The sequence below is a fragment of the Streptomyces sp. NPDC102258 genome (assembly GCF_055584685.1).
This window is the reverse complement of record NZ_JBVJLO010000024.1, coordinates 56,911-102,172: the sequence shown is the minus strand read 5'-3', so window position 1 is coordinate 102,172 and position 45,262 is coordinate 56,911. Positions and strand designations below refer to the sequence as shown.

The 45,262-nt window shown below is 72.8% G+C and carries 49 protein-coding genes and 2 pseudogenes (1 of these 51 cut by a window edge); 40 read left to right on the top strand and 11 right to left on the bottom strand.

Features of this window, described 5'->3' with window-relative positions; genetic code table 11:
• Positions 1-1,268: 1,268 nt before the first annotated feature.
• Positions 1,269-1,985, top strand: coding sequence for a hypothetical protein (locus tag ACZ6ZT_RS30995; protein ID WP_469723474.1), 717 nt, complete (start codon positions 1,269-1,271; stop codon positions 1,983-1,985).
• Positions 1,982-2,455, top strand: a complete 474-nt coding sequence (locus tag ACZ6ZT_RS30990; protein ID WP_469723473.1) for a MarR family transcriptional regulator — start codon at positions 1,982-1,984, stop codon at positions 2,453-2,455. The genes ACZ6ZT_RS30995 and ACZ6ZT_RS30990 overlap by 4 nt, the downstream gene beginning before the upstream one ends.
• Positions 2,456-2,571: 116 nt before the next feature.
• Here the strand turns inward: ACZ6ZT_RS30990 and tpg are convergent, their stop codons facing one another.
• From tpg to ACZ6ZT_RS30965, 5 genes are all read right to left on the bottom strand, one after another.
• A complete protein-coding gene (gene tpg, locus ACZ6ZT_RS30985) occupies positions 2,572-3,129 on the bottom strand; it encodes a telomere-protecting terminal protein Tpg (protein ID WP_469723472.1) in 558 nt (185 codons plus the stop codon).
• A 9-nt stretch (positions 3,130-3,138) separates the two neighbouring features.
• Complete coding sequence (gene tap / locus ACZ6ZT_RS30980) at positions 3,139-5,280, bottom strand: telomere-associated protein Tap (RefSeq protein WP_469723481.1); 2,142 nt, start codon at positions 5,278-5,280, stop codon at positions 3,139-3,141.
• A 158-nt stretch (positions 5,281-5,438) separates the two neighbouring features.
• Positions 5,439-6,347, bottom strand: coding sequence for a ParB/RepB/Spo0J family partition protein (locus ACZ6ZT_RS30975; protein WP_469723471.1), 909 nt, complete (start codon positions 6,345-6,347; stop codon positions 5,439-5,441).
• Positions 6,344-7,609 (bottom strand): ParA family protein, encoded by a 1,266-nt coding sequence (locus tag ACZ6ZT_RS30970; protein ID WP_469723470.1) that lies wholly within the window; start codon positions 7,607-7,609, stop codon positions 6,344-6,346. Before ACZ6ZT_RS30970 ends, ACZ6ZT_RS30975 begins: the two co-directional genes overlap by 4 nt.
• A gap of 181 nt (positions 7,610-7,790) precedes the next feature.
• Positions 7,791-8,465 carry a ScbR family autoregulator-binding transcription factor gene (locus ACZ6ZT_RS30965; RefSeq protein WP_469723469.1) on the bottom strand — a complete coding sequence of 225 codons (675 nt, stop codon included), beginning with the start codon at positions 8,463-8,465 and terminating at the stop codon, positions 7,791-7,793.
• A gap of 380 nt (positions 8,466-8,845) precedes the next feature.
• Between ACZ6ZT_RS30965 and ACZ6ZT_RS30960 the strand changes: the two genes are divergently transcribed.
• The 7 genes from ACZ6ZT_RS30960 (at position 8,846) to ACZ6ZT_RS30930 (ending at position 14,536) form a co-directional block, all read left to right on the top strand.
• Positions 8,846-9,424 carry a ScbR family autoregulator-binding transcription factor gene (locus tag ACZ6ZT_RS30960; RefSeq protein ID WP_469723468.1) on the top strand — a complete coding sequence of 193 codons (579 nt, stop codon included), beginning with the start codon at positions 8,846-8,848 and terminating at the stop codon, positions 9,422-9,424.
• 210 nt (positions 9,425-9,634) lie between these two features.
• Entirely contained in the window at positions 9,635-10,489 is an 855-nt protein-coding gene (locus tag ACZ6ZT_RS30955; RefSeq protein WP_469723466.1) for an AfsR/SARP family transcriptional regulator, read from the top strand.
• A 124-nt stretch (positions 10,490-10,613) separates the two neighbouring features.
• On the top strand, positions 10,614-11,351 hold the full coding sequence (locus tag ACZ6ZT_RS30950) for a ScbR family autoregulator-binding transcription factor (RefSeq protein ID WP_469723465.1): 738 nt from the start codon (positions 10,614-10,616) through the stop codon (positions 11,349-11,351).
• 85 nt (positions 11,352-11,436) lie between these two features.
• The gene (locus tag ACZ6ZT_RS30945) at positions 11,437-12,258 is read left to right on the top strand and encodes an AfsR/SARP family transcriptional regulator (protein ID WP_469723464.1); all 822 of its coding nucleotides are present in this window, start codon (positions 11,437-11,439) and stop codon (positions 12,256-12,258) included.
• 64 nt (positions 12,259-12,322) lie between these two features.
• Entirely contained in the window at positions 12,323-12,733 is a 411-nt protein-coding gene (locus ACZ6ZT_RS30940) for an SgcJ/EcaC family oxidoreductase (RefSeq protein ID WP_469723463.1), read from the top strand.
• Positions 12,734-12,760: 27 nt separating this feature from the next.
• Positions 12,761-13,987, top strand: a complete 1,227-nt coding sequence (locus ACZ6ZT_RS30935; RefSeq protein ID WP_469723462.1) for an epoxide hydrolase family protein — start codon at positions 12,761-12,763, stop codon at positions 13,985-13,987.
• Positions 13,988-14,029: 42 nt separating this feature from the next.
• Entirely contained in the window at positions 14,030-14,536 is a 507-nt protein-coding gene (locus tag ACZ6ZT_RS30930) for a DinB family protein (protein ID WP_469723460.1), read from the top strand.
• Between the two features lie 13 nt (positions 14,537-14,549).
• Here the strand turns inward: ACZ6ZT_RS30930 and ACZ6ZT_RS30925 are convergent, their stop codons facing one another.
• Positions 14,550-15,095, bottom strand: a complete 546-nt coding sequence (locus tag ACZ6ZT_RS30925) for a flavoprotein (RefSeq protein ID WP_469723459.1) — start codon at positions 15,093-15,095, stop codon at positions 14,550-14,552.
• Positions 15,096-15,127: 32 nt separating this feature from the next.
• Positions 15,128-15,631, bottom strand: a complete 504-nt coding sequence (locus ACZ6ZT_RS30920; protein WP_469723458.1) for an FBP domain-containing protein — start codon at positions 15,629-15,631, stop codon at positions 15,128-15,130.
• A gap of 131 nt (positions 15,632-15,762) precedes the next feature.
• On the opposite strand from ACZ6ZT_RS30920, the gene ACZ6ZT_RS30915 reads away from it, so the two are divergent.
• Positions 15,763-16,635 (top strand): NmrA family NAD(P)-binding protein, encoded by an 873-nt coding sequence (locus tag ACZ6ZT_RS30915; RefSeq protein WP_469723457.1) that lies wholly within the window; start codon positions 15,763-15,765, stop codon positions 16,633-16,635.
• Between the two features lie 42 nt (positions 16,636-16,677).
• A complete protein-coding gene (locus ACZ6ZT_RS30910; RefSeq protein WP_469723456.1) occupies positions 16,678-17,661 on the top strand; it encodes an AraC family transcriptional regulator in 984 nt (327 codons plus the stop codon).
• Between the two features lie 31 nt (positions 17,662-17,692).
• On the opposite strand, the gene ACZ6ZT_RS30905 is transcribed toward ACZ6ZT_RS30910, so the two are convergent.
• Positions 17,693-18,166, bottom strand: a complete 474-nt coding sequence (locus ACZ6ZT_RS30905; protein ID WP_469723455.1) for a GNAT family N-acetyltransferase — start codon at positions 18,164-18,166, stop codon at positions 17,693-17,695.
• A 60-nt stretch (positions 18,167-18,226) separates the two neighbouring features.
• The gene (locus tag ACZ6ZT_RS30900) at positions 18,227-18,904 is read right to left on the bottom strand and encodes a ScbR family autoregulator-binding transcription factor (protein WP_469723454.1); all 678 of its coding nucleotides are present in this window, start codon (positions 18,902-18,904) and stop codon (positions 18,227-18,229) included.
• A 143-nt stretch (positions 18,905-19,047) separates the two neighbouring features.
• On the opposite strand from ACZ6ZT_RS30900, the gene ACZ6ZT_RS30895 reads away from it, so the two are divergent.
• Positions 19,048-19,920, top strand: a complete 873-nt coding sequence (locus ACZ6ZT_RS30895; protein ID WP_469723453.1) for an SDR family oxidoreductase — start codon at positions 19,048-19,050, stop codon at positions 19,918-19,920.
• On the opposite strand, the gene ACZ6ZT_RS30890 is transcribed toward ACZ6ZT_RS30895, so the two are convergent.
• Positions 19,908-20,909 carry a ScbA/BarX family gamma-butyrolactone biosynthesis protein gene (locus ACZ6ZT_RS30890; RefSeq protein ID WP_469723452.1) on the bottom strand — a complete coding sequence of 334 codons (1,002 nt, stop codon included), beginning with the start codon at positions 20,907-20,909 and terminating at the stop codon, positions 19,908-19,910. The genes ACZ6ZT_RS30895 and ACZ6ZT_RS30890 overlap by 13 nt on opposite strands.
• A 1,031-nt stretch (positions 20,910-21,940) precedes the next feature.
• Here ACZ6ZT_RS30890 and ACZ6ZT_RS30885 point away from each other — a divergent pair.
• The 4 genes from ACZ6ZT_RS30885 to ACZ6ZT_RS30870 all read left to right on the top strand — a co-directional run bounded on the left by ACZ6ZT_RS30885 (position 21,941) and on the right by ACZ6ZT_RS30870 (position 25,364).
• Entirely contained in the window at positions 21,941-22,762 is an 822-nt protein-coding gene (locus ACZ6ZT_RS30885) for an AfsR/SARP family transcriptional regulator (protein ID WP_469723480.1), read from the top strand.
• 327 nt (positions 22,763-23,089) lie between these two features.
• The gene (locus ACZ6ZT_RS30880) at positions 23,090-23,911 is read left to right on the top strand and encodes an AfsR/SARP family transcriptional regulator (RefSeq protein WP_469723451.1); all 822 of its coding nucleotides are present in this window, start codon (positions 23,090-23,092) and stop codon (positions 23,909-23,911) included.
• Between the two features lie 134 nt (positions 23,912-24,045).
• A complete protein-coding gene (locus tag ACZ6ZT_RS30875; RefSeq protein ID WP_469723450.1) occupies positions 24,046-24,312 on the top strand; it encodes an acyl carrier protein in 267 nt (88 codons plus the stop codon).
• Positions 24,313-24,398: 86 nt separating this feature from the next.
• A complete protein-coding gene (locus tag ACZ6ZT_RS30870; protein WP_469723449.1) occupies positions 24,399-25,364 on the top strand; it encodes an aromatase/cyclase in 966 nt (321 codons plus the stop codon).
• 187 nt (positions 25,365-25,551) lie between these two features.
• Here ACZ6ZT_RS30870 and ACZ6ZT_RS30865 read toward each other — a convergent pair whose 3' ends face one another.
• The gene (locus ACZ6ZT_RS30865; RefSeq protein WP_469723448.1) at positions 25,552-26,169 is read right to left on the bottom strand and encodes a ScbR family autoregulator-binding transcription factor; all 618 of its coding nucleotides are present in this window, start codon (positions 26,167-26,169) and stop codon (positions 25,552-25,554) included.
• Positions 26,170-26,396: 227 nt separating this feature from the next.
• Here ACZ6ZT_RS30865 and ACZ6ZT_RS30860 point away from each other — a divergent pair, with 227 nt between their 5' ends.
• From ACZ6ZT_RS30860 to ACZ6ZT_RS30745, 24 genes and pseudogenes are all read left to right on the top strand, one after another.
• On the top strand, positions 26,397-27,167 hold the full coding sequence (locus ACZ6ZT_RS30860) for a response regulator transcription factor (RefSeq protein WP_469723447.1): 771 nt from the start codon (positions 26,397-26,399) through the stop codon (positions 27,165-27,167).
• A 133-nt stretch (positions 27,168-27,300) separates the two neighbouring features.
• Positions 27,301-28,155 carry a hypothetical protein gene (locus tag ACZ6ZT_RS30855; RefSeq protein ID WP_469723446.1) on the top strand — a complete coding sequence of 285 codons (855 nt, stop codon included), beginning with the start codon at positions 27,301-27,303 and terminating at the stop codon, positions 28,153-28,155.
• A gap of 265 nt (positions 28,156-28,420) precedes the next feature.
• Positions 28,421-29,690: pseudogene (locus ACZ6ZT_RS30850) on the top strand (FAD-dependent monooxygenase); the annotation flags it as partial.
• A gap of 145 nt (positions 29,691-29,835) precedes the next feature.
• Positions 29,836-30,483 carry a TetR/AcrR family transcriptional regulator C-terminal domain-containing protein gene (locus ACZ6ZT_RS30845; RefSeq protein WP_469723445.1) on the top strand — a complete coding sequence of 216 codons (648 nt, stop codon included), beginning with the start codon at positions 29,836-29,838 and terminating at the stop codon, positions 30,481-30,483.
• A gap of 67 nt (positions 30,484-30,550) precedes the next feature.
• Complete coding sequence (locus ACZ6ZT_RS30840) at positions 30,551-30,883, top strand: TcmI family type II polyketide cyclase (RefSeq protein WP_469723443.1); 333 nt, start codon at positions 30,551-30,553, stop codon at positions 30,881-30,883.
• A 37-nt stretch (positions 30,884-30,920) separates the two neighbouring features.
• Positions 30,921-32,189 carry a beta-ketoacyl-[acyl-carrier-protein] synthase family protein gene (locus ACZ6ZT_RS30835; protein ID WP_469723441.1) on the top strand — a complete coding sequence of 423 codons (1,269 nt, stop codon included), beginning with the start codon at positions 30,921-30,923 and terminating at the stop codon, positions 32,187-32,189.
• Positions 32,186-33,403: a ketosynthase chain-length factor gene (locus tag ACZ6ZT_RS30830; RefSeq protein ID WP_469723440.1), complete on the top strand. Its 1,218-nt coding sequence runs from the start codon at positions 32,186-32,188 to the stop codon at positions 33,401-33,403. Before ACZ6ZT_RS30835 ends, ACZ6ZT_RS30830 begins: the two co-directional genes overlap by 4 nt.
• Before the next feature lie 109 nt (positions 33,404-33,512).
• Positions 33,513-33,782, top strand: coding sequence for an acyl carrier protein (locus tag ACZ6ZT_RS30825; protein WP_469723438.1), 270 nt, complete (start codon positions 33,513-33,515; stop codon positions 33,780-33,782).
• A 169-nt stretch (positions 33,783-33,951) separates the two neighbouring features.
• Positions 33,952-34,533: pseudogene (locus ACZ6ZT_RS30820) on the top strand (SDR family oxidoreductase); the annotation flags it as partial.
• A 147-nt stretch (positions 34,534-34,680) separates the two neighbouring features.
• Entirely contained in the window at positions 34,681-35,595 is a 915-nt protein-coding gene (locus ACZ6ZT_RS30815) for an MFS transporter (RefSeq protein WP_469723437.1), read from the top strand.
• Positions 35,592-35,969, top strand: a complete 378-nt coding sequence (locus ACZ6ZT_RS30810; RefSeq protein ID WP_469723436.1) for an acyl carrier protein — start codon at positions 35,592-35,594, stop codon at positions 35,967-35,969. Before ACZ6ZT_RS30815 ends, ACZ6ZT_RS30810 begins: the two co-directional genes overlap by 4 nt.
• Positions 35,966-36,793, top strand: a complete 828-nt coding sequence (locus ACZ6ZT_RS30805) for a 4'-phosphopantetheinyl transferase family protein (protein ID WP_469723435.1) — start codon at positions 35,966-35,968, stop codon at positions 36,791-36,793. The genes ACZ6ZT_RS30810 and ACZ6ZT_RS30805 overlap by 4 nt, the downstream gene beginning before the upstream one ends.
• 29 nt (positions 36,794-36,822) lie before the next feature.
• Positions 36,823-37,773 carry an ACP S-malonyltransferase gene (locus tag ACZ6ZT_RS30800; protein ID WP_469723434.1) on the top strand — a complete coding sequence of 317 codons (951 nt, stop codon included), beginning with the start codon at positions 36,823-36,825 and terminating at the stop codon, positions 37,771-37,773.
• Between the two features lie 163 nt (positions 37,774-37,936).
• The gene (rfbB, locus tag ACZ6ZT_RS30795) at positions 37,937-39,076 is read left to right on the top strand and encodes a dTDP-glucose 4,6-dehydratase (protein ID WP_469723432.1); all 1,140 of its coding nucleotides are present in this window, start codon (positions 37,937-37,939) and stop codon (positions 39,074-39,076) included.
• A complete protein-coding gene (locus tag ACZ6ZT_RS30790) occupies positions 39,033-39,320 on the top strand; it encodes an NDP-hexose 2,3-dehydratase family protein (RefSeq protein WP_469723478.1) in 288 nt (95 codons plus the stop codon). The genes rfbB and ACZ6ZT_RS30790 overlap by 44 nt, the downstream gene beginning before the upstream one ends.
• Before the next feature lie 28 nt (positions 39,321-39,348).
• Positions 39,349-40,284, top strand: coding sequence for a Gfo/Idh/MocA family protein (locus ACZ6ZT_RS30785; protein ID WP_469723477.1), 936 nt, complete (start codon positions 39,349-39,351; stop codon positions 40,282-40,284).
• 68 nt (positions 40,285-40,352) lie between these two features.
• Positions 40,353-40,850: a nuclear transport factor 2 family protein gene (locus tag ACZ6ZT_RS30780; RefSeq protein WP_469723431.1), complete on the top strand. Its 498-nt coding sequence runs from the start codon at positions 40,353-40,355 to the stop codon at positions 40,848-40,850.
• 7 nt (positions 40,851-40,857) lie between these two features.
• Positions 40,858-41,037, top strand: a complete 180-nt coding sequence (locus ACZ6ZT_RS30775; protein WP_469723430.1) for a hypothetical protein — start codon at positions 40,858-40,860, stop codon at positions 41,035-41,037.
• Between the two features lie 37 nt (positions 41,038-41,074).
• A complete protein-coding gene (locus ACZ6ZT_RS30770) occupies positions 41,075-42,013 on the top strand; it encodes an alpha/beta hydrolase (RefSeq protein ID WP_469723429.1) in 939 nt (312 codons plus the stop codon).
• Between the two features lie 158 nt (positions 42,014-42,171).
• Positions 42,172-42,840 (top strand): uracil phosphoribosyltransferase, encoded by a 669-nt coding sequence (gene upp, locus ACZ6ZT_RS30765; protein WP_469723476.1) that lies wholly within the window; start codon positions 42,172-42,174, stop codon positions 42,838-42,840.
• Positions 42,837-43,769, top strand: a complete 933-nt coding sequence (locus tag ACZ6ZT_RS30760; RefSeq protein WP_469723428.1) for an EamA family transporter — start codon at positions 42,837-42,839, stop codon at positions 43,767-43,769. Before upp ends, ACZ6ZT_RS30760 begins: the two co-directional genes overlap by 4 nt.
• A gap of 166 nt (positions 43,770-43,935) precedes the next feature.
• Positions 43,936-44,169, top strand: coding sequence for a tautomerase family protein (locus ACZ6ZT_RS30755; RefSeq protein WP_469723427.1), 234 nt, complete (start codon positions 43,936-43,938; stop codon positions 44,167-44,169).
• A gap of 10 nt (positions 44,170-44,179) precedes the next feature.
• On the top strand, positions 44,180-45,136 hold the full coding sequence (locus ACZ6ZT_RS30750; protein WP_469723426.1) for a pseudouridine-5'-phosphate glycosidase: 957 nt from the start codon (positions 44,180-44,182) through the stop codon (positions 45,134-45,136).
• 14 nt (positions 45,137-45,150) lie between these two features.
• Positions 45,151-45,262, top strand: partial view of a ribose-phosphate diphosphokinase gene (locus tag ACZ6ZT_RS30745; RefSeq protein WP_469723475.1) — the start only. It continues 830 nt past the right edge of the window; the window shows 112 of its 942 coding nt (coding positions 1-112); it begins with the start codon at positions 45,151-45,153; the stop codon falls past the right edge of the window.

Below are 45,262 nucleotides of genomic sequence, written 5' to 3'. Positions count from 1 at the left end.
TTCCGATCTCCCGCGGAGCGGGACCCCAGGCGCTGCGCGCCTGGGCAGGGAGCCCGCCTCGCTGCGCTCGGCGGGAGGGCCGCTTCGCGGCCCAGAGTCGGCCCTCCGCTCCGCTCCGGGCCGATTTGGCCTCCGCTTCGCTCTGGCCAAGGCCCAGGCGCTGCGCGCCTGGGCAACGAACCCGCCTCGCTGCGCTCAGCGGAGGCCTTGCTTCGCAAGGCCATAGCCGGCCCTTCGGGCCGGTCTCCCCCCTACGCTTCGCTCCGTGGGGAAGGCCAGGCGCTGCGTGCCTGGACAGGGGCCCGCCTCGCTGCGCTCGCCGGGAGGGCCGCTTTGCAGCCCTGAGCTGGCCCTCCGCTCTGCTCAGGGCCAGCCTTGGCCCTCGCTTCGCTCAGGCCAAGACCTAGGCGCTGCGCGCCTAGGTAGCGAACCTGCCTCGCTGCGCTCGGAGGAGGCCCGCTTCGCAGGCCCATTGCCAGCCCTTTGGGCTGGCCTGTCCTTTGCTTCGCTCCGGACAGTTCTAGGCGTTGCGCGCCTAGACAGTGAAGCCTTCGCTCTGCTCAGAGCCGGTTTGTCCTCCGCTTCGCTTCAGACAGTCCCCCGTTTCGTTCCGGACCTAGGGCGCTGATTACCGGCCCGCCCCCCTTAACGCCGTTAACACCCACCGAGCCCACTACGAGGCCAGACAATCCATCAGTTGGCCGCAGAGCCAACACCAGGCCTCCCGCCAACGGGGTGATTCAAAGTGAAGTAAGGATAGAGATAGGAATCAGTCAGATTCTGCGTGGTTATGGACACCGTGTCCGGGGTGGCGGTGTGTGGGGGCTAGACGGGTAAGGGGGCGTTGGGTTCTGTCGGAGATGGCGGACGTAGGACGTTGTGAGGCGTTGAGCGCGGCAGCCGACGGCCTATAGAAGGTACGGAGATGCGTTGTCGCAGGTCAGACGGGGTGCGGGGGGAAAGTTATGTCCCCTCAGGAGGGACATAACTCGGGCGATGTGTCGCTGCTAGGGGGACAGAACGACGGCAAAACGTCAGTGAGGCTGACGCTTTTTGGGCTAAAACGTCGGGGGGGCTGACGTTTTAGCGGAGATAGGTCCGCGAACTGGGTGAGGGGAGGGAGTGGTTGGGGAGCCGCGGCCGGGAGGCGGCTGGAAGCGTCATGGCTGAGATGTGTCCCTGCTGAGGGGACACAAGACACGCCGAACGTCAACGAGCGTGACATTAGTGTCACCCTTGTTGACATACTCTCTCTGCAGATCAACGAAGTGGAGAGCATCCTCGTGTCATCAGAGCCACAGCGCCGTCGGCCGAGTCCGTCGCGCGCGCCGCGTCCTGATCTCCCCGTTGATGACGCGATCTCGGCCTGGAGTCAGCCGCTGGCTCCGGTCAAGGATCTGGACAGTCTCGCGAAGCGGTACCCCAGCCGGAAGCTCACCCTGGACGGCGAGCGCAAGCCGCTGGAGTTCTACGGGACGCAGAGTCAGCCAAATGCGTTTTCGATGGACAGCCTTGAGTTTTTTTTGGTGATCGCCCAGTACTTCAGGGAAGCCTTGCCCCTGAGGCTCATCCTGCTGCTGATCGCGTGTCAGCGCGCGGGGGGGCGGATTCCGCTTACTCAGGAGGAGATGGCTACGATCCTGGACGTCAGCCGGACAAAGACGTCGGAGGCACTGCACACTGTCATGTCTCATGGGATCGTCTTCAAGGTGCGGCGGGGTGTGTACCAGTTCAACCCGCCTTACAGTTACCGGGTGGCCGAGTTCATCCCGGGGACCGAGACGGCGGGTGAGTTCGTGAAGGTGGAGCAGCACAGCACCATCTCGCAGATTCGCGGTGACACGAGCCTGCCCGATCTGGTGCGCTTCCCGTCGCTGGACCACATGCGGCAGGCAATCGAGGAACTGCGGGCCGAACGGTCCAAGGAGCGCGCTGCGCGCCGGCTGAGCCGGGCGCAGCGTAAGGAAGAAGGGACAGCTCAGTGAGCACCTTGCGATTCGCTGCGGTCAACGCCGACGGGCTTCTCTCCGACCTGGACCTGCCGCCGGCTGCGTACCGCGTGCTGCTGAAGCTGCGTTCGCTGAGTGAGCCCGGGGGGCGGATCCTCATCGATCAGGCCTCCATCGGGGGGATGCTGGAGCTCAGCCGGCCGAGCGTCAATGCGGCGCTGCGGAGCCTGGAGCTCGCGAAGCTCGTGCGGAAGGTCAGGAACGGGGTCTACCAGATCAATCCGATGCTGGCCGGGTACAACTCCTTCGAGGACGCCGTCGCCGCGGTGAACGAGATGGCGCCCGAGGAGCGGCTGGACGCCCGGGGGTATGTCGCCAGCTACCACCAGGCGGTGGCGGAGTATCAGGACCAGTTGGCGGAGCAGCGTAAGAAGCGGGCGGCGCAGGCCGCTGCGAAGAAGGCTGCGGAGTCGAAGCGGCGGAGGACGTTGCACGCCGTCGGGTAGGTGGGCAGGGCCCTGGAGGGGTTCTGAGGGGGTTTTGGGAGTGGTTGAGGGCCTCGGGGTATCCCGGGGCCCTCTTTGCGTTGTCAGGGGCTGTGCGGCGGTTGTGTGGCCTTCTTCTAGAACGCGAAGTCGACGTAGTCGATGTCGGTGAATTCGACCAGCAGGCTCGTGGCGCGGGCGCCGTTGTCCTTGAAGTAGATCTCCTGGAGGGCTTCGGCGGTGATGTGCCGGAGTTGGGCTTCGGTGGCGCCGGATTCCTGGGCGGTGAAGAGGCGTTGGGCGTACTCCGGGGGAAGGTGCTGGGTGATGCGGCGCATGCGGCCGTCGTCGGTGGTGCCGGGGGCGGCGGTGAAGCCGAAGCGGGCGCGGGTTTCGATGACCAGGCCGGTGGTGCGGGCGGCCTGGTCGCGGGCGCGTTTGCGGACGAGGGGCTGCCAGCGGCGGCGTACCTCCGCCTCCAGGCGGGCGGCCAGTTCGGGTTTGGGCTGCTTGAGCTGGTTCTTGACGTAACGCTCGACCGTGCGTTGGGAGATGTTGAGGAGGGCGGCTGCCTGCTTCGTGGATTTGAGGTTCTTGACCAGGAAGCGCATCTGGGCGCCCGCCGATTTGGGGATCGGGCGGGTGAAGTGGAGTTCGTCGGCCTTGGTCAGGCTGTCCGAGATGTCGTCGGGCATGGTGTGTGGTTACTCGCCGTCTGCCGCTGCGTCGTGGCCCTTGATGTGGCGGGCCGGGTTGAGGCCTTCGTCGAGCATGCCGACGGCCCAGAGGAGGGGCTGGGTGCCTTCGTGCTTGACCATGCCGGGGCTGACACCCAGGCGGAAGCCGCCGGGGAGGGGCTTGCCTTCCGGGGTGCGGGGGAGGAAGTCGAGGGGGCTGGGGCCGGGGGAGAGGTAGACCGCGCAGTCGGAGAGGACCGCGATGGGGTGGAGGCCGGCCTCGGTGGAGAGCTTGCGCATCTTGCGGTGCATGTTGACGCGGGCCGTGGAGATGACGGCGGCGCGGATGTCGGGGCGCCAGGTGGGGCGTTCCAGGGCGGGCCAGGGTTCGCCGGGGCGGTAGGCGGCGCCCTGGGGGCGTTCGCGGAGCTTGCCGATGCCGCCCTTGACGGTGGACTTGATCGCCGAGAGGACCGCGGTGGAGAGGGGGCCACGCTGTTTGTGGATGGCCATGGCCTCAAGGAACTCGGGCTCGGTGAGGGCCGGGGTGACGCCGAGGTCGGCCATGGTGGCGAGGTAGGCGTCGCGCAGGCGGGTGTACCAGGCGTCGAGGTAGGGGGCGTGGTCGGGGCGGAGCCAGGCTTCGGTGGGGCGGACGTCGTGGCCGAGCTCCTGGGCGTAGGCCAGGGTCGGGGTGGCGTACCAGGCGGGGCCGGTGGGGGCCTTGCCGTGGGGGGTGAAGGGGCTGGGCAGGCGGGGGTCGTGGGGGACCGAGGAGAGGTCGGCCAGCCAGCAGCCGGGGGTCTTGGGGTCGAAGCGGGGGTGGGGGGTGTGGACGGCGGGGCCGACGCCGACGACGAGGCGGTTCGCGGCGGCGGCGAAGGCCATGTTCACGTCGATGCCGACCGCGTGGGTGGCGGCGCACTCCGCGTCCGTGAGGAGTTCCGGGTCGCGGATCCAGTCGTAGGCCTCTTCGTCGAGGACCTGGTCCGGGGTGCGCTGGTGGGAGCGGGGGTAGAGGGACGCGACCACCGGGTGTTCGTCGGGGGCCTCCGGGGGGGCCGGGTCGACGGGGCGGGTGAGGGAGCCGGGGACGGGGGCGGATTCCCAGGCGTTGGTCTGCGGGTTGCGCGCGGCGCGGGTGGGCGGACGTAGGGCCGTCATCAGTTCCAGGCCCGTGACGGCGGTGGAGCCGCGGGGGGTGAGGACGCGGGCGGCGTACGTGGTGAGCAGCTCGGCGAGTTCGGGGGCCGGGAGGTCCGGGGTGTCCTCGCCCCAGGCGCGGGCGTCGAGGGCGCCCCAGGGGAGGACGGCGAGCTGGACGCACTGGCGGCCGGTGGTGGGGGAGGCCGGGCGGTAGACGCGGGCCCAGGGGCCGAAGCCGCGGCGGGTGAGTTGCCACTTGGCCTTGGTGAGCTGCTTGATCACGGGGTGGTTGTCCGGGAGGCGCAGGGCGCGGCGGTCTTCGAGTGTGAGGGGGAGGCCGAGGGCTTCGCAGGCGGCGGGGGTGAGGACGAGGAGGGGGTCGCCGTCCTTGCCGTTGCGGTGGAGACGGGGGGCGCGGAGGTCGGCGTCGGGGCTGAGGGCCCAGGTGATGAGGGCGGGGAGGTCGGAGGTGGGGTGGGGGAGGAGGAGGCCGTCGGCGGCGTGGGCGTGGCCGGTGCCGTCCAGGACGGCCAGGGGGCCGTTGCCGGAGAAGAGGGGGAGGGGGGATGTGGTGGCCGGCTTGGGGGAGGGCCTGGTGGGTGAGGGGGCGTTAACGGCGTTAACGGTGGCCGGGGTGGGGGGTGTCGCGGTGGGGGTGGCGTTAACGGCGTTAAGGGTGGGGGTGCGGGGTTCGGGGTGGGGTGGGTTGGGGTGTGGCGTGGGGGCGTTAACGCCGTTAACGCCGTTAACAAGGTCCTCGGTGTGGGAGGGGTGGAGGGAGGCGAGACCTTCCAGGAGGCGGGCGTAGGCGGCGCGCTTGGGAGGGCGGGGGGCGGTGCGGCCCGTTTCCCAGGAGGTGACCGTTTCGCGGCGGACCGAGAGGGCCTTGGCGATCTGGTCCTGGCTCAAGCCTCCGGCCTCGCGCAGGCGCCTCCGCTCGTCGGGGCTGGGCAGCGGGTCCAGGGCTGCGGCCTCTTCGAGCAGGGCGTCGACCGCTGCGAAGAGGGTGGTCTGTTCGTTCATCTCGCTCATGGATACCTCCAGCGGCAGCCTACGTGAATCGCACTGTGGAACGCACATGGAACGCACGTGGGGTATTAACGGCGTTAACGGTGCCTCCGCCTCGGACGGCATGCGGGGGCGTTGCCGGTTGCTCAGTCAGCGCCCCCGCGTGTGCGGTCTCAGATGCGGGTCAGGAGGAGTTCGGTGACCGCCTTGAGATCGTCCGGGGTGAGGTGCGCGGTCAGGGCGTCCGCGATCGTTTCCGGGGACTGGGTGGAGATCGTGATGCGGGGGGTGGGGGCCGGGGCGGGGGGTTCGGCGTTAACGGCGTTAACGGCGTTAACGGTTGGGGGGGTCGGGCGGGTGCGTTGGCGGGGTGGGTTGACCGCCTTGATGCTCTCGTCGGCGGCTGCCTCCTGGGCCTCCTGGGGGAGGCGGCCGATGCGGCGGGCCGGCTCGACCTTCAGCTCGCCGGTCTCCACCTTCTCCTGGAGGGTGGGCGTCAGGTTGAGCAGGGTCAGCCGCTGGGAGACCCAGGCCGCCGTCTTGCCGATCCGCTTGGCCACCTGAGCCTGGGAGCCGTGGACGTCGACGAGTTCCTGGAGGGCGCGGGCCTGGTCCATGGGGGCCACGTCGACCCGGTGGACGTTGGCGATGAGCGCCGATTCCAGGATGTCCGCCGCCGAGGCCGAGAGGGCGTCGTTGACGTGGATCTGGATGGTCTTCAGGCCGGCGAGGTGGGCGGCGGCGAGGCGTCGGTTCCCGTCGATGACCACGTACGGGGCGCGGCCCAGGCCGTCGGTCGCGCCCGGGTGGGCCTCCATGAAGGCCATCCGGGTCGCGACCGCGAGGGGCTGGAGCTGGCCCCGTACGGCCAGGGACTCGGCCAGCTCGTCGAGTTCGGTGAGGTCCTCGCGGAGGTTGAAGGGGTTGTGGGCGAGGGCCTCGATGGGGACCTCGGAGGGCGGGACGACCCCGGAGGTGGGGGCGCCGGTGGCCTCGGCGATGGCGGCGCGGCGGGAGCTCACGCCGACCGGCTGGGCGCGGGCGAAGGAAGCCGATACCCCGAGCTTGTCGGCCTTGCTCATGAGATCTCCCTTGCGAGGGCGCGCAGGGCCACGGCCTGGTCGCCCTTGGGTGCGTAGACGAAGAGCGGTTGCTTCACGCGGACCGCCTCGCGCTGTTCCTTGAGGTCGGGGACGATCGCCACCACGCGGGGATCCTTTATGTCCATCCAGGCCTGGAGGGACGATGTGGCGATGTAGCCGCGGCGGCCGTCGTAGAGGTTCACGACGAGGCCGAGGTAGTCGATGTCGAGGCTGAGGTCGTCGCGCAGGTCGTTGATCTGCGAGGTGAGGAGGTCGTACGCGTCGGCGGAGGAGTCCTCGGCCTGTACGACGATCAGCGCGCCGGACGCGCCCGGCTGTTCGGCGTCGCGGCGGCGGCCGTAGTAGATGGCGGCGTCCATGCTGAGGCCGAGGCTGGGCGGGCAGTCGATCAGGATGACGTCGTAGTCGGACTCGACGGGGGAGAGGGCGCGCTCCAGGGCGGCCTCGCGGGCGCGGACCGTGGAGAGGCGGACGTCGAGGAGGAAGGCGTCCGTGCAGGCGGGCAGGAGGTGGAGGCGGTCGCCGAAGCGCTCGTCCGGGATGGGGACGATCAGGTCGGAGAGCGGTCCCTTGGCTTCGCCCGCCATGTGGCAGGTGAGGCTGTCGCCGCCGATGGGGAGCGGCTGCTGGCCGAGCTGCTTGGTGAGGTGGCCCTGCGGGTCGAAGTCCACGAGCAGGACGCGCATGCCGAGGCCCGGGAGGTCTTCCAGGTCCAGGGGGGTGGCAGGTGCGGGGGCGTGGTGCTGCTCGGTTTCGTCGGCCGGGCCGAGGCGGGCCAGCTGACGGGCGATGCGGACCGGGTGGAGTGAGGAGGGGTCCTCGGCGAGGGCTTCGGCGGTGCCGGCGGTGATGGCGGTCTTGCCGACGCCGCCCTTCTGGTTGCACACGACGATGCGGCGGACCACGGAGGGGCGCTTGACGGTGGGCGCCGGGTTCAGCTCCAGCCAGAGGACCACCGCTTGGGCGAGACCCTGGATGAGGGAGACGCCGCGGTCCTTGGCGTGAGTGCGGAAGGACTCCCACTGGCCGGCCGGGAGCCAGGTCGAGAAGGACTCGGCGCCGGAGGTGTCGACGGGGGAGGGGGCGGAGGCGAGGGCGCTCCATTGGGCGATGCCCTCGTGGACGGCGTCCTGGATGTCGACCCGCAGCTGGGCGGTGCGGATCTTCAACTCCTGGCGGAGCCACGGGGGGAGCTTGGAGACGACCTTCTCTCGGTCGCTCTGGGACGAGGGCGAAGTCATGAGAGGGACTTTACTAACGTTCTTGGGTGCGCGTGAGCGCCACGCTTGGGTTTTGCTAACGAAGGGGCCTGGAGGGGTGGGGAAAGGGGGGCAGGGCGGCCTCGTGCACGCCGTGGCGAGCACCCCCGTGGTTCGCCACGGCGTGCACGGGGCCGCCCTGTCGGGGGGAGCCGTCAGGCCGTCAGCCGGTGGTGGTGGAGTTGGGGAGGACCGTGTGCAGGCCGAGTTCGGTCCGGCAGGCGGGGGAGCCCGCGGGGTCGAAGAAGGGCCGGCGCCGCTCGGGCGTGATCCCGGGGAGGAGGTAGTTCCACAGGTCCACCACCCGGCAGTGCAGGTCGCCGCGGCCGGTGCGGACGTGCGAGGTGACCTGGATGCCGGTGAACGAGCCGACCAGGAAGGTCGAGAGGTCGCGTACGTCGAGGAAGGGGTGGAGGTCACCACGCTCCTGGGCCGGCGTCAGGCAGTGGACGCAGGTGTCGATCCAGGTGTTGTACGGGGACGGGTCCGGGTGCGTGAACGAGCCCAGCTCGATGACCAGGCGGATCCCCGCGCGGACGCGGACGTTGGAGCGCAGGCCGGCCGCCATGCGGTGGGTGAGGTCGATGACCGTCTGGAGGCCCGGGTTCTCGATGGCCGGGACGGCGTCCGACACCTGGAACTGTTCCTCGATCAGGGTGCGGGCGAGGGCGTCCTTGGACTGGAAGTGGAAGTACAGGGCGCCCTTGGTGACTCCGGCGTGCTTGACCACGTCGCTGAGGCTGGTGCCGCCGAAGCCGGCGCGGTCGAAGGCGGTGGCCGCGCCGTCGAGGATCGCCTGCCGGGTGATCTCGGCCCGTTCCTGCCTGACCCTCGCCACGTGGGTCCTCCTGTCGCGGTCGCTGTCGGTCGTGGTGGTGTGCGGGGTCAATCTATGAGGCGGGGTGAAAGGAAACCAGTCGACCAGTACTTTTAAGGAGCGTTGGGGCGGTGAATTGGGATGGAGTGGGGCGGTTTGTGTTGTTCCTTTTTGGCGGAGGAGGGACTTAACGGCGTTAACGGCTTGGGTGGTTGAGGAAGGAGGGGGCCCTCAACGGCGTTAACGCCGTTAACGCCGCGGGGGCCGGCGCTGACACGTGTGCCGGGAGTGTGGGTGGGGGGTGGGGGTCTCCGGTGGGAGTCCGTCCGGGCTCTGGTGGGGGCGTCGAGCGTTGCCGCGACGATCCCGTACCCCTGTCCGGGGCGAATCACGGAGCCCCCATGGTCAAGCAGGAGCGTGCGTTACGTACGCGGGAATCTCTGGTGCGCGCGGCCGCGGAGGTGTTCGCCGAGGAGGGGTTCGCCGTCGCCTCGGTCGCCGCGATCAGTGAGCGGGCCGGGGTGACCTCCGGCGCGCTGCACTTCCATTTCGACGGGAAGGACGCCCTGGCGGAGGCCGTCGAGGAACGGGCCGCCGAGAGGGTGCGGGGGATCACCGGGGTGGGGCGGGACCCGTTGCGGGCGCTGGTGGGGTCCTCGTACGCGCTGGTGGCGTTGGCCGGTGACGACGTGCTCGTGCGGGCCGCGTTCCGGCTCGGGGCGGACGTCGCGCACCGCAGCCGGGTGGACCTGCGGGCGCAGTGGCGGCGGTGGGCCGAGGAGGCGCTCGGCGGGGCGGCGCGGGACGGGCTGCTGGCCGAGGGGGTGTCGGTGCCGGACGCGGCGCGGCTGGTGGTGGCTGCCATGGTCGGGCTGGAGGCGCTCGTTCCGTCCGGGCCGGGAGCCCCGCACGCGCTGACCCGGTTCTGGTCGGTGCTTCTGCCGGGGATCGCCCCGGATGGCGCTCTTGAAACAGACTGAGTGGTTTGCTTGGCGAGAGCGTGGTGGAGGTGCGGGCGGGGGCTGATGGTCTTTTATGGGCTCCGTGGTGAGCTGAGATTTGGAAGGAGCAGCAGGTCAGAGGGTGTTTTGGCGGTGCGGTAAAACAGCATGTACGGTTTGGTATTGACAAACCGTCCGGCCTGTTTTTTACTGGCTCTCGCGACTCATCCAAGGACAGGGGAGTACGACGTGGACATCGATGTACTGGGCGCACTCGCCGTGCGGGAGAACGGGATCTCCATCACGCCCACCGCCCCCAAGCCCCGGCAGGTCCTGGCGCTCCTGGCCCTCCATGCCGATCAGGTCGTGCCGGTGTCGGCACTGATCGAGGAGCTGTGGGGCGCCGTGCCGCCGCGCAGTGCCCGGACGACGCTGCAGACGTACGTGCTGCAGCTGCGGGCCCTGATCGCGACCGCCCTGGAGGGCGGCGACGCGGAGCGGACGGCCAAGGACGTGCTCGTCACGCTTCCCGGCGGCTACCTGCTCAACAGCGGTGGCGGGACGAGTGACGTGAAGGAGTTCGACCGGCTGGCGGCGCTCGGCTACCGGGCCATGGACGCCGGGGACTTCCCGACCGCCGCGCAGCGGCTGCGCGAGGCGCTCGCGCTGTGGTCCGGGCCCGCGTTCGCCGACGTGCACGGCGGCGTGCAGCTGGACATGGAGACGCGGCGGCTGGAGGAGATCCGGCTGTGCGCGCTCGACCAGCGCATCGAGGCCGACCTGAAGCTCGGGCGGCACCGGGAACTGCTGGCGGAGCTCACCGTGCTGGTGAGCCGGTACCGCACGCACGAGAACCTGCACGGGCAGTTCATGATCGCCCTGCACCGTTCCGGGCGGCGCGGCGAGGCCCTGGACGTGTACCAGCGGCTGCGCGCCACGCTCGTCCGCGACCTCGGGCTGGAGCCGTCCGCCGCGCTGCGCCGGTTGCAGCGGTCGATCCTGATGGCCGGTCCGGAGAGCCTGGGGGCCGCCAAGACGGCGGTGGCCGTGGCCGCGGGGGCCGGTATGGGCGTACGGGCGGCGGACCGGCTCGTACGGGCCTGAGCCGGCGGGCCGGTGGCCGGGCCCGGGATCGCCGGGCGGGTGCCGGGTGCGGGTGCGGAGTGCCGGGTGCCGGGAGCGGTGTGCGGACGCAGACGGAGCGGACGGGGCGGAAGGAGACGGAGCGGTGCAGGAGAGGTCGGAGCGGACCCGTCGGCGGTTGGTCGGCGCCGGGGCCGAGTTGTTCCACCGCAGCGGATACGCCAACGCCACGCTCGGCGAGATCGCGGGCGCGGCCGGGGTGACGAAGGGGGCGCTGTACTTCCACTTCGCCTCCAAGGACGAGCTCGCGGACGCCGTGCAGCGCCGGGGCTGCGGCCTGCTGCGCGACGCGGTGCGCGGGCTGCACGAGAGCGGGGCCTCGCCCCTTCAGACGCTGATCGACGCCACGCACTGGCTGGCGCGGACGCTGCACGAGGAACCGGCGATCCCGGCGAGCTTCCGGATCACCAAGGAGTGCGCCGGGCACCAGTCGGCGCAGATGGACTTCCAGGAGGCCTGGCTCGCGGCGGTCTCCGACCTGCTGCGGCTGGCGCGGGACACCGGCGAGCTGCCGTTCGACGCCATGGCCGGCGCGGCCGGCGCGGCCGGGGACTCGGCGTCCGCCGCCGAGCGGTGGGAGAGCGCGGAAGCCCTGGTGGCGGCGGCGGTCTGCGGCATCGAGGTGCTGTCGGGGACCGGGCTGTCGTACCGGGAACTGCGGCGGAAGGTGGCCGCCCTGTGGGGGCTGCTGCTGCCGAGCCTGGTGGGCCGGGCCCGGGCGGGCGAGTACCGGACGGACGCCGGTGACGAAGCCTGCGACGGGGCCGGGACGAGCGGTGTGCGCGGTTACGGCGGTTACGAGTTCCTCCGGAGCGGGGTGTAGGTCCCGCCCGGGGATGTGCGACGCGGGCCCCGGTGCGGGGGCCGCGGGTAGCGGTGCGATTCGACGAACCACGAAGGGGGAGACCGTGAAGATCCAGGTTCTGGGTCCGCTGAGTGCCGAGGTCGACGGGGATTCGATCGTGCCGACGGCGGCCAAGCCGCGGCAGCTCCTCGCGCTCCTGGCGCTGCACCCCGGGCAGGTGATGCCGGTGCCGACGCTCATGGAGGAGCTCTGGGGCCAGGACCTGCCCGCCAGCGCGCTGACCACGCTGCAGACGTACGTCCTCCAGCTCCGCCGCAGGCTCGGCACCGCCATGGGGCCGGGGCGGCCGGGCGCGGCGAAGGAGGTGCTCACGACGCGGCACGGCGGGTACCTGCTCCAGGTGCCGCCGCAGTCCGTCGACGTGAACGCGTACGGGAGCCTCGTCGCCCGGGGGCAGAGCGCCTTCGAGGCCGGCGACGACCGGACCGCGGCCGACCTGCTGCGGGAGGCGCTCGCGCTGTGGCGGGGGCCCGCGCTGGTCGACGTACGGGTGGGGCCGGTGCTGGAGATCGAGGTGCTGCGGCTGGAGGCGAGCCGGCTGGTGGCGGTGGAGCGGCGCATCGACGTCGATCTGCGGCTCGGGCGGCACTCCGAAGTGCTCGCCGAGCTGACGGAGCTGACCGCGCGTCATCCGCAGCACGAGGGGCTGCACTCGCAGCTGATGGTGGCGCTGTACCGGTCCGGGCGGCAGGCCACGGCCCTGGACGTGTTCCGGCGGCTGCGCGGCCGGCTGGTCGGGGAGCTGGGCGTCGAGCCGTCGCCGCAGCTGAGGCGGCTGCACCAGGCGATGCTGGCGGTGGATCCGGCCCTGGACGTCGCGGCCGGTCCCAAGCGGGGGTCCACCTTCGACCTCTATGCCGCCTGAGCCGGTGGGGGGCCCTTCCGGGGCGGTTGACATCAAGTGCGGTCGAGGTATGAGGATCACGGGCATGGACACCAAGAGCGCGGCGCACGCCGCCGACGTCGAAGCGATCGGGCGGCTCGTCGCCGCGGTCGAGCGTTCCCAGCGGAACAAGGACCCGGAGGAGTTCCTCAGCCTCTTCCACCCGGACGCGGTCTGGACGACGGCCCACGGGAAGGTCCTCATCGGCTTCGACGCGATCGCGGAGTTCACGCGTGCGGTGCTGCCGGCGGCGGACTGGGACGGGCAGGTCACCTACGAGGTGGACCACGTGCTCTTCGTCCGGCCCGACGTCGCGGCGGTCAAGGTGCGTCAGCGCTACCGGTCACCGGACGCGGAGAGCGAGGGCGCGCCCCTGTACGTGGTTTCCCGGGAGAAGGACGGACGCTGGCTGCTGACGGCCTGCCAGAACACCGCGGTCGTCCCCGAGGTGGGGTAGCGGCGGGGCGGGTGGCAGGGTGGGGGGATGGGAGATCGAGGTGTGGGGCTGGTCCCGTTCCGGGTCGATGTGGCGCGGGAGGAGCTCGACGATCTCGACGGGCGGCTGCGCCGGGTGCGGTGGCCCGATGAGCTCGACGGCGTCGGGTGGGCGTACGGGATGCCGCTGGGCGAGATGCGGGAACTCGTGCGCTACTGGCGCGAGGAGTACGACTGGCGGGCCGCTGAGGCCCGGCTGAACCGGTGGCCGCAGTTCACCACCGTCATCGACGGGGCGCGGGTGCACTTCGCGCATCTCCGCTCGCCCGAGCCGGACGCCACGCCGCTGCTGATGACGCACGGCTGGCCGGGGTCCTTCGTGGAGTTCCAGCGCGTCGCGGGGCCGCTGACCGATCCGCGGGCGCACGGCGGGGACCCGGCCGACGCCTTCCACCTCGTGCTGCCGAGCATCCCCGGCTTCGGCCTGTCCGGGCCGACGACCTCGACCGGCTGGGAGTTCAAGCGGGTCGCGCGGGCCTTCGGGGTCCTGATGGAGCGCCTCGGGTACGGGGCGTACGGGGTCCAGGGCGGTGACTGGGGCGCGGCGGTCTCGCGCGAGCTGGGCCGGCTGCTGCCGGGGCGGGTCATCGGCGTGCACCTGAACCTGCTGCCGGGGGCGGGGGCCACCGCCGAGCCCGATGAGGCGGAACTGGCCGCGCTGAGCCCGGCCGAGCGGGAGCGGACGCGGGCCTCCTGGGAGCGGTACCGGGTGTGGGCGCGGGAGCGGCAGGGCTACGCGGACATCCAGGCGACCCGGCCGCAGACCCTCGCGTACGGGCTGAACGACTCGCCGGCCGGGCTGCTGGCCTGGATCGGGGAGAAGTTCGCGGAGTGGGCGGACCCGCGCTGCCCGGTGGACCGGGACCAGCTGCTGACCAACGTGATGCTGTACTGGCTGACCGGGACGGCCGGTTCGGCGGCCCGCCTCTACTACGAGCGCGCCCACGCCGACTACCACGGGCGGCCGCCGCAGGTGTCGGCGACCCCGACGGCCCTCGCGGACTTCCCCCGGGACAACTTCATCCCGCTGCGGCACATCGCCGCGCGCACCGACGCCATCGTGCGCTGGACCTCGTACGAGAGGGGCGGGCACTTCCCGGCGATGGAGGTGCCGGAGCTGCTGGTGGGGGACGTACGGGAGTTCTTCCGGGACCTGCGCGCGGCCGGGCGGGGCGGCGGGACGGCCGGGCGGGGCGGCGGGGCGTCCGGCATGTGAAATGCCCCGGGGCCGGGCGCGGGGCGGTGTGATCATCACCGGATGAACAGCGAACAGCGGCCCCCTCCCGTGCTGACCGGTGACGAACGGGCGACCCTCACCAGCGTCCTGCAGTGGCAGCGCGACACCCTGAGGAAGAAGTGCGCGGGCCTGACGGACGAGCAGTTGCGGCGCAGGGCCGTGCCGCCGTCCGGGCTGAGCCTGCTCGGGCTGGTGCGGCACCTGGCAGAGGTCGAGCGCGGCTGGTTCCGCAACGTGCTGGCCGGCGAGGACGTACGCGGCTACTTCCCGAGGAACGAGGCGGGTGAGTGGACGGAGTTCCACGTCGAGGACGCGGACGTCGCCGGGTCGTTCCGGATCTGGGAGGACACCTGCGCGCGGTCGCGGGCGATCGTGGAGGCCGCCGGATCCCTCGACGCGCGGGGGCACCACGAGGGGCAGGCGTACTCCCTGCACTACGTGCTGGCCCACATGATCGAGGAGTACGCCCGGCACAACGGGCACGCCGATCTGCTGCGCGAGGTGATCGGCGGGGCCACCGGGGAGTAGTGCCGGGCCCCGGTCAGGGCTGCGGGGCGCGGGTGCGGTCCACCGCGTCGAGGGCGGCGTGCCAGGGGAAGGCGGGCGGGGCGTCGATGCCCGGGGGGCCGGGGACGAAGCCGTTCTCGCCGTAGAGGAGTTCGGCGCCGGCGGCGCGTAGGGTGGCGAGGGACTGCTCGAAGCGGGGATGGGCGGCGAGGGCGGTGTTCGCGCACGGGACGGCGACGATCGGGGTGCCCTTGCCCAGGGCCTCGGCGGCGATCCCGACGACGAGGCGGTCGGTGAGGCCGAGGGCCCAGGAGTTGACCGAGTTGAAGGTGACCGGGGCGAAGAGCAGGGCGTCGGCGGGCGGCCACACGTCCGGCTCGCCGGGCAGCTTGTACTGCCAGCGCACCGGGTTGCCGGTCAGGGCGGCGAGGCCGTCGAGGCTCCCCGCCACCCACTGCGCCGCCGCCGGGGTCAGGCCCAGGCACACGTCCCAGCCGCGCGCCTGGGCATCCTCGATCACATGGGCCACGTCGAAGACGGGCGGGGCGGCGGAGCAGAGCAGGTAGAGAGTCCTCGTCATACCGTCATGTGATCACATTCCGCGCGCCGGTTTCAGCCCGCGGTGATCTTGGTGGCGAAGGCGTCCAGGTTTCCCCGCATGCGCGCGAGCCGCTCGTCCAGGGTCAGCGACTCCTCGTAACGCGTGGTGCGCAGCTTCGGCTGCCGCTTGCCGCGGACGTAGAGGGAGCAGGCGAGGTCGGCGCAGATGTACGTGCCGACCGTGTTGCCCTGGCGGCCGCGGACGCCCGCCAGGGGCGCGGCGAGCAGGGTGGTCCCGGAGGAGGCGTGCCCGGTCAGGCAGATCTGGCAGATGCTCGACTTGAGCGCGCTGGTGCGGCCCACGGAGGGCACGCGCAGGGAGATGCCGAGCGGGCCTTCGGGGCCGGGCAGCACGATGTGGGCGCGCAGGGGTGCACCCGGATCGACCCAGCCGAGGAAGTCAAGGTCCTGCCAGGGCAGTTCGGCGAAGTCGAGGGGCAGGCGCAGCCGGGCGGCCTCGCCCTTCGAGCAGTTCACGAAAGATGAGCGGATCTGTAGGTCACTGAGCGGTTCCACGGGAGTCGACCTTAATGCGCCCCGTGGCCAGCGCGCACCCGGGTTTGTGCGGGACGGCCGCTGGACGCTCGCGTATGCGGATGAGCTTCTCGGCGATGTTCCGTCTCGGCGGTCGGCGCTTGACTGGTCGCATGACGAACAACGAGAACGAGTACGAGAACGAGTACGGGACGGGCGACGTGAACGGGACGGGCGACGGGCGGACCACCCTGGTCATCGGGGGGCGGGGCAAGACCGGGCGACGGGTCGTGGAGCGGCTGCGCCGGCGGGGAATGGCCGTACGGGTCGGGTCGCGCGGCGGATCGCCCGCGTTCGACTGGAACGAGCCGGCCGGCTGGGCGGCCGCGCTGGCGGGCACGGACCGGGTGTACGTCACCTACCAGCCCGACCTCTCCGTCCCGGGGGCGCCCGACCAGATCGGCGCCCTGGCCGAGGCGGCGGTGGCCGCCGGGGCCCGGCGGCTGGTGCTGCTGTCCGGACGCGGCGAGGAGGAGGCCGAGCGCTGCGAGGAGCGGCTGAAGGTGCCGGGCGCCGAGTGGACCGTGGTCCGCGCCAGCTGGTTCCACCAGAACTTCGACGAGAGCATCTTCGTGGACTCCGTACGGGCCGGGGAGCTGGCCCTGCCGGTCGCGGACGCGGTCGAACCGTTCGTCGACGCCGACGACATCGCCGACGTGGTGGTGGCCGCGCTCACCGACGACCGGCACGTCGGGCGGACGTACGAGCTGTCCGGACCGCGCCTGCTCGGCCTGCACGAGGTCGCCGCCGAGCTGTCGAAGGCGACCGGGCGCGAGATCGCGTACGTGCCCGTCTCCCCGGAGGACTACCGGGCGGTGCTGCGCGCGAACGGGCTGCCGGAGGAACTGGTGGAGCTGTTCACGGTGATCCTGGACGGGCGCAACGCGCACCTGGTCGACGGGGTCCGCGAGGTGCTGGGGCGAGAGCCGAGGGACTTCGCCGACTACGCCCGCGAGGCGGCGGCGAGCGGCGTCTGGGACCACTGAGCGGTGGCGGCGGCGGTGGCGGCGGGAGGGAGGATGGGGGGCATGGACATGCTTACCTCGCTGCTGGACGGGCCCAAGGCGCGGGGCGCCCATCTGCTCAAGTCCGTCCTGAACCCGCCCTGGTCGCTGCGGGTGCAGGACCGGGCCCCGCTGTCGGTGATCGCGCTGCTGCGCGGCGCGGCCTGGCTGCTGCCGGACGACGGGGAGCCGGTCGCGATCGGGCCCGGCGACGTGGCGGTCGTACGGGGACCCGTGCCGTACGTGCTCGCCGACGGCCCGGACACCCCGGGGCCGGGGATCACGATCGGCCCGGACCAGCGGTGCAGCACGGAGTCGGGCGTGGACGTCACCGAGTCCCTGGCCCGGGGGGTGCGGACCTGGGGCGACGACCACGAGGGGCCCGGCGCCTCGGTGGTGCTGAGCGGCACCTACCAGGCGCCGAGCGAGGTCGGGCGGCGGCTGCTGGGGACGCTGCCGACGGTGCTGGTGCGCCCGGCCGGGTCCGCCGACGCCACCCTGATCGGGCTGCTGGCCTCGGAGGTGGCCCGGGACGAGCCCGGGCAGGAACTCGTCCTGGACCGGCTGCTGGACCTGCTGCTGATCGGGGTCCTGCGGGCCTGGCTCGCCGCCCCCGGTCCGGGCGCCCCGGCCTGGCACCGGGCCCAGGGCGATCCCGTCGTCGGGGCCGCCCTGCGGCTGCTGCACGAGGACCCCGCGCACGGCTGGACCGTCGCCGAACTCGCGCGGCGGGCGGGGGTGTCGCGGGCCGCGCTGGCACGCCGCTTCACGGAGCTGGTCGGGGAGCCGCCGGTGGCCTACCTGACGGGCTGGCGGCTCGCCCTGGCGGCCGATCTGCTGCGCGAGCGGGACGCCACGGTGGCGACGGTGGCCCGCCGGGTGGGCTACGGGAGCGCGTTCGCGCTGTCGACGGCCTTCAAGCGGGTGCGCGGGGTGAGCCCGCAGGAGTTCCGCGCGGGCGCTTCGCCGGCCCTGGCGGGGAACGCGGCCACGGTGGTGCTGAGCTGAGCTGAGCCGGCGGCCGGGGGCGCGGTTCCGGCTACGTCAGGTCGAGGGCGCCGACGGTCTGGCCGCCGCTGAACTCGCCGGTGGGGCGGAAGCCGAGGCCCGCGTAGAAGGGTTCGGGGGTGCCCTCGCCGGTGTCCCAGCTGACGTACGCCCGCCGCGCCCCGCGCCGGCGGAGCTCGTCGAGGACCGCCCCCACAGCGAAGCGGCCGTAGCCCTTGCGCTGCCGGCCGCCGTCGATGTTCAGGCGCCACAGGCCCGAGCGGCGGTGCTCCGGGTCCTTCGCCGGATCCCAGACGAGGTCGACGAAGGCCATGACGAAGCCGACGACCTCGTCCCCGTCCAGCACGGCCCGCGGCCAGGCGGTGTCCCCGTGGACCCAGGCCTCGGCCAGCGACTTCTGGACGGGGGAGACGAGATGCTCCTGGCGCGGGTGCACGCGGACGGCGCACACGGCGTCGAAGTTCTCCGGGGTGACCGGGGCCAGGCGCAGTGATGAGCTGATCATGCGCTCCAGCATCTCAGCCCGAGGGAACGGCGCACCCGGTATTTTTACGGGTCCCGCAGGTCAGCCGGCCGCGCGCTCGGGCTCGTCGACGGGCTCCTGTGCCAGGGAGAGGGCCTCCTCGTAGACGTGCTGCCCCCGGCTCTCCGAGATGTCCACGGAGGTGAGGACGGAGGACTGCACGATGCTGGGCAGCAGGTGGCGCAGCAGCGCGGCGACCCGGGAGATGAGGTCCGCGTAGTCGGCGACGGCGTGGGACATCGACTGGATGCCCGCGTAGGCGCCGACGATGACGTCGGCGGTCTCCGCCGGATCGATCTGCGGGAGCAGTTCACCCTGGCGCTGGGCCTGCTCCAGGGCCTCGCGCACCGGTACCGCCCAGCCGCGGAACGGTCCGCTGCGGTCGAGGCCCGTGGCGCGCTGGTCCATCGTCAGCCGTACGCTCGCGCGGACCATGGGGTCGGTCTGCAGGCGGTAGGTGTGGAGCATGACGATGTCCACGATCCCCTGCATCTTGATGGCGCGCTCGGGGAGGGGCAGATTCTGGTTCTGCGCGGCCAGGACCCCGAAGGCGAGGTCCTCCTTCGACTGGAAGTGGAAGTAGAGAGCACCCTTCGTCACCCCCGCCGTGGCGAGGATTTGGGAGATGGTGGCCGCCTGGTAGCCGTGTTCTTCGAAGATCTTGGCCGCTGCGGTGAGGATCGCCTGGCGGGTGCGGATGGCGCGTACTTGCTCAGCCACTGTGGCTCCTTTCCTTCACAGGATTCTCGGAGCGTCGGAAGCCCTGGTGCAAACCGCCCGTCCCGTACGTATCTTACAGCGGGTAACCCTTACGCCAACCCCGCGCGCCGTGCAAGGCGGGCGCACGACCCGAAGGACACACCATGATTCTCGTGACGGGGGCCACCGGAACGGTAGGACGGGAGGTGCTGCGCCGCATCGGCCGCGGCCCGGCGGTACGGGCCATGGCGCGGCAACCGGAACGTCTCGCGGGGCTGGCCCCGACGGCCACGGCCGTCCACGGCGACTTCGACGACCCGGCCTCGCTCGCCCGGGCCGTACGGGGCGTGGACCAGGTCTTCCTGGTGACCAGCCGCGTCGGCCGGGACGACGACGCGCGGTTCCTGACGGCCGCCCGGGCCGCCGGGGTGCGGCACGTGGTGAAGCTCTCCGCGGCCGCCGTCGAGGACGAGCGGGCCGACGACCTCATCACCCGCTGGCAGCGGGAGAACGAGGAGGCCCTGCGCGGATCGGGGATGGAGTGGACGCTGCTGCGTCCCCGCTCCTTCATGTCCAACGCCCTGTCCTGGGCCGGGTCGGTGCGTGCGGACGGTGTCGTGCGGGGGCTGTACGGGACCTCGGCGAACGCCTGCGTCGATCCCGCCGACATCGCGGAGGTGGCCGTACGCGCGTTCACCGAGCCCGGCCACACCGGGCGCGCGCACACCCTGACCGGGCCCGAGGCGCTCACCGCGGTGGAGCAGACGGCCCAGCTCTCCGCCGTGTTGGGCCGTCCGCTGCGGTTCGAGGAATGGGAGCCCGAGCAGGCCCGCGCCGTGTGGAGCGCCCGGTATCCGGCGGCCGTGGCGCAGGCGCTGCTGTGCAGCGCCGAGCGGCAGCGCGCCGGGGCCAAGGCCGGGGTGGTGGACACGGTCCGGGAGGTGGTGGGCAGGCCGGCCCGCTCGTTCCGGCAGTGGGCCGCGGCCCATCTGGCGTTCTTCGAGCGGGTCTCGGCTGGGACTGGTCAGCCTATGTAGGGAGCCGCCACCACGGTGGAGGTGAAGACGAGGCTGCCGTCCTGATGGCCCGACACGACCACCGTCTCCGTTTCGCCGGGGGCGCCGTCGTGCAGGCGCTCGGCGGTGATGACGCAGGGCACGTCGAGTTCGGCGTACCGCTTGAAGTCGCCGGAGACGGTGACCGGGAGCAGGGCGGAACGGCCGAGGGCGGCGGCCGCGGCCTGCCGGGCGGACTCCAGCAGCACCATGCCCGGCACGTGGTCCACGGGGTGGTCGAAGAGGACGGGGTGGTTCGGGTCCACCCTCAGCTGCCAGGTGTCCGGCTCGGCGAGCGGGGAGAGGACGACGTCGGTCGGCGACAGCCGGCCGACGCTCTGCGGTGCGACGGGAGCCGTCAGCGGCAGCGGCTTGTGCTCGGGCAGCAGGGTGTGGGCGGGGCGTATGCGCCGGTATACGGCCGGGGTGGTGCAGGTGTAGGAGACCCGCCCGGTGGCCACGACGTGGCCCTCGCGGCGGACCACGGCGTCGTAGGTCATCCCGCCCATCTCGCCGCCCCGCCGTCTGACCTCCGTGCAGGTGACGTCGATGTCCAGGGAGGCGGGGGTGCCGGCGACCCGGAGGTGCTCCGGGTCGACGGTGATGTCGAGGTCCCAGAGCAGGAAGTGGTGGCCGAAGGGGATCCCGAACTCGGCGTGGCCCAGCAGGCTGCCGATCTGGCGAATCGTTTCGACGCACATGAGCGGATCGTGGTGGCCGGCCACGGGGGTGAAGAAGCTGTGGCAGCGGGGCCACTGGGCGCTGACGGTGAAGTGGTTGGGGCCGATCCGCTCCCAGTCCGTGAGCAGGACCTCGGCCACCGAGGCGCGGTGTACTAATTCCTTCGGAACCGTCGAGGTCAGCGACGAGAAGCGGAGGTCGCGCTCGCGCCGGTCGAGCGGTGGAGCGGCCGTCCGCCAGGCCGGCTCGTTGATCGCTGTGCGCTCTACTTGAAACGTGCTCGCGCTCATTGTTCCCCCTAGACAGCGCTGGCCAGTTACAGGTGTGACTGCGAGAAAAATATATACCAACCGGTTTTTTATCCAGAGGGATCACGACTCACGATCCCGAATTATGTGGAGTGGCCTATTCCGGCCACGGGTGACTCCCTTGCCGCCGCCGGCCCACCCCCCTCATGGGGCGTCGGATCTCCGCCATGCGCACGGAACCATCTCAAGGGGACCGGGAGATGTGCTCGGGTCGGTTGTCGGACGTCCGGTGAAGCCTTGGTGCCGGGAAGTGACCGATTCGCAGCGCGCGGGTTTCTTTGCGGCCCGGCGGGAAGCCGCCCCGTGAACCCTCCCCCGTGGCTGTTGGGGCGTACGGGGGGCGAGGGTATTAGCCCTTAGCGTTCGCGAAGAATTCCGCATATGCCAGCGCCCCGTGCCGCGCTCGGCGCCCGCCCGCCGGCGGGTGAACCGGCCATCGGCGCCCCGGGGTCAGGTGTCGGGGGCGGCGGCCGTTCCGGGTGCTCGGGCGCGGGGGCCGGGTGCGGGACGTGGCCCGAACGGCCCCGGGAGGCCGCCGCGTGCGGGGCGGTGGGCCGCGCCGTCTCCAGCGCCGGACCAGTGGGGTTCGGCCGCTCCTCGACCCACTCCTGAGCGCGCGGACGGACGAGCAAACCGCTAGAGCGGTTTGTAGAGGGGGCGTGGGCCTGCATGCGGGGGTCCGGGAGCGGTCTGAAGGGGCTTCCGGGCCGGTCTGCGCCCGGGTGCCTTGCCAGGGGCTGGCCAACCAGGTGGTCGGTTCTCGGCCGTTTCCTGGCTGCAAGACGCCCCTCTCCAGGGCTTTTCTGCCCGGTCTCAGGGGTCTCTGGACGGCCCGGCGGGCCGGGGTGGAGGGGAGGAAGGCCAGGTCGGAGGCGTTTGCGTGGGGCGGGCGGAGGTGCCGGAGGTCAGAAAACGGTACAGCCGGTTTGCTATTGACAAACCGGCCCGGCTGTTTTTTCCTCATTCCAGCGAAAGTCGAGAGCTCATCCATGGACGAAGCAGGGGAGTACGGCGTGGACATCGATGTACTGGGCGCACTGACCGTTCGGGAGAACGGGGTCTCCATCACGCCGACCGCGGCGAAGCCCCGTCAGGTGCTGGCCCTGCTCGCGCTCCACGCCGACCAGGTGGTCCCGGTCGCCGCCCTGATCGAGGAGCTGTGGGGGGAGAAGCCGCCGCGCAGTGCCCGTACGACGCTCCAGACCTACGTGCTCCAGCTGCGCGGGCTGATCGCCACCGCCCTGGAGGGCACCGACGGGACGCGGACCCCCAAGGACGTGCTCGTCACCCTGCCCGGCGGCTACATGCTCAGCAGCGCCGGCGGGACCAGCGACGTCCGCGAGTTCGACCGGCTGGCGGGCATGGGCTACCGGGCCATGGACGCCGGTGACTTCCCGGGAGCCGCGCGGCTGCTGCGCGAGGCGCTCGCGCTCTGGTCCGGGCCGGCCTTCGCCGACGTGGACGGCGGCGTCCAGCTGGACATGGAGACGCGGCGCCTGGAGGAGACCCGGCTGTGCGCGCTCGACCAGCGCATCGAGGCCGACCTGCGGCTCGGCCGGCACCGCGAACTGCTCGCGGAACTGACCGTACTGGCCAGCCGCTACCGTATCCACGAGAACCTGCACGGGCAGTTCATGCTCGCCCTGCACCGCTCCGGCCGCCGCGGCGAGGCCCTCAACGTGTACCAGCGGCTGCGCGGCACGCTCGTGCGCGAGCTCGGCATCGAGCCCTCCTCCGCCCTGCGCAGCCTGCAGCGCTCGATCCTGATGAGCGGCCCCGAGAACCCGGCGGAATCCCCGGAGAACACGCGCAAGCGGCTGGCCCGGGTCGGCTGACCGGGTCCGCCCTCCGAGCGTTCCGGCGTTCCTCGAATGATCATGCGCCGCTCATTCACAGAGCCTTACGGAAAACCGGGGAAAGAAATTTCGAACCCGGTAACCGGAATTCAGCTGGCAGACCTGATCCACAGGTCGCGCACGGATTCCGGGGTCTGAACGGAAGCGGCGGTTTCGAATCCGCCGACGGTTCGCCCGGCGCGGAGATCTGCTCGACGTCGGCTTGAGGACGCGGTGACCGGCGCCCGAGCTGGCTTACCGTCAGCACGTCGAATACGGAAAACCGAGAGTATCTCGACGAAATACACGGAGGGGAGACGGGAGACCGTGGAGATTCAGGTTCTGGGTCCGTTGAGTGCCGAGGTCAACGGGGCATCGATCGTTCCTACGGCGGGCAAGCCGCGTCAGATCCTGGCGCTCCTCGCGCTCTACCCGGGCCGGGTGATGCCCGTGCCGACCCTGATGGAGGAGATCTGGGGGACCAAGCTCCCGGAGAGCGCCCTCACCACCCTCCAGACGTACATCCTCCAGCTGCGCCGCCGGCTCGGCACCGCGATGGGGCCGGGCGCCCCGGGCACGGCCAAGGACGTGCTCGCGACCCGGCACGGCGGCTACCTGCTCCAGATCCCGCAGGAGTCCGTGGACGTCCACGCGTACGAGGCCCTCGTGGCGGGCGGCCAGGCCGCCTTCGACGACGGCGACGACGAGCGCGCGGCGCTCCTGCTGCGCCGGGCCCTCGACCTGTGGCAGGGGCCGGCCCTGGTCGACGTCAAGGTCGGGCCGATCCTGGAGATCGAGGTGCTGCGGCTGGCGGAGAGCCGGCTGGTGACCACCGAGCGGCGCATCGACGTGGACCTGCGGCTGGGGCGGCACACCGAACTCCTCGCCGAACTCACCGAGCTGATGGCCCGCAACCCCCAGCACGAGGGGCTGCACTCGCAGGCGATGGTCGCGCTCTACCGCTCGGGCCGGCAGGCGACCGCGCTCGACGTGTACCGCAGGCTCCGGGGCCGGCTGATCGGCGAACTGGGCGTCGAGCCCTCGCAGCAGCTCCAGCGGCTGCACCAGGCGATGCTCCGGGTGGACCCCGCGCTCGACGTGGCGGCGGGCCCGCGCCGCAGCTCGACCTTCGACCTCTACGCGGCGTAGGGCCGGGCCCGCGGCCGGGGAGAAGGCTCCAGCGCGGCTGGGCCGCCGGGTGAGCGGCCCTCCAGCGGGGCAGGTCAGGCTCTTCGCGACCCGGTGTGCGTCGCCGCCCCGGCGGACGAGGAGAGAGGCAACCCATGGACCGGCTGGAGCTCACCGACCTGACCCGCATCCTGCGGGTGTGGGGCGGCGAGGACGACTGCGTCGAACTGACCGACGACGTCCAGGACCTGTACTGGATCGAGCTCGGCTACGACTGTCTCTCCGTCCTGCAGACCACCGGCTCCATCGAGCGGAAGTACGACATCCTCCTGGACGGGGAGCTCCTCGAACTCGCCGACACCCCCCGCCGCTTCCTGCGGCTCGTCAACGGGGTCCTGGATAGCCGGGCCGCCGTCGTCTGACGGCGCGGCCCCGGTTCGAGTCACATTCCAAGGCGGCTCCGGCGGATACGGACACACTCTGCGTCAAGCGTTGAGAGGGGTGTCTGATGTCTGTCGAGCGAGTACACCGGATGTCGCACGCGGTCGACGCGGCCGCGCCGGCCGGGGTGCTGTACGACCTGGTGGCCGACACCACGCCGTGGCCGCTGTTCCTGCCGGACACCGTGCACGTGGAGAGACTGGACTTCGACGGGACCACGGACCGGTACTCCCAGTGGGCGGTCGTGGACGGGAGCCCGCGCCCGGCACTGTGGCGGCGGACCCTGGACGCGCACCAGCGGCGCGTCGGCTTCCGCCGGGAGCGGCCCGCGGCGCCCGTCACCTCGGCCGGCGGTGCCTGGAGCGTGGAGGAACTGGCCCCCGGCTGGTCGCGGCTGACCCTGGAGCAGGACTTCACCGTCGCCGGGAACCGCGCGGCGGACGTGGAGCGGGTGCTGGAGTCCGCGCGCGGCGGTGCGAAGGCGGTCCTCGGCCGCTTCCGCGCGCTCGCCGAACGCCGGCGGCGGCTCGACGCCCTGACGCTGTCCTTCGAGGAGTCCGTACGCGTCCAGGGACCGGCCGAGCCGGTCTACGCGTTCCTGCACCAGATCGGCTCCTGGCCCGGGCGGGTCGCGCACGTGGTGGGCGCCGAGGTCGCCGAGGACCGTCCCGGCGTGCAGCGCGCCGGCCTGGTCAGCCTCGCCGACGACGGCTCCGTGTACCCGACGCAGACGCTGCGGGTGTGCTTCCCGGCGGCCGGGCGGATCGTCTTCAAGCAGACCGCGCCGCACCCGCTGCTGGCCGCGCACGCCGGGGAGTGGTCCGTCGAACCGGACGCCACGGGCGTCACCGTGGTGTGCCGGCACGACGTGCTGCTGGACGAGGACGCGGTGGAGCGGGTGATGGGCCCCGGTACGGAGCTCGCGCGGGCGGGCCGGTACGTGCGGGAGGTGCTCGGGCGCGAGAGCCGGGCGGTGCTGGAGCCCGCGCAGCAGTACGCGCGCGAGGCGGTCAGGAGCCTGCGGCCGGTGTGAGCGGGGGCGGGCGGGAGCCCGTCGGCGGCGGTTTGCGCGGGGCCGGGCGGCCTTCGGCCGGTGTGCGCGGGGCCGGGCGGCCTTGGTGCGGCCGCGCCGGTCGGCGTACGAAGGATCGGGGCCCGTGGCCCGCACCCCGTGGTCCGGGGGGGCGGGGCGCGGGCCGCCCCGTGTGCCCGCCGGCCGGTCAGCCGCCGCGGCCCGCGCCCTCCAGCATCCGCAGGGTGGCCGGGGCCGCCAGGCAGGGCATGACGACCCGCCAGAACCCGGCCACCGTACGCGCCGCGAGCCACTGCGGGTCGTCGCGGCCGAGCGCTTCGAAGCCGAGCGTGGCGGCGACCACCGTCGTCGTGACGCTGTGGCGGTTGAGGCCGGGCAGCAGCGAGCCCTCCTCCTCGGCCTCCGTCAGCAGCAGTTGCACGTACGTGTGCCACTCCCCGGGCAGGGCGTGGGACGACCGGTACATCGGCTCGCGGCCGAGCTGGAAGCCGGCGCGGGCCACCACGTCGGCGACGAGCAGTCCGGCGAGGGCCTGGGAGCTGTCGGCGAGGGCCTGGAGGGCGCAGGTGCGCCGCTCGTAGACGTCCCGGGCGGCCGCGCGCAGGGCGCGCGCGCCCGCGGACTCGACGGCCGCCGCGACGGCCGCCTTGTTCTCGAAGTGGAAGTGCAGCGCGCCCGGGCTGACTCCGGCTCCGACGCTGATCATGTTCAGCGTCGCCTCTCGGTACCCGCGCCGTCCGAACACCGTCGCGGCCGATTCGATCAGCGCGCGACGGGTCCGGACGGCGCGTTCTTGTTTGATCACGCATAGCTCCCGTATCAGTTTCTTTCCATTATTAAACCGCCCCGTTGGTTTTGGAATGGAAGCAGGGTCGGCCTTCATGGCCGGTTTTGCGGCAGTTCCCCCGCCCTGGTGGCCCGATTTAGCCCATTTTTCGTGAACCTTCTCGCAAACTGAGGCCTTTGACAAACCGACGAAGCGGTTTGTATCTTCGGGGCGTTGACCCAACCGAGTTCGAGGGAGGGGGGCAGATGAACCAGCGGACCCTTGCTGTACTGGAACCTCACACGGCCACCACGGTGGCGAACGGCGGTTTCAGGGCGGCCGAAGGCCTCAGACCAACGCACCACACGCCGGCCCAGTCCGCGCTGTGGCGGATCCTCATCGTGGAGAGCAATGCGGCCGAGGCCGAGACACTGGCGCGCGGCCTGCGCCGTCACGGGCACGAGGTCGACATCGTGGGCACCGGCGGCGCGGCGCTGCGCGCCTACGCCGACGCCGACCTGGTCCTCCTCGACCTGGAACTGCCCGACCTGGACGGGCTGGAGGTCTGCCGGGGCATCCGCGCGGCCCACGAGATCCCCGTCATAGCGGTCACCGGCCGGGGCAGCGAGCTCGACCGGGTCCTCGGCCTGCAGGCGGGCGCCGACGACTACCTGGCCAAGCCCTACGGGTTCCGCGAGCTGATGGCGCGCATGGAGGCGGTCATGCGGCGGGCGCGCCCGACCCGGCCCGTCGCCGCCACCATCAGCCGCGGGCCGCTGCGGATCGACTCGGGGACGCGCGAGGTGACCCTGGACGGCGTACCCGTCGAGACCACCCGCAAGGAGTTCGACATGCTCTACCTCCTCGCGTCGCATCCGGACACCGTCATACCGCGCAAGATGCTGATGCAGCAGGTGTGGGGCGACTCCTGGTCCCGCCGGACCGTCGACACGCACGTCAGCACCCTGCGCAACAAGATCGGCGCCGGCTGGATCATCACGATCCGCGGCGTCGGATTCCGCTTCGGCCAGGGTTAGCCGCCTGCGCGCCCCTCTGTCTGGCTCGCTGACCGCCTGACTGACTGTCCGCCTGCCTGCCTGCCTGACTGACTGCTCGCCCGCCCCGGCCGGGCCGCCGTACGGAACACGAAGACGACCCGAGGGGAACGACATGACGGTGACGGCGCTGTGCCACGGGGAAGGCTGCCGGGGCGAGAACGCCGGCGGGCCCACCCGGCGGCGAGCGGCGGCCCAGGGCAGCCGGCTGTGCCGTCCCTGCCGTGAGCACCTCGCGGCGGACCTCGGCGAAGTGGCCCGTCTCTACGAGGAGTGCGGCCGGGTCCTCGGCGGCGCGGGCCCCGGCAGCCTGCGCGAGCGGACCACCGGCGGCGCGGCGACCGGGCTGCCCTTCAACGGCGCGGCCGCGGACGCGCGGGCCCGGATGGTCTCCGTACTCGGCTCCTGGAGCGGGCTGGTGGCGCAGCAGCGCGGCCTGACGCCGCCGCCGCGCACCGTGGCCGCCCTCACCGCCTTCCTGCTGCGCAACGCCGACTGGCTCGCCGCCCACCCGGCGGCCGGCGAGGCCTCCCGGGAGACCGCCCGGCTGGTCCGGGCCGGACGCCGCGCGGCCTACCCCGAACCGGTCCGCACCATCCGCCTCGGCGCCTGCCCCGAGCCCGGCTGCCCCGGCGCACTCGCCCTGTCCGTACACGTACGCGGCGCGGCGCCCGGCGCCGACCGGGCGGTCGCCTGTGACACCGACCCGGCCCACCGCTGGACCAGCGAGCAGTGGAGCGAGCTGAGCGACTCCCTCGGGGCCGGGCCGGTGGCCGCGGCCGCCGCGCCGGCCACCGAACGCTGGCTCACCGCCGCCGACATCGCGCAGCTGTGGCACACCCCGACGGGCACCGTCTACCGGCTGGCGAGCGAGCAGCGGTGGCGCCGGCAGGGCCGGGCGGGGCGCACCTACTACCACGAGGCGGACGTCCGCGCCTGCTTCGCCCGCAGGGCGGCGGCGCGCGCCTGATCCGGCGTACTTCCCAAGGGCTCCGCGGGTGTGTTCCGCGGGGCCCTTCATCGTGTCCGGGCGGGCGCCGCGACCGGCCGGGCTGACGTGGTCTTGACATTCCCTTGGCCGTACTCCGACGCAGCGGAGAGTCCCTTGTGGAACCTGACCGAGTCCTGAATCCAGCCCCATTGAACGGCTGCCCGGCTCCGAAGAACCTTGTAGTCAAGATCCGGTGCACTGTCTCCGGAGGCGAATTCGAGGAGACGTGATGGACGCACCGGTCATCGTCGTCTTGGAACGGCTGGAGCGGCGCACAGGCGCATCGCGCGGCCTCGGCTTCACCACGCGCACGCTGGAGACCTTCGACCAGCGCGGCATCCTCGCCCGCACCTGGAGGACTGGGCCACGGGCCTGGGGGCCGACGTGCGGCGCGGCCACGAGGTGCTGTCGCTGCACGACGACGGCGAGGGCGTCGACGTCGAGGTGCGCGGCCCCGGCGGCACGCGGACGCTGCGCGCGGCGTGGCTGGTCGGGTGCGACGGCGGGCGCAGTACGGTGCGCAAGGCCGCCGGCTTCGACTTCCCCGGCTCGGCGGCCACCATGGAGATGTGCCTCGCCGACATCAGGGGCGTCGAGCTCAAGCCCCGCATGATCGGCGAGAGCCTGCCCGGCGGCATGGTGATGGCGGGCCCGCTGCCCGGCGGCACCACCCGGATCGTCGTCTGCGAACGCGGTACCCCGCCGCGGCGGCGCGCGAGCCCGCCCGCCTTCGCGGAGGTCGCGGCCGCGTGGCAGCGGCTGACCGGCGAGGACATCTCGGCCGCCGAGCCGGTGTGGGTGAGCGCCTTCGGGGACGCGGCCCGGCGGGTCACCGAGTACCGGCGCGGCCGGGTGCTGCTGGCCGGGGACGCGGCGCACATCCACCTGCCGGCGGGCGGGCAGGGCATGAACACCGGGATCCAGGACGCGGTCAACCTCGGCTGGAAGCCGGCCTCCGTGGTGCGGGGCCAGGCCCCGCACGGCCTGCTGGACACCTACCACGGCGAGCGGCACCCGGTCGGCCGGCGGCTGCTGATGAACACCCGGGCGCAGGGGCTGCTGTTCCTGAGCCGGCGCGGAGGTGCAGCCGCTGCGGGATGCGCTGCGCGAGCTCATGGGGTACGAGGACGTCGCCCGGCACCGCGCGGCGATGGTCACCGGCCTGGAGATCCGCTACGAGGCGGGGCATCCGGCGCCACCCCCTGCTGGGCCGCCGGATGCCCCGCCTCGAACTGGCCGGTCCCGAGGGGCGGACCTCCAGCACCGCGCTGCTGCACTGCGCGCGCGGCGTCCTGCTGGACCTGGCGGACAACCCGAAGCTGCGCCAGCGCGCCGCCGCGTGGTCCGACCGGGTCGACACCGTCACGGCCCGCCCCGACGGCCCGGCCGGGGGCGAGGTGCCGCAGGACACCACCGCGCTGCTGATCCGGCCCGACGGGTACGTGGCCTGGGCCGCGCCCGGCAGCCACCACGACCTGCCGATGGCGCTGGAGCGCTGGTTCGGCCCGGCGTGACGCCCGGCCGGCGGGGGTTTCCGGTGTGACGCCGGTCCGTGTGACGCCTGACGGCGGGGGCCGGCGGCGGTCGTCGGGGTGGGGCCGGGCGGGCGATGTGTGTTTTTCGAGCAGTCCCGAGCACCTCACGAGGAGAGACCACCCCATGGCAACGCCCCTGGCAACCGTCGAGCGCGCCCCCTCCGGACCGGCGGGGGAGCGCCGGGAGATCGTCTGGGCCGCCCGTACGGTGCTGGCCCGCGAGGGCTGGACGCGCTGTTCCCCCGAAGCCACCGCGGCCGAGGCGGGCGTACCGATGGACGTGCTCGCGCGGCACTTCCCCGACCACGAGCGGCTGTTGCTCGGCGTGCTCCTGGACAGCTCCGCCTCGGTGGCCGCCGCCCTCGCCGCCGTCGCCGACAGCCACCTGGAGGAGATCACCGACCTCGAAGGGGACCTCGTCGCGCTCGGCCGGGCCTGGCTCGCGCCGCTGGAGGCCTTCCGCGAGCACTTCGCCATCGTCCGCCACATCAGCGCCGAGGTCGCCCGGCTGCCGGCCGGGGCCGTCGAGAAGTGGCAGGCCGCCGGCCCCCGCCAGGCCCGCCGCGAACTGGCCCGCCGGCTCCGGCGCCTGGCCGTTCTCGGCCTGCTGGACATCACCGACGAGGACCAGGCGGCGGAACGTTTCATCCTGCTCGTCCCCTCCACCGTCGTCCAGCGCTCCTTCCTCGGCGCCCTGCCGGTGCCGCGGGACGAGGCCGACGCCCTCATCGCGGACGGGGTGGCGGACTTCATCCGCCTCTACCAGCCCTGACCGCCCGCCCCCTGTCTTCGCCTCCTCACGACCCCCCGAACATCCCGACGCACGAAAGAGACCTCGGATGACGCACAGCAACCTCATCGTGGCGCGGATGGACAGCATGTCGAGCGACCAAGTCGCCCAGCTGTTCGCCGAGTTCGACCAGACCGACATGCCGGAGCGGATGGGTACCCTGCGTCGCCGCCTGTTCATGTACAAGGGCCTGTACTTCCACCTCCAGGACTTCGCCGAGGACGACGGCGGCCAGCGCATCCAGGAGTCGCGCACCGACCCGCGCTTCATGAAGATCAGCCACGACCTGCTGCCCTTCATCCAGCCGTACGACCCCGCCACCTGGCGCACCCCGGCCGACGCCATGGCCACGCGCTTCTACGACTGGTCGGCCTCGCGGTGAGCCCCGTCCGGGCCGATACGAGGGGAGGGCCGTACCGGTGACCCGCCGGGTAGTGATCACGGGGATCGGAGTGCTGGCGCCGGGCGGCATCGGCACCGGTGCCTTCTGGAACCTGCTGACCTCGGGACGCACCGCCACCCGCGGGATCACCCTCTTCGATCCCGCCGACTTCCGCTCCCGGGTGGCCGCCGAGGTGGACTTCCACCCCGAACAGCACGGGCTGACCTCCCGGGCGGTGCGCCGCATGGACCGCGCCACCCAGTTCGGCGTGGTCGCCGCCCGCGAGGCGCTGGCCGACAGCGGTCTCGACCTCGCCGGCTTCGACCCGCACCGCACCGGCGTCAGCATGGGCACCGGCGTCGGGGCCATCGGCAGCCTGGACACGGCCTACCGCGTGGCCAGCGACGACGGACGGGTCGCCCAGGTGGAGCACATGTACGCGCCGGGCCACCTCTACGACCACTTCGTGCCCAGCTCCTTCGCCACCGAAGTGGCCTGGGAGGTCGGCGCCGAGGGACCCTCCACGGTGGTCTCCACCGGCTGCACCTCCGGGGTCGACTCGGTCGCGCACGCCGTCGACCTGATCCGCGAGGGCAGCGCCGACGTCGTGCTCACCGGCGCCACCGACGCCCCCATCAGCCCGCTCACGCTGGCCTGCTTCGACGCGATCAAGGCGACGACCGCCCTCAACGACGAACCGGAGACGGCCTCGCGCCCCTTCGACGCCACCCGCAAGGGCTTCGTCCTCGGCGAGGGCGCGGCCGTGTTCGTCCTGGAGGAGCTCGACGCGGCCCGCCGCCGGGGCGCACACGTCTACGCCGAGATCGCCGGCTACGCCTCCCGGGCCAGCGCCTTCCACATGACGGGCCTGCGCCCCGACGGCCGGGAGCTGGCCGAGGCCATCACCGTGGCCCTGGACGAGGCCCGGCTGGATCCGGGCGACGTGGACTACGTCAACGCCCACGGCTCCGGCACCCGGCAGAACGACCTCCACGAGACCGCCGCGTACAAGCTGGCCCTCGGCCGGCACGCCTACGAGACCCCCGTGAGCTCGGTCAAGTCGATGATCGGGCACTCGCTGGGATCCGTCGGCTCCATGGAGATCGCCGCCTCCGTCCTCGCGATGGAGCACCACGTGGTGCCGCCCACCGCCAACCTGCGCACGCCCGATCCGGAGTGCGACCTCGACTACGTACCGCTCGTCGCGCGGGAGCACCGCACCGATGCCGTCCTCACCGTCAGCAGCGGATTCGGCGGGTTCCACAGCGCGATGGTGCTGACCCGGCCCGAAAGGAGAACCGCATGAACGCGAGGACCCTGGTCACCGGCATCGGCGTGGCCGCCCCCAGCGGGCTCGGCGTGGAGGACTTCTGGTCGGCCACCCGCATCGGCAAGAACGCGATCGGGCCCGTGACCCGCTTCGACGCCTCCGCCCACCCCTCCCGCCTGGCGGGGGAGATCCACGGGTTCGACCCCGGGGAACACCTGCCGGGCCGGCTCGTCCCGCAGACGGACCGGGTCACCCAGCTCGCCCTCGTCGCCGCCGACTGCGCCTTCGCCGACGCCGGGATCGAGCCGGGCACGGTCGACCCGTACGCGATGGGCGTGGTCACCGCGGCCGGAGCCGGGGGCTTCGAATTCGCCGAGAACGAGCTGCGCAAGCTCTGGAGCGAAGGCGTCAAGCACGTCAGCGCGTACCAGTCCTTCGCCTGGTCCTACGCCGTCAACAGCGGCCAGATCTCCATCCGCCACGGGCTGCGCGGCCCGGTCGGGGTGGTCATCAGCGACCAGGCCGGCGGTCTCGACGCCCTCGCCCAGGCCCGCCGCCGGCTCCGCAAGGGCAGCCGGCTGATCGCCACGGGAGGCTTCGACGCGCCGATCTGCTCCCTGGGCTGGGCCTCCCACCTGCACAACGGCCTCATGTCCACGAGCGACGAACCCGAGCGGGCCTACCTGCCCTTCGACGACGACGCGGCCGGCTACGTCCCCGGCGAGGGCGGGGCCATGCTGATCCTGGAGGACGAGGACAGCGCCCGGGAGCGCGGCGCGAGCACCGTCTACGGGGAGTTCGCCGGCTACGGCGCCACCCTCGACCCCAAGCCGGGCAGCGCCCGGGAGCCGGGACTGCGCCGGGCCATCGACATCGCGCTCGCGGACGCGGACTGCCACCCGGCCGAGGTCGACGTGGTCTTCGCCGACGGGGCGGCCAGCCCGCGCCTCGACCGCGAGGAGGCCGAGGCCATCACGGCGGTCTTCGGCCCGCGCGCGGTCCCCGTCACCGTGCCCAAGACGATGACCGGGCGGATCAACTCCGGCGGGGCGCCGATCGACGTGGTCTCGGCGGTCCTCGCCATGCGGGAGGGCCTGATCCCGCCCACCACCAATGTGGAGCTGTCCGGCGCGTACGACCTCGACCTGGTGACCGTCCGGTCGCGCACGGCCTCGGTCCGTACCGCGCTGGTCCTCGCCCGGGGCCGCGGCGGTTTCAACTCCGCGGTCGTGCTGCGCGCCCTCGACTGACGGCGCCCTGAACCGGCGCCCGCCCCGTCACTTCGACGGGTCCGGGCGGGCGCCTGCTGTGACCGCCGCCGCATCCCCCGGCCGCGGAATTCCGATGAAGGGATCCATTGTGTCCAAGCAGGAATTCACCTCCGACGACCTCAAGCGCATCCTCCTGGAGGGTGCGGGCGCGGACGAGGGCGTCGACCTCGACGGCGACGTCCTCGACAGAGAGTTCGAGACGCTGGGCTACGAGTCCCTGGCGCTGCTGGAGACCGGTGGGCGCATCGAGCGCGAGTTCGGCATCACGCTCGACGACGACGTCTTCACCGACAACCCGACGCCCCGGGCCCTGGTCGCGGCCATCAACGCGTCCTTGAGCGCCCTCGTCGACGCCTAGGAACACCCCGCGGGCGGGCGGCCGGTGCACCGCCGCGGCGACCGCCCGCCCCCCACCTCCGCTTTCCCTTCTCTGTTTTGGAGACCAGAGACATGCCGGAGCAGGGCAAGCGGGTTGCCGTCGTCACCGGTGCGACCAGCGGTATCGGACTGGTAGTGGACGGCGACGAGTCCGGGCCGAACTCGGCGTCCCCGGGGACGCGGAGGCCCTGTTCACCGCCCTGGAAGCGGACCTCCTGGACCGCACCGGCAGTACCGACCTGCACATCCTGGTCAACAACGCCGGGGTGATGGGGGGCGTCGGCCCGGCCGACATCACCCCCGACCAGTTCGACCGGATCTTCGCGGTCAACGCGAAGGCCCCGTTCTTCCTGATCCAGCGGGCGCTGCGGAACAGGCCCGACGGCGGCCGCGTCATCAACATCTCCTCCGGCCTGACCCGTTTCGCGAACCCGGACGAGATCGCGTACGCGATGAGCAAGGGGGCGCTCGAACAGCTCGCCCTGCACTTCGCGAAGGCGCTGGGCCCCCGGGGCATCACCATCAACTCCGTGGCGCCCGGCATCACCCGCAACGGCAACCCCGTCTTCGACATCCCCGAAGCGGTCGAGCAGATGGCCTCGCTGTCCGCCTTCAACCGGGTGGGCGAGCCGGAGGACGTGGCCGACGTGGTGGCCTTCCTCGCCACCGACGAGGCCCGCTGGATCACCGGGTCCTTCGTCGACGCCACCGGCGGCACGCTCCTCGGCTGAGCGTCCGCCCCACCGGACCCGCCGGCGCGAACCCACGCCGCGCGCCGGCGTCGGGGCGGGCCGCCCGGGAACCCTCCCGGGCGGCCCGCCCCTTTTCCTTCCGCCCGCATGCGCGGGCCGTTCCACTCCTGCGAGCGAGACACGAGCATGGACTCCTCGACGACAACCCCGCCCGTCGATGAGCGGGCCCGCTGGGCCCTGGTGGCCGTACTCGCCGCGAACATGCTGGTCGACGCGCTGGAGGTGTCCGCGACCCTGGTGGCGCTGCCGGCCGTCGGCGCCGACTTCGGGGCGGGCGCGGCCGGGCTCCAGCGGCTGGTCAGCGGCTTCGCCGCCGGATTCGGCGGACTGCTGCTCCTCGGCGGCCGGCTGGTCGCACACCTGGGCCGGCGCCGGGTCTTCCTGGCCGCGCTGCTGGTCTTCGCCGCCGCCTCGCTGGCCGGGGCGCTGGCGGACGGCCCGGCCCTGCTCACCGCCACCCGTGTGGTGAAGGGCTGCTGCGTGGCCCTGACCGCGCCCACCGGACTGGCCATCATCACCTCGGCCTTCCCCGAAAACCCCGCCCGCCGCCGGGCGGTGTCCCTCTACTCCTTCTACGGCGCCACCGGCTTCTGCGCGGGCCTGCTCCTGTCGGGGCTGCTCACCGGGATCGGCTGGCGCTGGACCCTGGCCTTCCCGGCGCCCGTCGCACTGCTGCTCACGACGGCCTGTGTCGGCGCCGCCTTCGTCCTCGCCTTCACCGCCCTGCACCTCCAGGCCACCGGCGCGCTCCCGGACTCCCTCCAGGGGGCGGCCCCCGGGCTCTACCAGACCTGTGTCCAAGCGGGCGCCGCCCTCACGGTGGCGTCCACCGCGGCCCTGTACCCGCTGGGCCGGGCTCCGGCGCTCTGGCTGGTCACCGCCGTCGCGGCGGCCGGCGCCGCCGTCGCCCTCGGCGGCCCGGCCCGCTCCGCCCGTACCCGTAACGCCCCACCGTCCGCCCGTTTTCGAAGGCGACGCCGCCCGCCGGCGGGAAGCCCCGCCCGGCGGCCCCGTCCGCCCCGACCCCGGAAAGCAGCATGAACACACTCCACATGTCACAGACGTACGAGACAGACAACGGCCTGGTCCACATGACCCCGCCCGACATGGCCGTGCTGAACGCGGTCGGGCTGGGCGAGCGCACCCGGATCCTGGAGCGGTACGTCCGCGAGGAGCTCGGCCGCATCCTCGGGATCGAGCCGCACCTGGTGGACACCACCGGCCGCCCCATGGGCTGCCTGGGCATCGGCTCCATCTCCGGCATCGAACTCCAGTACCGGATGGAGAACACGCTCGGCGTCGACGTGAACCTCCAGCGGCTCCTGCTGGCCAACAGCGCCCAGGAGCTCATCGACTGCCTGGCCGGCCAGTTCGGCCCGGAGGCGCACCTGCACGGGGCACCGGTGCCCGCATGACGGCGACCGTGCTCCTTCCCGCAGCGCGCCCCTCGGTCCACCACCAGGACCTCGCGCACCCCGACTTCACCCTGTCCGCCGACCGCGTCGACCTCTGGCTGATCCGCCGCCCCACCGGCGCCGACGCCGAAGCCCTCGCGATCGGCGAGCTCGACGAGGCGGAACGCAAGCGCACCGACTCCTTCATCCGCAGCTCCGACGGGATGCTCTACGCCGCCGCCCACGTGGCGGTGCGCCGGCTGCTCGGCCGCTACACGGCCGTGCGTCCCGAGGACGTGCGCTTCATGCGCGAGCCCTGCCCCGGCTGCGGCGAACCGCACGGCCGGCCCGCGCTGTCGCCCCCGCCGCCCCCGCTCCACTACTCCCTCTCGCACAGCGGGGGCCTCGCCATGATCGGTGTCGCCACCGTGCCCGTGGGCGTCGACGTGGAGAAGCTGCCCGGCGCCGAGACCGTCGACATCTGCTCGAAGGCGCTCCACCCGCAGGAGCAGCTGGAGATAGCCGAGGCCGAGGCGGGCGAGGAGCGCCGCCACCTGTTCGGCCAGATCTGGACGCGCAAGGAAGCGTTCCTCAAGGGGATCGGGACAGGGTTGAGCCGTTCGCCCGCGCGGGACTACCTCGGCACCGACCACGACCGCCACCCCGACGGCTGGACCGTGGCCGGCGTGCCCGCCGACGCCCACCACGCGGCGGCCGTCGCCGTGGCCGGGACCGCCCCGGCGCGGATCGACGTCAGGTGGGTGCCGGACGCCTGGCTCTCGGTGGGCCACACCGGGTGCGCGGACACCGCGCGGGAAGCGCGTCCCGACGCCCTCGCCAGTTGAACCGACCCCGCAGAAAAGGACGTGACCGGATGATCCGCACCGCCTTCGTCTTCCCGGGCCAGGGCTCCGAATGCGCCGGAACGGGCAGGGAACTGCTCGCTCTGCGCCCGGACCTCGCCGACACCCTCTACCGCACCGCCGACGACCTCCTCGGCATCCCCCTGGCCCGGATCTGCCAGGACGGGTCCCCACGGGACTTCGAGGACCCGGCGGTGGCGCAGCCGGCCGTCTTCCTGACGAGCCTGGCCGTCCTGGAGGTGCTGCGCGGCGAGGGCGTGGAGCCGGACGCGGTGGCCGGGCACAGCCTGGGCGAGTACGCGGCGCTCGTGGCCGCGGGCGTCCTGGAGTGGACGGAGGCCCTCTGGCTGGTGCGGCTGCGCGCCGAGCTGGTCGCCACGGCCGGGGACCGGATCGGCAGCGCCACCGTGGCCGTCATCGGCCCGCCCCGCTCGGACCTGGCCCGGCTCTGCGCCGAGACCCGGGCCGCCACCGGCCAGGTCGTGGAGGTGGCCGGGGACAACGAGCCCCGGCAGACGGTGGTATCGGGCCAGGCCGAAGCGGTGGAGCGGGTCGCGCGGGCGGCCGCGGCCGCCGGGGCGCGGGTGGAGCGGCTGCGTACCGGCGGCCCCTTCCACTCCAGCCTGCTGAACGAGGCCGAGGCGGAGTTCACCGAGACGCTGCTCGCCACGGAGTTCCGCGACCCGGCCGTCCCGCTGGTCTCCGGCGTCACCGGCGGGTGGGTGACGACGGCCGCCGAGGCCGCCGTCGCCCTGCGCGGCCAGCTCACCAGCCCGGTGCGCTGGACCGAGGCCGTCGGCGCGCTCGCCGCCTCGGGTGCCGACCGGTTCGTGGAAGTGGGCCCCGGCCGGGTGCTGAGCGGGCTGGTCCGGCGGATCCTGCCGGGCGCCGGCGTCCACCCGACGCACACCGCGGACCGGCTCGGCCGGGCCGTGGAGGCGCTCACCGCCACCGCGGTCTGAGCACCGGCCCCGGCGGGCGGAACCGGCGGCCCCGACCAGGCCCGCCCGCCCGCGACGCCCGCCCGCGCTCCCCGCGCCCGCCCCGCGCGGGCCCCGACCAGGCCGCCTGCCCGCGACGCCCGCCCGCGCGCCCCGCGCCCTTTCCCGTCAAGGAGACAACGACATGACACACCTCGCCCCCGGCCGCGCGCCCGCAGGAGGCGGCAGGCGGCTGCTGGTCACCGGCGGGGCCGGGTTCATCGGTTCCCACTTCGTCCGGACCCTGCTCGGCGGCGGCTACCCCGGTCACGAGGGAACCCGGGTCACCGTCCTCGACAAGCTCACCTACGCGGGCAGCCGGGAGAACCTGCCCGCCGCCCACCCCCGGCTGGACTTCGTCCACGGCGACGTCTGCGACGAGCCGCTGCTGCGCGCCCTGCTCCCCGGCCACGACGCGGTGGTGCACTTCGCCGCCGAATCACACGTGGACCGCTCCGTGCACTCCGCCGCCGCGTTCGTCCGCACCAACGTCGGCGGCACCCAGACCCTGCTGGACGCCTGCCTCGCCACCGGCGTCCGCCGCGTGGTCCACGTCTCCACCGACGAGGTCTACGGCTCCATTCCCGAGGGCGCCTGGACCGAGGAGTGGCCGCTGCGGCCCAACTCCCCGTACGCCGCCTCCAAGGCCTCCTCCGACCTCATCGCGCGCGCCTACTGGCGCACCCACGGCCTCGACGTGACGATCACCCGCTGCTCCAACAACTACGGGCCCCACCAGCACCCCGAGAAGCTGATCCCGCTGTTCGTGACCAACCTCCTGGAGGGCGGGCGGGTACCGCTGTACGGGGACGGGCGCAACGTCCGCGAGTGGCTGCACGTCGACGACCACTGCCGGGCCCTCGCCCTGGTCCTGGACCGGGGCCGCTCCGGCCAGGTCTACAACATCGGCGGCGGCAACGAGCGGACCAACCTGGACATCACCGAGCGGCTGCTGGCCCTGTGCGGCGCCGACGCCTCGGCCGTGGAGCGGGTGGCCGACCGCAAGGGCCACGACCTGCGCTACGCCCTGGACGAGACGAAGATCCGCGAGGAGCTCGGCTACGCCCCGCGGATCCCCTTCGAGCAGGGCCTCGCCGACACCGTCGCCTGGTACCGGGACAACCCGGGCTGGTGGAAGGCCGCGAAGCACCGTACCGACGACTTCGGCCGCCCGGGCCGGGAAGGGACCAGCACGCGCCGGAGATGCGGATCGCCGCCGGCCCCAGCTCGCGCCGGTTCGAATCGCGCTTCGCCCGCAGGCTCGGGCACCGCAAGGCCCACCTGACCAACTCGGGCTCCTCCGCCAACCTGCTGGCCATCCGCTTCCTGAACGCCGAGAGCCGCTACCTCTTCCTCGACGTGGACGTGGACGTGGACGTGGACGAGGACCAGGCCCGCTCCAGGCCCCGCCCGGCTACCTGTGGGCCACCCCCGGCCAGCTCACCGCCCTGCTGCGGCACAACCACTACCTCAACGTGCAGGCGCGCACCCTGCTCTCCTGCCTGACCACGGGAGCGGTGCGCCTCTGATGGACCCGCTGCGCATCGGCGTCCTCGGCTGCGCCGCCATCGCCCGCCGCCGGATGCCCCCGCCCTGCGGGACCGCCCCGCCACCGAACTCGTCGCGGTCGCCGACCGGGACGCCGCCACCGCCCGGGCCACCGCCGCCGAGGCCCGCTGCGAGGCCGTCACCGGATACGGGACCCTGCTCGCGCGCCCCGATGTCGACGCCGTGTACGTACCGCTCCCGGCGGCCCTGCACGCCCCGTGGGTGGAGGCGGCGCTGCGCGCGGGCAAACACGTCCTCGCGGAGAAGCCCCTCACCACCGGCCTCGCCGCCACCCGCCGCCTGACGGCGCTGGCGGCGGAGCGCGGCCGGGTGCTGCGGGAGAACGTGATGTTCGTCCACCACTCCCGGCACGCCGCCGTCCGCGCCCTGGTGGCCGACGGGGCCGTCGGCGAACTCCGGGGATTCCAGGCCGAGTTCACCATCCCGAGGCTGCCGGACACCGACATCCGCTACGACGCCGCCCTCGGCGGCGGCGCCCTGTGGGACGCCGGCGTCCACCCCGTCCGCGCGGCCCTGCACTTCCTCGGCGACCGCCTGGAGACCGAGGCCGCCGTACTGGTGCGCGGGGGACCCGGCCGCCGGGTCGACACCGCCGGCACCGCCCTGCTGCGCACCCCCCGGGGGATCTGCGCGCAGCTCGCCTTCGGCCTGGGCCACGGCTACCGCTCCCGCTACGAGATCACCGGCAGCGAGGGCCGGCTGACCGTCGACCGGGCCTTCACCCCGCCCGCCGGGCACCCGCCCCGGATCCTCCTCGAACGCCGCACCGGCACCGAGGAGATCACCCTCGCGCCGGACGACCAGGTGCTGCGCACCGTGGCGGCGTTCGCGGACGCCGTCCGCACGGCCGCCGGGCCCGACGCCGCACCGCTGCGCCAGGCCGAGCTGCTGGACCAGATCCGGCGCGGCGCCCGCCACCTGTGAGCGTCGCGCGGGGACGTCCGGCACGGACCGCCACCACCCGCCCATGAAGACCGCCCTCTGGAGAGGCCATGCCTTCGACCTACGACGACCTCGCGGAACTGCGCGAGCGGATACGGGTCCTGAGCGATCACGCCGAGCTGCGTGAGCTGTTCGACCGCTACGTCACCGCCCTCGACTCGGGCGGCCCGGACGGCCCGGACGGGGCCCGGTTCGCCGGGCTCTTCACCGAGGACGCCACCTTCTCCTTCCCCATCGGCGCGTGCACCGGGGCCGAGGCCTTCGCCGCCTTCCAGCGCGCGGCCCGCGCCCGGTGGGCGCGCACCCACCACGTCAGCACCAACCACGTGGTCGTCCTCGACGGCGACCGCGCCACGCTGCGCGCGCAGCAGCTCACCACCCACGTCCACCACGCCACGGCCGGCCCGGCCGCCCATTTCGAGGTCGGCGGCCGCTGCGAGGCCCGGGCCGTGCGTACGGGCGACGGCTGGCGCCTGAGCCACGTCGCCTCCGAGGTCGTCTGGGACTCCGGGACCCGCCTGCCCGAGCAGGCCGGAGCGCGGCTGTGAGCGCGGGATGAACGCCGTGCAGATCGCCGGCTACCGGGTGCCCGCCCAGGAGCCCGTACGCGGACCCGCCCACACGCCGGCCCGCCCCGCACCCCACCCCGGGCCGCCCCTGACCACACTGCTGCGCCGCCGGGCTGCCTGGGCGCTCGCCGTCGCCCGGAGCCGTACGGCGCGCGCCCTCGGCTGAGCCCCGTACCCCTCCACCCCTCCCGGAAGGCCCCCGCATGTCCGCACCGCCACCGACCGGCCCGCCCCGGGTCCGGCCCGTCGTCCTCGACGCGGCCGGCATCCCGCTGTCCGGGCTGCTCGCCCTGCCCGAACGGCCGGAGCCCCGGGCCGTCGTGGTGGCCCTGCACGGCGCCGGGATGAGCGCGGGCTACTTCGACAGCCGAGCCCGCCCCGGGCTCTCGCTGCTCGAACTCGGCGCCGCCCTCGGCTACACGGTGCTCGCCCTGGACCGGCCCGGTTACGGGGCTTCGGCGGCGGCGCTGCCCGAGGGGCAGGAGCTCGCCGGGCAGACCCGGACCCTGCTGGCCGCCCTGGACGGCTTCGCCCGGGAGCACCGGCTGGGCGCCGGGTACTTCCTCGTGGCCCATTCGAACGGCGGCCGGCTCGCGCTGTCCGCCGCCGCAGACGCGGACTTCGCGCCGCTCGGTCTGGACCTCTGCGGGCTCGGCCGGCGCTTCGCCGTGGAGCCCGGGCAGTCGCCCGGGGCCGCGGTGGACCTGTGGGGCCAGTGGCGCCGGCACTGGGGGGCGCTGCGGTTCTACCCGCCGGACGCCTTCCGGCTCGGGGCGGAGCTGGTCCGTCCGGTCCCCGTCCTGGAGGCCCGCGAGACCCTGCGCTGGCCGGACACGTACCCCGGGATCGCGGCCCGGACCGCGGTCCCGGTCCGGTTCACCTTCGCCGAGCAGGAGCTGTGGTGGAGGACCGACGGCGCGGCGCTGGAGGAACTCCTGAGTCCGCTGTCCGGGGCCCCCGCGGAGGTGGTCCGGCAGCCTGATTCCGGTCATAACATCAGCCTGGGCTGGGCGGCCCGCACCTATCACCTGCGGGTGCTGGCCTTCCTGGAGGAGTGTTTGCTCGCCCGGGACGCCGCGGCGGTCCGCGTCGCCCGGCCGTCTGACCGAGACCTGAAGAAGGTTGACGTGGATCTGACATAAAGGCCGTTGACCAACAGACCGGCGCCACCGAGGCTTTTCGTGAGCATTCCGGAGGCGAGTAACGAAAATCCGTCATGCGGCGACACCAGTTCCACGGCGACGCGGAGCCGGAGCCGCCGCGGCCCGTCTCTCCACCGACCGACGAGAAGCAGGTTCCCATGGCGACCGGCCACCACAACGTCCACCCGCTGCCGCAGACCAACCAGCTCCGGGCCATGCACACGGTCATCCGTGACCGCGACGCCTCGCACGCGGACTTCGTGTTCCACTCCCGGCGCATCATCCGGCTCCTGCTCGAATCGGCCCTCGACCAGCTGCCGTTCGACAAGCAGGAGGTCGTGACGCCGGTCGGTGAGGTCTACGACGGGCTGAAGCTCGCTCCGGGGTTATGCGCCGTGCCCGTGATCCGGGCCGGCGACGCCATGGTGGACGAGCTGCGCCAGATCGTGCCGGACGTCCCCATCGGCAAGATCCTCATCCAGCGGGACAAGACCACCAAGCTCCCGCACCTCCTGTACCAGAACCTGCCGGCCGACATCGCGGACCGGCACGTCCTGCTCCTGGAGCCGATGCTCGCCACCGGCGGCAGCGCCAACGCCGCGATCGACGTCCTGCTCGACGCCGGGGTGCGCGAGGAGAACATCGTCTTCGTCAACTTCCTCGCCGCTCCCGAGGGCATCGCCGTGGTCCACCGGGCGCACCCGCTCGTCAAGATCGTCACCTCCTCCGTCGAGGAGTGCCTCAACGAGCACGCGTTCATGATCCCGGGCATCGGCGACTTCGGTGACCGCTTCTTCGGCACGGCCGATTCGGGGGCCGCCCGATGAAGGGTCCCCGTACCCTCGCGGACTCGGCGATCACGGCGCTCGCGCCCGCCGTCTGGGGTTCGACGTACCTGGTCACCACGGAGCTGCTGCCCGAAGGGCGCCCGCTGCTGGCGTCCCTGCTCCGGGCCCTGCCCGCCGGCCTGATCCTGGTGGCCGTCGGACGCACGCTGCCGAAGGGCATCTGGTGGTGGCGGGCCCTGGTCCTCGGCGTCCTGAACATCGGCGCCTTCTTCTACCTCCTCTTCGTGGCCGCCTACCACCTGCCGGGCGGGGTCGCCGCGCTGGTCGGGTCCATCCAGCCGATGATCGTGCTGCTGCTCGGCGCCGTGCTGCTGAAGGAGCGGATCAAGCCGGTCCACCTGGCCGCCTGCGGTCTCGGCGCGGCCGGTGTGGCGCTGCTCGTCCTCCAGCCGAACGCCGGGCTGAACGCCACCGGTGTCATCGCCGGCCTGCTGGGCGCGCTCAGCATGGCCTCCGGCATCGTGCTCACCAAGCGCTGGGGGCGCCCCGAGGGCGTCGGCCTGCTGTCCTTCACCGGCTGGCAGCTGACCGTCGGCGGTCTGGTCCTGCTGCCGGTCACGCTTCTCGGCGAGGGCCTGCCGGACGGGATCACCGGCAGGAACCTCTGGGGCTTCCTCTACCTCGGCGTCGTCGGCGCCCTGTTCGCCTACGCGATCTGGTTCCGCGGCGTACAGCGCCTGCCCGCCCTGGCCGTCTCGTTCCTGAGCTTCGCCTCCCCCCTGGCGGCCACCCTGCTCGGCTACTTCGTGCTCCACCAGGCGCTCTCCCCGCTCCAGATCACCGGAGCGCTGATCGTGGTCGCCGCGGTGGCCCTGGCGCAGCCACGGCCGGGCCGCCGCAGGCCCGCGGCCGGGCCCGGAGCCGGGCCGGTCCGCCACCCGAGCCCACGGGAGTCCGCCCCGGCGTAACGCGCCGCCGGCTCCCGTCCGAGACTCCCCGCCGGGCTTCCCCCCCTGGACCCGGGCGGGGAGCGGTGGTGGCACACCGCGGCCTCCCCCGTCCGCGGTGTGCCGCCCACCCCCCACAGACAGAACCGCACACGTACGCGCACCACCCCGTGAGAGGACCCAGGCCGTGCCCCACATCCACGTCCGGCACTACCCGAGGAGCTTCACGGACGACCAGCTCAGGGCGATCGACGCGGCGGTCACCGCCGCCGTGACGCGGACCTTCGCCACCGGCGAGGACTCCGTCTCGATCTCCCTGGAGCCGGTCACCCCGGAGGACTGGGGCACCCAGGTCCTCGCCGAGATAGCCGCCCGCCCGGACGAGCTGATCAAGGCGCCCGGCTACTGGAACGAGAGTTGAGAGAGCCCCGATGAGCGCAAGCAGCGGCATCCCCGTCGTCTACACCGAGGAGGTCCGCGAGGCCCTCCACGACGGCGCGGCCGTCGTCGCCCTCGAAAGCAACGTCATCACCCACGGCCTGCCCTACCCGGACAACGCGGCCACAGCCCGCAAGGTCGAGGACGCCGTCCGGGCCGGCGGCGCCGTGCCCGCGACGATCTGCATCGAGGACGGCGAGATCCGGGTCGGCATGAGCGACTCCGACATCGAGCGCTTCGCGTCGCTGCCGGGCATCCCCAAGGTGTCCAGCCGCGACCTGCCCGTCGTCCTGGCGCGGGGCGGCCTCGGAGCCACCACCGTGGCCACCTCCGTCGTCGCGGCGGAGCTCGCCGGGATCCCGTTCTTCTCCTCCGCCGGCATCGGCGGCGTCCACCGGGGCGCCCAGGAGAGCTGGGACGTCTCCTCGGACCTCATCCAGTTCACCCGCTCCAAGGTCGCCGTCGTCTGCGCGGGCGCCAAGATGATCCTCGACCTCGGGCTGACGCTGGAGTACCTGGAGACGCACTGCGTCCCCGTCGTCGCCTACCGCTCGGACGACTTCCCCGCCTTCTACTGCCGTACGAGCGGCCACAAGGCGCCCCACCGCCTGGACGACGAGCAGGTCATCGCCCGCGCCGTCGAGGCCCACTGGGCCCTCGGCAACAACAGTTCCTTCCTGATCACCACCCCGGTCAGGGAGGAGGACGCCATCGACTCCGCCGAGGTGGACACGGCCATCCGCGCCGCCGTCGCCGAGGCCGCCCGGGACGGGGTGTCGGGACAGGCCATCACCAAGTACCTGATGCGCGCCGTCGACGCGGCGACCGAGGGCCGTTCGGCCACGGCCAACATGGCCGTCCTCGCCTCCTGCGCCGAGGCGGCCGGCCGGCTGGCCGTCGCCCACTCCCGCCTTCGCGCCGGAGCCTTCGCAGAGGCCGGCGCCGCGTGAGCGGCTCCGGACAGATGCTGCTCTTCTCGGGGCGCGCGCATCCCGGGCTGGCCGGGGCGATCGCCGCCGAGCTGGGCACGGAGCTGGTCCCGACGAAGGCGATCGACTTCGCCAACGGCGAGATCT

Coding starts and splice junctions, on each gene's coding strand:
- ACZ6ZT_RS30810 (WP_469723436.1), top strand. CDS start 35,592: ATGAACACACTCCACATGTCACAGACGTACGAGACAGACAACGGCCTG.
- ACZ6ZT_RS30800 (WP_469723434.1), top strand. CDS start 36,823: ATGATCCGCACCGCCTTCGTCTTCCCGGGCCAGGGCTCCGAATGCGCC.
- ACZ6ZT_RS30905 (WP_469723455.1), bottom strand. CDS start 18,166: ATGATCAGCTCATCACTGCGCCTGGCCCCGGTCACCCCGGAGAACTTC.
- ACZ6ZT_RS30915 (WP_469723457.1), top strand. CDS start 15,763: ATGACGAACAACGAGAACGAGTACGAGAACGAGTACGGGACGGGCGAC.
- ACZ6ZT_RS30925 (WP_469723459.1), bottom strand. CDS start 15,095: ATGACGAGGACTCTCTACCTGCTCTGCTCCGCCGCCCCGCCCGTCTTC.
- ACZ6ZT_RS30760 (WP_469723428.1), top strand. CDS start 42,837: ATGAAGGGTCCCCGTACCCTCGCGGACTCGGCGATCACGGCGCTCGCG.
- ACZ6ZT_RS30860 (WP_469723447.1), top strand. CDS start 26,397: ATGAACCAGCGGACCCTTGCTGTACTGGAACCTCACACGGCCACCACG.
- ACZ6ZT_RS30910 (WP_469723456.1), top strand. CDS start 16,678: ATGGACATGCTTACCTCGCTGCTGGACGGGCCCAAGGCGCGGGGCGCC.
- tap (WP_469723481.1), bottom strand. CDS start 5,280: ATGAACGAACAGACCACCCTCTTCGCAGCGGTCGACGCCCTGCTCGAA.
- ACZ6ZT_RS30970 (WP_469723470.1), bottom strand. CDS start 7,609: ATGACTTCGCCCTCGTCCCAGAGCGACCGAGAGAAGGTCGTCTCCAAG.
- ACZ6ZT_RS30975 (WP_469723471.1), bottom strand. CDS start 6,347: ATGAGCAAGGCCGACAAGCTCGGGGTATCGGCTTCCTTCGCCCGCGCC.
- ACZ6ZT_RS30870 (WP_469723449.1), top strand. CDS start 24,399: ATGTCTGTCGAGCGAGTACACCGGATGTCGCACGCGGTCGACGCGGCC.
- ACZ6ZT_RS30930 (WP_469723460.1), top strand. CDS start 14,030: ATGAACAGCGAACAGCGGCCCCCTCCCGTGCTGACCGGTGACGAACGG.
- ACZ6ZT_RS30890 (WP_469723452.1), bottom strand. CDS start 20,909: ATGAGCGCGAGCACGTTTCAAGTAGAGCGCACAGCGATCAACGAGCCG.
- ACZ6ZT_RS30815 (WP_469723437.1), top strand. CDS start 34,681: ATGGACTCCTCGACGACAACCCCGCCCGTCGATGAGCGGGCCCGCTGG.
- ACZ6ZT_RS30780 (WP_469723431.1), top strand. CDS start 40,353: ATGCCTTCGACCTACGACGACCTCGCGGAACTGCGCGAGCGGATACGG.
- ACZ6ZT_RS30770 (WP_469723429.1), top strand. CDS start 41,075: ATGTCCGCACCGCCACCGACCGGCCCGCCCCGGGTCCGGCCCGTCGTC.
- ACZ6ZT_RS30845 (WP_469723445.1), top strand. CDS start 29,836: ATGGCAACGCCCCTGGCAACCGTCGAGCGCGCCCCCTCCGGACCGGCG.
- ACZ6ZT_RS30855 (WP_469723446.1), top strand. CDS start 27,301: ATGACGGTGACGGCGCTGTGCCACGGGGAAGGCTGCCGGGGCGAGAAC.
- upp (WP_469723476.1), top strand. CDS start 42,172: ATGGCGACCGGCCACCACAACGTCCACCCGCTGCCGCAGACCAACCAG.
- ACZ6ZT_RS30750 (WP_469723426.1), top strand. CDS start 44,180: ATGAGCGCAAGCAGCGGCATCCCCGTCGTCTACACCGAGGAGGTCCGC.
- ACZ6ZT_RS30775 (WP_469723430.1), top strand. CDS start 40,858: ATGAACGCCGTGCAGATCGCCGGCTACCGGGTGCCCGCCCAGGAGCCC.
- ACZ6ZT_RS30875 (WP_469723450.1), top strand. CDS start 24,046: ATGGACCGGCTGGAGCTCACCGACCTGACCCGCATCCTGCGGGTGTGG.
- ACZ6ZT_RS30935 (WP_469723462.1), top strand. CDS start 12,761: ATGGGAGATCGAGGTGTGGGGCTGGTCCCGTTCCGGGTCGATGTGGCG.
- ACZ6ZT_RS30830 (WP_469723440.1), top strand. CDS start 32,186: ATGAACGCGAGGACCCTGGTCACCGGCATCGGCGTGGCCGCCCCCAGC.
- ACZ6ZT_RS30805 (WP_469723435.1), top strand. CDS start 35,966: ATGACGGCGACCGTGCTCCTTCCCGCAGCGCGCCCCTCGGTCCACCAC.
- ACZ6ZT_RS30840 (WP_469723443.1), top strand. CDS start 30,551: ATGACGCACAGCAACCTCATCGTGGCGCGGATGGACAGCATGTCGAGC.
- ACZ6ZT_RS30895 (WP_469723453.1), top strand. CDS start 19,048: ATGATTCTCGTGACGGGGGCCACCGGAACGGTAGGACGGGAGGTGCTG.
- rfbB (WP_469723432.1), top strand. CDS start 37,937: ATGACACACCTCGCCCCCGGCCGCGCGCCCGCAGGAGGCGGCAGGCGG.
- ACZ6ZT_RS30960 (WP_469723468.1), top strand. CDS start 8,846: ATGGTCAAGCAGGAGCGTGCGTTACGTACGCGGGAATCTCTGGTGCGC.
- ACZ6ZT_RS30940 (WP_469723463.1), top strand. CDS start 12,323: ATGGACACCAAGAGCGCGGCGCACGCCGCCGACGTCGAAGCGATCGGG.
- tpg (WP_469723472.1), bottom strand. CDS start 3,129: ATGCCCGACGACATCTCGGACAGCCTGACCAAGGCCGACGAACTCCAC.